This is a genomic window from Massilia eurypsychrophila (genome assembly GCF_002760655.1).
In the GTDB taxonomy this organism is placed as follows: domain Bacteria; phylum Pseudomonadota; class Gammaproteobacteria; order Burkholderiales; family Burkholderiaceae_D; genus JAFCUW01.
Genome location: NZ_PDOC01000009.1, coordinates 110,692 through 168,362 on the forward strand (window position 1 = coordinate 110,692; position 57,671 = coordinate 168,362).

General features: G+C 66.1%; 43 protein-coding genes and 2 pseudogenes (2 of these 45 only partly in view). 35 read left to right on the plus strand and 10 right to left on the minus strand.

The features are described 5' to 3' along the window. Positions 1-389: the beginning of an alpha/beta fold hydrolase gene (locus CR105_RS15680; protein ID WP_099789796.1), read on the minus strand. 658 nt of this gene lie to the left of the window's left edge; the window shows 389 of its 1,047 coding nt (coding positions 1-389); it begins with the start codon at positions 387-389; its stop codon lies off the left edge, out of view. 404 nt (positions 390-793) lie between these two features. On the opposite strand from CR105_RS15680, the gene CR105_RS15685 reads away from it, so the two are divergent. From CR105_RS15685 to CR105_RS15785, 21 genes and pseudogenes are all read left to right on the plus strand, one after another. After that, complete coding sequence (locus CR105_RS15685) at positions 794-1,117, plus strand: FmdB family zinc ribbon protein (protein ID WP_099789932.1); 324 nt, start codon at positions 794-796, stop codon at positions 1,115-1,117. A 54-nt stretch (positions 1,118-1,171) separates the two neighbouring features. Then, complete coding sequence (locus CR105_RS15690) at positions 1,172-1,825, plus strand: DUF502 domain-containing protein (RefSeq protein WP_099789799.1); 654 nt, start codon at positions 1,172-1,174, stop codon at positions 1,823-1,825. 10 nt (positions 1,826-1,835) lie between these two features. Next, positions 1,836-3,632, plus strand: coding sequence for an aspartate--tRNA ligase (gene aspS / locus CR105_RS15695; RefSeq protein WP_180288217.1), 1,797 nt, complete (start codon positions 1,836-1,838; stop codon positions 3,630-3,632). A gap of 200 nt (positions 3,633-3,832) precedes the next feature. After that, positions 3,833-4,288 carry a dihydroneopterin triphosphate diphosphatase gene (nudB, locus tag CR105_RS15700; RefSeq protein ID WP_099789805.1) on the plus strand — a complete coding sequence of 152 codons (456 nt, stop codon included), beginning with the start codon at positions 3,833-3,835 and terminating at the stop codon, positions 4,286-4,288. 3 nt (positions 4,289-4,291) lie between these two features. Further along, positions 4,292-5,272, plus strand: coding sequence for a lysozyme inhibitor LprI family protein (locus CR105_RS15705; protein WP_131021707.1), 981 nt, complete (start codon positions 4,292-4,294; stop codon positions 5,270-5,272). 51 nt (positions 5,273-5,323) lie between these two features. Then, positions 5,324-5,599, plus strand: a pseudogene (ssuB, locus tag CR105_RS15710) (aliphatic sulfonate ABC transporter ATP-binding protein); the annotation flags it as partial. 80 nt (positions 5,600-5,679) lie between these two features. Beyond that, positions 5,680-6,960, plus strand: a complete 1,281-nt coding sequence (locus tag CR105_RS15715; protein ID WP_180288209.1) for a hypothetical protein — start codon at positions 5,680-5,682, stop codon at positions 6,958-6,960. 97 nt (positions 6,961-7,057) lie between these two features. Beyond that, a complete protein-coding gene (locus tag CR105_RS15720; RefSeq protein WP_099789814.1) occupies positions 7,058-7,870 on the plus strand; it encodes an endonuclease/exonuclease/phosphatase family protein in 813 nt (270 codons plus the stop codon). A gap of 22 nt (positions 7,871-7,892) precedes the next feature. Then, the gene (gene clsB, locus CR105_RS15725) at positions 7,893-9,053 is read left to right on the plus strand and encodes a cardiolipin synthase ClsB (RefSeq protein WP_099789817.1); all 1,161 of its coding nucleotides are present in this window, start codon (positions 7,893-7,895) and stop codon (positions 9,051-9,053) included. A gap of 10 nt (positions 9,054-9,063) precedes the next feature. Next, positions 9,064-9,438, plus strand: coding sequence for an RNA-binding S4 domain-containing protein (locus CR105_RS15730; protein WP_099789820.1), 375 nt, complete (start codon positions 9,064-9,066; stop codon positions 9,436-9,438). A gap of 234 nt (positions 9,439-9,672) precedes the next feature. Continuing rightward, positions 9,673-10,281, plus strand: a complete 609-nt coding sequence (locus CR105_RS15735; RefSeq protein ID WP_099789823.1) for a TetR/AcrR family transcriptional regulator — start codon at positions 9,673-9,675, stop codon at positions 10,279-10,281. Between the two features lie 63 nt (positions 10,282-10,344). Continuing rightward, entirely contained in the window at positions 10,345-12,135 is a 1,791-nt protein-coding gene (locus CR105_RS15740; RefSeq protein ID WP_099789826.1) for an acyl-CoA dehydrogenase C-terminal domain-containing protein, read from the plus strand. A 19-nt stretch (positions 12,136-12,154) separates the two neighbouring features. Continuing rightward, the gene (locus tag CR105_RS15745; protein WP_099789829.1) at positions 12,155-14,554 is read left to right on the plus strand and encodes a 3-hydroxyacyl-CoA dehydrogenase/enoyl-CoA hydratase family protein; all 2,400 of its coding nucleotides are present in this window, start codon (positions 12,155-12,157) and stop codon (positions 14,552-14,554) included. Between the two features lie 14 nt (positions 14,555-14,568). Continuing rightward, a complete protein-coding gene (locus tag CR105_RS15750; protein WP_099789831.1) occupies positions 14,569-15,765 on the plus strand; it encodes an acetyl-CoA C-acyltransferase in 1,197 nt (398 codons plus the stop codon). Between the two features lie 220 nt (positions 15,766-15,985). After that, entirely contained in the window at positions 15,986-18,226 is a 2,241-nt protein-coding gene (locus CR105_RS15755; RefSeq protein WP_099789833.1) for an EAL domain-containing protein, read from the plus strand. Further along, positions 18,223-24,822, plus strand: a complete 6,600-nt coding sequence (locus CR105_RS15760) for a hybrid sensor histidine kinase/response regulator (protein WP_229413957.1) — start codon at positions 18,223-18,225, stop codon at positions 24,820-24,822. The genes CR105_RS15755 and CR105_RS15760 overlap by 4 nt, the downstream gene beginning before the upstream one ends. Before the next feature lie 101 nt (positions 24,823-24,923). Continuing rightward, positions 24,924-25,700 carry an enoyl-CoA hydratase gene (locus tag CR105_RS15765; RefSeq protein ID WP_099789835.1) on the plus strand — a complete coding sequence of 259 codons (777 nt, stop codon included), beginning with the start codon at positions 24,924-24,926 and terminating at the stop codon, positions 25,698-25,700. 1,000 nt (positions 25,701-26,700) lie between these two features. Further along, positions 26,701-27,345 (plus strand): Fic family protein, encoded by a 645-nt coding sequence (locus tag CR105_RS28930; protein ID WP_229413958.1) that lies wholly within the window; start codon positions 26,701-26,703, stop codon positions 27,343-27,345. A 73-nt stretch (positions 27,346-27,418) separates the two neighbouring features. After that, a pseudogene (locus tag CR105_RS15775) lies at positions 27,419-27,793 on the plus strand (transposase); the annotation flags it as partial. Between the two features lie 192 nt (positions 27,794-27,985). Next, complete coding sequence (locus tag CR105_RS15780) at positions 27,986-28,579, plus strand: HdeD family acid-resistance protein (RefSeq protein ID WP_099789839.1); 594 nt, start codon at positions 27,986-27,988, stop codon at positions 28,577-28,579. A 10-nt stretch (positions 28,580-28,589) separates the two neighbouring features. Continuing rightward, complete coding sequence (locus CR105_RS15785) at positions 28,590-29,366, plus strand: lipid-binding SYLF domain-containing protein (protein WP_180288211.1); 777 nt, start codon at positions 28,590-28,592, stop codon at positions 29,364-29,366. A 3-nt stretch (positions 29,367-29,369) separates the two neighbouring features. Here the strand turns inward: CR105_RS15785 and CR105_RS15790 are convergent, their stop codons facing one another. From CR105_RS15790 to CR105_RS15800, 3 genes are read right to left on the minus strand one after another with little or no spacing between them, the layout of a single operon-like run. Then, a complete protein-coding gene (locus CR105_RS15790; RefSeq protein ID WP_099789843.1) occupies positions 29,370-30,050 on the minus strand; it encodes an ABC transporter ATP-binding protein in 681 nt (226 codons plus the stop codon). Then, entirely contained in the window at positions 30,043-31,260 is a 1,218-nt protein-coding gene (locus CR105_RS15795) for an FtsX-like permease family protein (protein WP_099789845.1), read from the minus strand. The genes CR105_RS15790 and CR105_RS15795 overlap by 8 nt, the downstream gene beginning before the upstream one ends. 4 nt (positions 31,261-31,264) lie before the next feature. Continuing rightward, entirely contained in the window at positions 31,265-32,593 is a 1,329-nt protein-coding gene (locus CR105_RS15800) for an efflux RND transporter periplasmic adaptor subunit (RefSeq protein ID WP_229413959.1), read from the minus strand. A gap of 312 nt (positions 32,594-32,905) precedes the next feature. Here CR105_RS15800 and CR105_RS15805 point away from each other — a divergent pair, with 312 nt between their 5' ends. Next, positions 32,906-33,541 (plus strand): DUF4142 domain-containing protein, encoded by a 636-nt coding sequence (locus CR105_RS15805; protein WP_099789849.1) that lies wholly within the window; start codon positions 32,906-32,908, stop codon positions 33,539-33,541. 233 nt (positions 33,542-33,774) lie between these two features. Then, positions 33,775-36,612 (plus strand): sensor domain-containing diguanylate cyclase, encoded by a 2,838-nt coding sequence (locus CR105_RS15810; RefSeq protein WP_099789851.1) that lies wholly within the window; start codon positions 33,775-33,777, stop codon positions 36,610-36,612. A gap of 1 nt (position 36,613) precedes the next feature. On the opposite strand, the gene CR105_RS15815 is transcribed toward CR105_RS15810, so the two are convergent. Then, positions 36,614-37,222, minus strand: a complete 609-nt coding sequence (locus tag CR105_RS15815; RefSeq protein WP_099789853.1) for an FMN-binding negative transcriptional regulator — start codon at positions 37,220-37,222, stop codon at positions 36,614-36,616. Between the two features lie 55 nt (positions 37,223-37,277). Here CR105_RS15815 and CR105_RS15820 point away from each other — a divergent pair, with 55 nt between their 5' ends. From CR105_RS15820 to CR105_RS15840, 5 genes are all read left to right on the plus strand, one after another. Next, positions 37,278-37,841: a DNA-3-methyladenine glycosylase I gene (locus tag CR105_RS15820; RefSeq protein ID WP_099789855.1), complete on the plus strand. Its 564-nt coding sequence runs from the start codon at positions 37,278-37,280 to the stop codon at positions 37,839-37,841. A gap of 4 nt (positions 37,842-37,845) precedes the next feature. Then, complete coding sequence (gene mnmC1 / locus CR105_RS15825) at positions 37,846-39,510, plus strand: FAD-dependent 5-carboxymethylaminomethyl-2-thiouridine(34) oxidoreductase MnmC1 (protein WP_099789857.1); 1,665 nt, start codon at positions 37,846-37,848, stop codon at positions 39,508-39,510. A 169-nt stretch (positions 39,511-39,679) separates the two neighbouring features. Then, positions 39,680-40,327, plus strand: a complete 648-nt coding sequence (locus tag CR105_RS15830) for a sensor histidine kinase (RefSeq protein ID WP_099789936.1) — start codon at positions 39,680-39,682, stop codon at positions 40,325-40,327. Beyond that, complete coding sequence (locus tag CR105_RS15835; RefSeq protein WP_099789859.1) at positions 40,324-42,024, plus strand: tetratricopeptide repeat-containing response regulator; 1,701 nt, start codon at positions 40,324-40,326, stop codon at positions 42,022-42,024. Before CR105_RS15830 ends, CR105_RS15835 begins: the two co-directional genes overlap by 4 nt. A 229-nt stretch (positions 42,025-42,253) precedes the next feature. Next, positions 42,254-42,469, plus strand: coding sequence for a hypothetical protein (locus CR105_RS15840; protein WP_099789861.1), 216 nt, complete (start codon positions 42,254-42,256; stop codon positions 42,467-42,469). A gap of 27 nt (positions 42,470-42,496) precedes the next feature. On the opposite strand, the gene CR105_RS15845 is transcribed toward CR105_RS15840, so the two are convergent. Further along, entirely contained in the window at positions 42,497-43,123 is a 627-nt protein-coding gene (locus CR105_RS15845) for a PhaM family polyhydroxyalkanoate granule multifunctional regulatory protein (protein WP_229413960.1), read from the minus strand. 127 nt (positions 43,124-43,250) lie between these two features. Here CR105_RS15845 and CR105_RS15850 point away from each other — a divergent pair, with 127 nt between their 5' ends. From CR105_RS15850 to CR105_RS15870, 5 genes are all read left to right on the plus strand, one after another. Beyond that, the gene (locus CR105_RS15850; protein WP_099789865.1) at positions 43,251-44,351 is read left to right on the plus strand and encodes a DUF3108 domain-containing protein; all 1,101 of its coding nucleotides are present in this window, start codon (positions 43,251-43,253) and stop codon (positions 44,349-44,351) included. 1 nt (position 44,352) lies between these two features. Beyond that, positions 44,353-45,096, plus strand: coding sequence for a DUF3108 domain-containing protein (locus CR105_RS15855; RefSeq protein ID WP_099789867.1), 744 nt, complete (start codon positions 44,353-44,355; stop codon positions 45,094-45,096). Positions 45,097-45,305: 209 nt separating this feature from the next. Then, complete coding sequence (locus CR105_RS15860; RefSeq protein WP_180288212.1) at positions 45,306-46,676, plus strand: hypothetical protein; 1,371 nt, start codon at positions 45,306-45,308, stop codon at positions 46,674-46,676. Then, a complete protein-coding gene (locus tag CR105_RS15865) occupies positions 46,669-47,439 on the plus strand; it encodes a hypothetical protein (protein WP_099789869.1) in 771 nt (256 codons plus the stop codon). Before CR105_RS15860 ends, CR105_RS15865 begins: the two co-directional genes overlap by 8 nt. Before the next feature lie 8 nt (positions 47,440-47,447). Continuing rightward, on the plus strand, positions 47,448-50,267 hold the full coding sequence (locus CR105_RS15870) for an ATP-binding protein (protein ID WP_099789871.1): 2,820 nt from the start codon (positions 47,448-47,450) through the stop codon (positions 50,265-50,267). 51 nt (positions 50,268-50,318) lie between these two features. On the opposite strand, the gene CR105_RS15875 is transcribed toward CR105_RS15870, so the two are convergent. From CR105_RS15875 to CR105_RS15885, 3 genes are read right to left on the minus strand one after another with little or no spacing between them, the layout of a single operon-like run. Next, complete coding sequence (locus CR105_RS15875; protein ID WP_180288213.1) at positions 50,319-50,867, minus strand: DUF4166 domain-containing protein; 549 nt, start codon at positions 50,865-50,867, stop codon at positions 50,319-50,321. Then, a complete protein-coding gene (locus tag CR105_RS15880) occupies positions 50,864-52,021 on the minus strand; it encodes a saccharopine dehydrogenase family protein (protein ID WP_229413961.1) in 1,158 nt (385 codons plus the stop codon). Before CR105_RS15880 ends, CR105_RS15875 begins: the two co-directional genes overlap by 4 nt. 23 nt (positions 52,022-52,044) lie before the next feature. Then, positions 52,045-52,554, minus strand: a complete 510-nt coding sequence (locus CR105_RS15885) for a CcdC protein domain-containing protein (RefSeq protein ID WP_099789941.1) — start codon at positions 52,552-52,554, stop codon at positions 52,045-52,047. Positions 52,555-52,689: 135 nt separating this feature from the next. Here CR105_RS15885 and CR105_RS15890 point away from each other — a divergent pair, with 135 nt between their 5' ends. Together CR105_RS15890 and CR105_RS28370 are read left to right on the plus strand one after the other, a co-directional pair. Then, the gene (locus tag CR105_RS15890) at positions 52,690-55,134 is read left to right on the plus strand and encodes a S9 family peptidase (protein WP_099789877.1); all 2,445 of its coding nucleotides are present in this window, start codon (positions 52,690-52,692) and stop codon (positions 55,132-55,134) included. 194 nt (positions 55,135-55,328) lie between these two features. After that, positions 55,329-55,493, plus strand: a complete 165-nt coding sequence (locus CR105_RS28370; RefSeq protein ID WP_180288214.1) for a hypothetical protein — start codon at positions 55,329-55,331, stop codon at positions 55,491-55,493. Here CR105_RS28370 and CR105_RS15895 read toward each other — a convergent pair. Next, positions 55,490-57,671: the end of a translocation/assembly module TamB domain-containing protein gene (locus tag CR105_RS15895; RefSeq protein WP_099789879.1), read on the minus strand. It continues 2,270 nt past the right edge of the window; 2,182 of the gene's 4,452 nt are visible here — the last part of the coding sequence; its start codon lies off the right edge, out of view — the gene reads right to left on this strand; the stop codon is at positions 55,490-55,492. The genes CR105_RS28370 and CR105_RS15895 overlap by 4 nt on opposite strands.

Here is a 57,671-nt window from a genome sequence, read left to right on the forward strand (position 1 = left end):
GCCGCCAGGTAGCGCGCAACCTCGACGCCGTCGTCGCGCATCTGCTCGATGCTGAGCCTGGAATCGGCCGGCGGCGTGCTGCGCCCGTACGTCATGCCGGTGCCGCGCTGGTCCCACTGCACCACCGTGAACTGCTCGTTCCATCCGCCGAACAACTGGTCGGCAAAAGGACTTAGTGGATTGCCGGGGCCGCCATGAATGACCAGGATGACCGGATTGGCGCAACTGTCGCCCCTGACGGTGATCCACTGCTCGATGCCACCGATGGCGACAAACCCTTTCTCGTCGACTTTGCCCTGCTTGGCGACGCACGCCGGCGCCAGGCTGGTGGCCGCACTCGCGCCAAGGCTGAGCAGCAGCGCGGCGACACAAAACGATAGCTTGAACATGGTTGATCCCGTCAATGAATTGGCAATTGCCTAAGCCCAATATACGGAAAGTTGCGGCACCGGTCGACTGTCAGAAAGCGCAGCGCGAAAAAAAGCCCGCTTGCGCGGGCTCCTCAAATTGCATCTTCTTGTATGCCGTGCGGCGAATGAACGCGCAGGTTTCTGTTTCTTGAGGTGGCCACCAGGGGCCATACCTTCAACGGCATGCGTTGATAGATGCTATTGAATCATTACAGTTGGCCCTCGGCAAAGACATTTTCGATCCGCCGCCGTAAAAACAACACCGGCCGGCCACATCGACCGATCGTGCCGGGCCGCTGTCGGCCGCCTTTCTCTATTAACGGGCAATGCCGGGCTTAAAAGCTTTATAATTCAGGGTTTTGACGATTTTTGCGGAGCTCTCGATGCCGATTTACGCCTACCGCTGCGATGAATGCGGTTTTGCCAAGGATGTGTTGCAGAAGATGTCCGATCCCGTTCTGACAGTCTGCCTGTCGTGCGGCAAGCCAAGTTTTAAGAAGCAACTGACCGCCGCCGGCTTCCAGCTCAAGGGAACCGGCTGGTACGCCACCGATTTCCGCGGAGGCGCCAAGCCGTCCACCGGTGTTGCCAGCGGCCCCGCCGATGGCAGCGCCGCGGCGCCGGCGGCGTCCGCGCCAGCGGCGGCCACTCCAGCCGCCACCCCGGCTGCGGCGCCCGCCAAGCCATCCGGCGGCAGCACCACCTGAAGCGGCAAGGACGCCGGCGCCGCCGGTTCCCGCCGACATTAACCCGAGAGATCAATGCGTAAATATTTCATTACCGGATTACTGATTCTGGTCCCGCTCGCCATCACGGCCTGGGTCCTGAACCTGGTGATCAGCACAATGGACCAGTCGCTGTTGATCGTGCCCGAGCGCTGGCAGCCGCACACCCTGGTCGGCTTCGATATTCCCGGCCTGGGCACCATCCTGACGATCGCCATCGTGTTCCTGACCGGCGTGCTGACCAACAACCTGGTCGGCAACTACGTCGTCAGGCTGTGGGAGCGCCTGCTGCACCGCATTCCCGTGGTCAGCTCGCTGTACGGCAGCGTCAAGCAGGTATCCGACACGCTGTTCTCGTCGTCCGGCAACGCGTTTCGCAAGGCCGTGCTGCTGCCATACCCGCACGCCAATTCCTGGACCATCGGCTTTCTGACCGGCACCCCCGGAGGCGACGTCAGGAACCACCTGGTGGGCGACTTCGTCAGTATCTACGTGCCGACCACGCCGAATCCGACGTCGGGCTTTTTCCTGATGATGGAGCGCAGCCAGGTCATCGAACTCGACATGACAGTCGACGCCGCTCTCAAGTACATCGTCTCGATGGGCGTCGTCGCCCCCGAATATTTGCCGACAACACCATCGGCGCCGGCATCGGCGCCCACTGAATTAACCAACCTGGATCGAAAATAATATGTCCACCATGCGTACTCACTACTGCGGCCTTGTCACTGAAGAACTGCTGGGCCAATCCGTCAGCCTGTGCGGCTGGGTGCATCGCCGCCGCGACCACGGCGGCGTCATCTTCATCGACCTGCGCGACCGCGAAGGCCTGGTGCAAATCGTCTGCCATCCGGATAACGCCGACGTCTTCAAGGCGTCCGAAGCGGTCCGCAACGAGTACTGCCTGCGCATCACCGGCGTGGTCACCAATCGCCTCGAAGGCACCGTCAACAGCAACCTCAAGTCGGGCAAGATCGAGATCACCGCAACGAACGTCGAAGTGCTCAACGCCTCCGTCGCGGTGCCGTTCCAGTTAGACGACGACAACCTGTCCGAGACCACCCGCCTGACCCACCGCGTGCTCGACCTGCGCCGCCCGCAGATGCAGAACAACCTGCGCCTGCGCTACAAGGTGACGATGGAAGTGCGCAAGTACCTCGACGCGCTCGGCTTCATCGACATCGAAACGCCGATGCTGACCAAGTCCACGCCCGAAGGCGCGCGCGACTACCTGGTGCCGTCGCGCGTCAACGCCGGCAAGTTCTTCGCGCTGCCGCAGTCGCCGCAGCTGTTCAAGCAGCTGCTGATGGTGGCCAACTTCGACCGCTACTACCAGATCACCAAGTGCTTCCGCGACGAAGACCTGCGCGCCGACCGCCAGCCTGAATTCACCCAGATCGACTGCGAGACGTCGTTCCTGACCGAGCAGGAGATCCGCGACCTGTTCGAGGACATGATCCGCGTCGTCTTCAAGAACACGCTCGACATCGACCTGCCGAACCCGTTCCCGGTGATGGACTACTACCAGGCGATGGGCCTGTATGGTTCGGACAAGCCGGACATGCGCGTGAAGATGGAATTCACCGACCTGACCGAAGTGATGAAGGACGTCGACTTCAAGGTCTTCGCCGGCGTCGCCAATTCGGTCGGCGGGCGTGTGGTCGGCCTGCGCGTGCCGCAGGGCGGCAACATGCCGCGTTCCGAGATCGACGCCTACACCCAGTTCGTCGGCATCTACGGCGCCAAGGGCCTGGCTTACATCAAGGTCAACGAGGCAGCCAAGGGCCGTGACGGCCTGCAGTCGCCGATCGTCAAGAACCTGCACGACGAAGCGCTGGCCAAGATCATCGCCCAGACCGGCGCGCAAGACGGCGACCTGATTTTCTTCGGCGCCGACAAGGCCAAGGTCGTCAACGACGCCATCGGCGCGCTGCGCGTGAAGATCGGCCACTCCGACTTCGGCAAGAAGGCAGGCCTGTTCGACGACGTGTGGAAGCCATTGTGGGTAATCGACTTCCCGATGTTCGAGCATGACGAAGAGTCGGGCCGCTGGAACGCCACGCACCACCCGTTCACGGCGCCGAAAGACGGCCACGAAGACATGCTGGAAACCGATCCGGGCGCCTGCATCTCGAAGGCGTACGACATGGTTCTGAACGGATGGGAACTGGGCGGCGGTTCGATCCGTATCCACCGCGAAGAAGTCCAGAGCAAGGTATTCCGCGCGCTGAAGATCGACGCCGAAGAAGCCCAGCTCAAGTTCGGCTTCCTGCTCGACGCGCTGCAGTACGGCGCGCCGCCGCACGGCGGCCTGGCGTTTGGCCTCGATCGGATCGTCACGATGATGACCGGCTCGGACTCGATCCGCGACGTCATCGCGTTCCCGAAAACCCAGCGCGCCCAGTGCCTGCTGACCAACGCGCCGTCCGAAGTCGACGAGAAGCAGCTCAAAGAGCTGCACATCCGCCTGCGTAACGCGGAGCCGAAAGTCGCGTAACATCGACTGGTAGGAAAATCGGAGGCCGGGCTTTTTTTCGCACACTGTGCGAGAATCAGCCTGGCCTTTTTTTCGAAGGCCGCAGACGACAATCGGTTGGGGTCAGGTCTGATATTCGGACATTTGGATTCTTAAATGTTCGAATGTCAGACCTGACCCCAGCCCTCGCTAACCCGTGAAAATCTAGCCGCCGTTCCAACGTGCCCCACAAAATCCCCGAATCCGTCCTGGTCGTCATCCACACTCCCGCCCTGGAGGTGCTGCTCATCGAGCGCGCCGACCGGCCTGGGTTCTGGCAATCGGTCACCGGCTCTCTTGATGCGCCCGATGAAGCGCTGATCGATACCGCCACGCGTGAGCTGTTCGAGGAAACCGGCATCATCGCCGACGGCGCCGGCATCGTGCTGCGCGACTGGGGCCTGTCCAACATCTACGAAATCTACCCGGTCTGGCGCCACCGCTACGCCCCCGGCGTCACCCATAACACCGAACATGTCTTCAGCGTTTGCGTGCCGCGCGATGCCGCCGTCACCTTGAGTCCGCGCGAGCACCTGAACTATGCCTGGCTGCCGTATCTCGACGCGGCCGACAGCTGTTTCTCATCGTCGAATGCCGAAGCTATCCTGCAGCTGCCCAACCACTTCAAGGCGGAGTAACCGTTGCGATTCACACTCACCACGATGCTCGCCTTGTTGGTCGCCCTGCCGGCACTGGCTCAGAGTTCCTACCCCAACACCGACAATTTTGGCGTGCCGGTCGATCGCGACGCCGGCTGGTACATGGAATGCATGCGTGTCAAGCATGTCGGTCCGCCCGCGATTCCAACCACCTCGCCGCCGGCCGCGTGCAACGCCAGCGGCGCGTATTACGACAAGCTGGATCAGGCCATTACCAGTGCCGCGGAGTGGGGCCGGGTACGCAGCTGCGCAATTGCCAGCAACGACACGGCGGTTCTGGCGATGCTGTACGCGAACGGCCTTGGCGTGAAACGCGACGTGGCGCGGGCCACGCGCTACGCATGCAGCACGGCGGCGGCGATGGCGGAGACGGATGGTCGCGTCAACCATCTGTTGAAACTGCGCGCGGGCGAGCGCTTCGACCATTGCGACGATATCACCAGCGGCATGATGGGCGGCGTCTGCGCCGGCATCGATTCCACGCGCGCCGACAAGGTCCGCAAGGTTTTCCTGGCGCGGGTTCGGCGTGAACTGCCGGCGCCGCACAAGCCGGCGTTTGATCGCCTGGTGAAATCCGGCGCAGCTTTCGCCACCGCCCATGCAAGCGATGAAACATCTACGGGCGGGACTGGGTACGCAGGCTTTGTGATCGCCGCCGAGGCGCGCGAGAACGAATGGCTTCGAGAACATCTGGCCGCGTTCGAGAAAAACCGTTTTGACCTGCCGCCGTCTTCCCGATTCGACGCGGACGACGCCGAACTAAACCGCGTCTACGCGGAGCTGATCAAATCGGATCGCAGCGACCGCGTCGCCGCTGCCGCCATCCGCGCCACGCAGCGAAGCTGGCTCGCCTATCGCGACGCCTGGGTCGCCTTTGCCACCCTGCGCTACCCGCTATTGCCGGCCGATTCACTCAAGGCGGTGCTGACGCAATGGCGTATCAAGCAGCTGAAGCGACTTTAGTCGGAACGCGTGCACGACCTGCAGCCGGAACAGGATCGCGTCCTTGATTAACCGCTTGGCGCGCTCGATGCGCTCACCCGCATCGAGATGCAGCGCCTGATCGAGTCGTTGTGGCTGGCGCGCGGCTTTACCGCGGTGCTGGTCACGCATGACGTGCAGGAGGCAGTGGCGCTGGCCGACCGCGTGCTGCTGATCGAGGATGGGCGCATCTCGCTCGACCTGCGCATCGCCTTGCCACGCCCGCGTGCGCGTGGGACCCCGGACGTCGCCGCGCTCGAGCAGGCGGTGCTGTCGAAGGTGCTGCGTGAGGAGGTGCCGGTCGGCTGACTGGTAGCAGATCGCATAACATGTTGCCTACTTGAAAATATTGATCTAAGCTGGAATTAAATCAATCTAGGAGGCGCGCCATGCAAGGCATCATGTCCGGACGAACTCTTGGCGCCGCGGCGGTTTTGCTGGCGCTGATAACGCAGCCAGCGGCAGCGCAGCGCTCCGAGACCTATATCGGCCGCCTGAAGGATGCAGAGGCGCGCGTCGCCGCGTTGCCCGCGAATGCCTGGGACGCGACTCGCAGCCCGGAAAAGAGCGCCGCAATGCGTCCGTTCATCCCGGCGCTGCAATCGCTTGGAATGGAGCGGGCATTTGCCGGCGACACCGCCGGTGCCATCGCCGCCTACGACGCCGAGGAACGCGCCCGTTACCCGCGTGCGGTCGCCAACCCCGCTGAAGCAGCCATTGTCGATGAAGCCGGCGGCGAAGACGCGCTGCAGGCAATCGTCGCGCAGGCCCGCACCCGCCGCGTGGTGCTGATCAACGAGGGCCACAACGTGCCGATGCACCGAGCCTTCTCGCAGCGTCTGGCGCGCGAACTGCGCAAGATCGGCTATACCTACCTGGCCTGCGAGACCTTCGACGCCGGCTACCCGAAGGCATTCCCCGAAGGTTACGCGCGCCAGAAGGGCGGCTATTACACGCGCGATCCAGTGTTCGGCGGGTGGATCGCAGAAGCGATCACCGACGGCTGGCAACTGGTCGCCTACGAGACGCTCAACTCCGATACGACCCTGACGCCGGAGCAGCGCATCACCGCGCGCGAAGCCGGCCAGGCCAGCAATCTGGTCGAGCGCATCTTCGCCAGGGACAAAAATGCCAAGGTGCTGATCCACGTCGGCTTCGGTCACCACGAGAAGGGCAGCGCCAAGTTTCCGTCCGGCGCCGAGATGGTGACGATGGGCGAGCATCTGCGCCGCATGACAGGCCTCGACATGCTGCACGTCGACCAGATCCGCCTGTACGCCCATCCGGACCCGGCCGACGACAGCCCTTTATATACGCGTGCGCTGGCAAAGACAGTTGCGACCGCGCCCTTCGTGCTGAAGTCGAAAGACGGCAGCTACCCCGTCCTGTACGGCAAGAAGGGCAGGGTCGACATGCAGGTGGTCTTCCCGCGCTACGCCTTCCACGACCAGAACGGCCGGCCGGAGTGGCTGGCGACGCTGGCCGGCCGCCGGCCGCGCGCGATCCCGCCCGAGCTGCTGCCGGCATCCGGCCGGCGCACCGTGCTTGCCTACCGCGCCGGCGAACCGGCCGACGCGGTGCCGGCCGACGTCGTGCTCGTCGAAGCCGGCAAGCCGGTGCCAAAGCTGATGTTGCCGGAAGGGGAGTACCGGTTTGCCGTGGAAGAGTAATATTTCACCCTGCCGGCCGTCGCACATGGGAGCGACTGCCGCGCACGATAGACGTTGCTTGTAAAAAAAACATCGCCCGACCGGTTAGAATGTTCCCATGAAGATCCGCGTAGCCACCTATAACATCCACAAGGGCGTGTCGTCGTTCGGCAGCAATCCGCGCGTGCTCGCGCTGAAAAAAGCCATCGGCCTGTTCGAAGCCGACGTCGTGTTCCTGCAGGAAGTGCAGGGCAAGCACGAAAAGCACTTCGCCAAGTTCGGCGAGGAAAGCCGCGGCCACCGCCACTGGCCGCAAGCGGCGCAGCACGAGTTTTTCGCCGGCGACTCGCACCATTCGGCCTACGGCATGAACGCGGTGTATGACCACGGCCACCACGGCAACGCCTTGCTGAGCCGGTTTCCGATCGCCGACACGCGCAACCACGACGTCTCCGACCACGCCTACGAGCAGCGCGGCATCCTGCATTGCGTGCTGAAAACGCCCGACGTGAACGTGCATTGCTACGTGGTCCACCTCGGCCTGTTCGAGTCCGGCCGCGGCCGCCAGACCCAGGCGCTGATCGACGCGGTGATGGCGTCGGCGCCCAATGGCGAGCCGGTCATCATCGCCGGCGACTTCAACGACTGGCGCAACACGCTCAGCGCCAAACTGCGCGACAAGCTCGGCGTGGTCGAAGTGTTCGACGAACTCGGCTCCGGCACCGGCATCGGCAGCAAGGTGCGCAACCTGGTCGGCGGCGTCCAGCCGGTGCGGCCGGCGCGCACCTTTCCGGCCGCCTTGCCGTGGTTCCGGCTCGACCGTATTTACGTCCGTGGCTTCAAGATTGACACGGCGCAGGTCATGCATGGTACTTTGTGGGCCAAGCTGTCGGACCACGCGCCCATCGTGGCCAATCTCATGCTCGCCTGAGGATCTGCACCATCATCTGCCTATGCACTCGGTCAACTATGTCGGAAACAACGATGTCACCCTGCTCGAAAGCGGCACCGCGCTATTTCCCGCAGTAATCGCGGCGCTTGATGCTGCCCAGCAGGACATCCACTTCGAAACCTACATCTTCGCCTGCGATGCGACCGCCGTATCGATCCAGCAGGCGCTGATGCGGGCCGCCGGGCGCGGCGTCAAGGTGCGCGTCGTCACCGACTGGTTCGGCACTGGCCACAAGCAATCGAAGGCGCTCGGCGTCGCCTTTCGCGCCGCCGGCGTGCACTTTCGTGTGTTCAATCCCTGGTTCAGGCGCGGCGTCACGCGCACCCACCGCAAGATCGTCGTCGTCGACCGCCGCGTCGCCTTCGTCGGCGGCATCAACGTCAACGACGACATGCTGTGCGATTACGCGCCGCACGAGCCGCTGCCGGCGCCGCGCTGGGATTTCGCCGTTGAGGTGCGCGGCCCGCTTGTCACGCAGATCCATCGCGAGGCGCAGGCGCAATGGGCGCGCGTCGGCCACCTCGGCATCGTCAAGCGGGTCAACCTGTTCCGCCAGTTGCGCGAGCATCCGCGCGCACCGGGCCTGGAGCCGATGCAGGCCGGCTTGGTGGTGCGCGACAATTTGCGTAACCGGCGCACCATCCAGCGCGCCTACCTGCAGGCGCTGGGCCGGGCGCGTAGTAGGGTGCTGCTGGCCAATCCTTATTTCGCGCCCGGCCGTAAATTTCGTGAGGCGCTGTCGCACGCCGCCGGCCGCGGGGTCGACGTGACGTTGCTGATCGGCGTTGGCGAGTTCTGGCTGCAGGATATGGTGGCCCGTTCGTTCTATCCAAAACTGCTCGATTCAGGCATCAAGGTCGTCGAGTACCGCAAGACCCAGCTGCACGCCAAGGTGGCGGTGATCGACGACGACTGGTCGACCGTCGGCTCGAGCAATTGCGATGGTCTGTCGCTGTTCCTGAACCAGGAAGCGAACGTCGTCGTCAAGGACGCCGAATTTGCCCGCAGCATGCGCCAGCATATCGAGCGCGGCATTGCCGACGGCGTCGAGATCCACCGCGACCACTTCAAGCACGTCGGCCGCTTCAAGCGCTTCGGCTACGAAACGGCATATTTCCTGTATCGCGTTACCATGCGTATTTTCACCATCGGCTATGCCTGACTGACACCACATGGACAACGTACGAATCGACAAATGGCTGTGGGCGGCGCGCTTTTTCAAGACCCGTTCGCTGGCGACCGACGCCGTCGACAACGGTAAAGTGCGCCTCGGTGGCGAACGCATCAAGCCGGCGCGCGCCGTCAAGATCGATGACGTATTGTCGATCGACAATGGCGCCGAAAGCTGGGAAGTGGCGGTGCTCGGCATTTCCGACAAGCGCGGCGCCGCGCCGGTGGCGCGCCTGCTGTATACCGAAACCGAGGAAAGCGTTACCAGGCGCGCCAACGAAGCCGAAGGGCGCAAGCTGTACCGCGAGCCCGGCACCACCATCAAAGGCCGCCCGACCAAGCACGACCGCCGCGCCCTGTCGAAGGCCAGCGAGTAACGTTTGGATATGGGGTCGGGTCCGGGTCTGAGCCTGTCGGGACTTGGCGTCTCCCCAGACCCCGGTGTAGCCGCGGCCAGGCTGACGTAGATCACCTCAAATAGACCCCTAACTCTAAGTTCCTGTTTGACATTTGCACTCCAGTGGATAATAGTACGAGCGTTCGGATTTGCTTTCGCGGGCGAGTTGTTGTCAACTTCATTGGATACCCTTATTAACACTTCAGTCAAATTCATGCGCAAGGGCGAACTGACCCGGGCGGCGATCCTCGACGTGGCGCTCGACCTGGCCAGCCGGGATGGCCTCGAGGGCCTGACCATCGGCCTGCTCGCTGACAAGATGAACATGAGCAAGTCAGGCGTGTTCGCGCACTTCGGTTCGCGCGAAGACCTGCAGCTCGAAGTGCTCAAGCTGTACCACCAGCGTTTCGAACAGGAAGTGTTTTTCCCCAGCGTGCAGGAAACGCGCGGCTTGGCGCGCCTGAAATCGATGTACGCGCGCTGGGTCAAGCGCGTCAGTGTTGAAATCGCCTCCGGCTGCATCTATATCAGTGGCGCCGTGGAGTACGACGACCGCGCCGGCCCGATCCGCGAAGAACTCGTATCGATGGTGCAAGCGTGGCAGGGAGCGCTGCTGCGCTGTGTCCGGCAGGCCATCGAGGTGGGAGACCTCAAGAGCGACACCGACGCCGACCAGCTGGTCTACGAGATGTACGGCATGATCCTCGCCCTGCATCACGACGCGCGTTTTCTGCGCATGCCGGGCAGCATCGACCGGGCCCATGTCGCGTTTGACCGCCTGATCGAGCATCACCAGAATCCGCAAAAGAACCAAGTCGGCTGAAGCGGGCATTCGCCCGCCAGGCCACCGAATCAATACCACTAATACCTCGTCAGGAGAACCACCATGGGTCAATACGTCGCGCCAATCCGGGACATGCAATTTTTGCTGCACGAATTCCTCAACGTCTCCGAAGAGTTGAAGGCGATGCCGAAGTTTGAAGATGTCGACGCCGACATCATCAACCAGGTGCTGGAAGAGGGCGCCAAATTCACCCAGTCGGTGCTGTTCCCGCTGAACCATTCGGGCGACCGCGAAGGCTGCCATTACGACGCCGCCACCAAGTCGGTCACCACGCCGAAGGGCTTCAAGGACGCCTACAAGCAGTACGTCGACGGCGGCTGGGCAGCGCTGGCGTGCGACCCCGAATACGGCGGCCAGGGCCTGCCGATCGTGCTCAACAACTCGTTTTACGAAATGCTCAATTCGTCCAACCAGGCCTGGTCGATGTACCCTGGCCTGTCGCACGGCGCCTACGAGTGCCTGAAGGAACACGGCACCGACGAGATGAAGGCGGCCTACCTGCCCAAGCTGGTGTCGGGCGAATGGACCGGCACCATGTGCCTGACCGAAGCGCACTGCGGCACCGACCTTGGCTTGCTGCGTTCAAAAGCGCTGCCGCAGGCCGACGGCTCGTGGCTGATCACCGGCTCGAAGATCTTCATCTCCGCCGGCGAACACGACATGGCCGACAACATCCTGCACCTGGTGCTGGCCCGCGTGCCGGACGCGCCGGAAGGCTCGAAAGGCATCTCGCTGTTCCTGGTGCCGAAGTTCCTGCCCAACGCCGACGGCAGCGTCGGCGAGCGCAACCCGATCACCTGCGGCGCCATCGAAGAAAAGATGGGCATCCACGGTAACTCGACCTGCCAGATGAACCTCGACGGCGCGCGCGGCTGGATCATCGGTGAGCCGAACAAGGGCCTCAACGCCATGTTCGTGTTCATGAACGCGGCCCGTCTCGGCGTCGGCATGCAGTCGCTGGGCCTGACCGAAGTGGCCTACCAGAACGCTCTGGTGTACGCGAAGGACCGCATCCAGATGCGCAGCCTGTCGGGCGTGAAGGCGCCGGAAAAAGCGGCCGACCCGATCATCGTGCACCCGGACGTGCGCCGCATGCTGCTCACCGCCAAAGCCTACGCCGAAGGCGCGCGCGCTTTCTCGTCGTACGTCGCGCTGCAGATCGACCGCGAACTGCACCACCCTGACGAGCAAGTGCGCAAGGACGCCGCCGACGAAGTGGCGCTCTTGACCCCAGTGATCAAGGCCTTCATCACCGACAACGCCTGGATCGCCACGTCCGAAGCGATGCAGGTGTACGGCGGCCATGGCTACATCGCCGAATGGGGCATGGAGCAGTACGTGCGCGACGCCCGCATCAACATGATCTACGAAGGCACCAACACGATTCAGTCGCTCGACCTTCTGGGCCGCAAGATCCTGATGGACAACGGCGCCAAGCTGCGCAAGTTCGGCGAGAAGATCAAGGCCTTCGTCGAAGAGAACGGCACCGACGAGGCGATGTCGGAATTCGTCACGCCGCTGGGCGACCTGGGCGACAAGGTCACCAAGCTGACCATGGAAATCGGCATGAAGGCGTTCCAGAATCCGGACGAAGTCGGCGCCGCCGCAGTGCCTTACCTGCGCGTGGTCGGCCACATGGTCTACTCGTACTTCTTCGCGCAGATGGCGAAGATCGCGCTGGCCAAGGAAGATTCGGGCGACACCTTCTACAAGGCCAAGCTGGCCACGGCGCGCTTCTACTTTGCGCGCCTGTACCCGGAAACCGCGATGCTGATCCGCCAGGCCCGTTCCGGCTCGGCCAACCTGCTGGCGCTCGACGCCGATTTGTTCTAAGCAAAGAGAGAGACCTGACATGACCAATTTCATCGTTAAAAAAGTCGCCGTGCTCGGCGCAGGTGTGATGGGCGCGCAGATCGCCGCCCACTGCATCAACGCGAAAGTGCCGGTGGTGCTGTTCGACCTGCCTGCGAAGGAAGGAAACAAGAACGGCGTCGTGCTGCGCGCGATCGAGAACCTGAAAAAGCTCAGCCCTGCGCCGCTCGGCAACAAGGACGACGCATCGCTGATCCAGGTTGCCAACTACGACGACAACCTCGATCTGCTGGCCGACTGCGACCTGATCATCGAGGCGATCGCCGAGCGCATGGACTGGAAGCACGACCTGTACAAGAAGGTCGCGCCGCACATCGCGCCGAACGCCATCTTCGCCTCGAACACCTCGGGCCTGTCGATCACCACCTTGGCCGACGGCTTCGATGCCGAACTGAAGGCGCGCTTTTGCGGCGTCCACTTCTTCAATCCGCCGCGCTACATGCACCTGGTCGAGATCATCCCGACCGCGTCGACCAGCCCGGCCATCGTCGACCAGCTCGAAGGCTTCCTGACGACGACGCTGGGCAAGGGCGTCGTGCGCGCCAAGGATACGCCCAACTTCATCGCCAACCGCGTCGGTATCTTCGGCATGCTGGCCACCATTCACGAAGCCGAAAAATTCGGCTTGTCGGTCGACGTCGTCGACGACCTGACCGGCGCCAAGCTTGGCCGCGCCAAGTCGGGCACCTTCCGCACCGCCGACGTGGTGGGCCTGGACACGATGGGCCACGTGATCAAGACGATGCAGGACACGCTGTCGGACGATCCGTTCTTCGCGCTGTACAAGACGCCTGACGTGCTGGCCAAGCTGGTCGCCGGCGGCGCGCTGGGATCGAAGACAGGCGCGGGCTTCTACAAGAAGGTCGGCAAGGACATTTTGCGGCTCGATTTCGCTACCGGCGAATACGTCGCCGGCGGCGGCAAGGCTGCCGACATCGTCGCCCGCATCCTGAAAGAGAAGGACCCGGTCAAGAAATTCAAGGCGCTGCGCGAATCGACCAACCCGCAGGCGCAGTTCCTGTGGGCGATCTTCCGCGACGCCTTCCACTACATCGCCGTGCACCTCGGCTCGATCGCCGATAACGCTCGCGACATCGACTTTGCGATGCGCTGGGGTTTCGGCTGGAACGTCGGCCCGTTCGAAACGTGGCAGGCCGCCGGCTGGCAGCAGATCGCCACCTGGATCAGCGAAGACATCGCCGAAGGCAAGGCGCTGATCAACACGCCATTGCCTGAATGGGTCACCAGCGGCGTGGTGCTTGAGAAGGGCGGCGTGCATACGCCTGAAGGCTCGTACTCGGCATCGAAGAACGCTTTCGTGCCGCAGTCCGAGCTGGCCGTGTACAAGCGCCAGCCGTTCCGCGCGCCGGTTATCGGCAGTGGCGCCATCGACGGCAAAACCGCCGGCACCACCTTCCACGAAGACGACTCGGTGCGCATCTGGCACATGGACGACGAGGTGCTGGTCATCTCGCTCAAGACCAAGATGCACGTCATCGGCGAAGGCGTCATCAATGGCCTGAAAATGGCGCAGGCGGAAGCCGAAAAGAACTTCAAGGGCCTGGTCATCTGGAACGCCGACGCGGCCGAAGGCGGCGCCTTCTCCGCCGGCGCCGACCTGCAGGCGGCGCTGCCGCTGTTCATGCAGGGCGGTGCCAAGGCGATGGAGCCAGGCATCAAGCTGCTGCAGAATACGTTCATGGCAATGAAGTATTCGAGCGTGCCGGTGGTGGCCGCGGTGGCGGGCCTGGCGCTTGGCGGCGGCTGCGAAATGGCGCTGCACGCCTCCAGGCGCGTGGCCTCGATCGAGTCGTACCTTGGCCTCGTCGAAGTTGGCGTCGGCCTGATCCCGGCCGGCGGCGGTCTGAAGGAAGCTGCCGCGCGCGCTGCCGGCGAAGCGAAGGGCAGCGACATCCTGCACTTCCTGAAAACCGGTTTCACCAACGCGGCGATGGCCAACGTGTCGAAGTCGGCGCTGGAAGCCAAAGCGATGGGCTACCTGAAGGAAGACGACGTCATCGTCTTCAACGCCTACGAGCTGCTGCACGTGGCGAAAGTGGAAGCGCGCGCGATGTTCGACGCCGGCTACCGCCCGCCGCTGCAAAAGCTCGTCACCGTCACCGGCCGCTATGGCTGGGCGACGATCCGCGCGCAGCTGGTCAACATGCGCGACGGCGGCTTCATCTCCGCGCACGACTACAAGCTGGGCGACATGATCGCCGAGATCGTGACCGGCGGCGACGTCGACCAGGGCAGCCAGGTCAGCGAACAGTGGTTCCTCGACATGGAGTGCAAGGCGTTCCTCGAACTGCTGAACAATCCGAAATCCCAGGAACGAATCATGGGCATGATGCAAACCGGTAAGCCGGTCCGCAACTGATTGAGAGACTAAAAATGAGCAAACAACTTCAAGACGCATACATCGTCTCCGCCACCCGCACCCCGATCGGCAAGGCGCCGCGCGGCATGTTCCGTACTACCCGTCCGGACGACCTGCTGGTGCGCGTGATCCAGTCCGCGCTGGCGCAGGCGCCAGGGCTCGACCCGGCGCTGATCGACGACGCCATCATCGGCTGCTCGTTCCCGGAAGCCGAGCAGGGCTTCAACATTGCCCGCATGTCGGTGCTGCTGGCCGGCCTGCCGAAAACGGTTGGCGGCGTCACCGTCAACCGCTACTGCGCCTCCGGCATTACTGCGCTGGCGATGGCGGCCGACCGCATCCGCGTCGGCCAGGCTGACGTCATGATCGCCGGCGGCGTCGAGTCGATGTCGATGGTGCCGATGATGGGCCACCACCCATCGATGAACATGAACATGTTCACCGACGAAAACGTCGGCATGGCATACGGCATGGGCCTGACCGCGGAGAACGTGGCCAAGCAGTGGAAGGTCTCGCGCGAGCAGCAGGATGCCTTCTCGGTCGAGTCGCACCGCCGCGCCATCGCCGCCCAGCAGGCCGGCTGGTTCAAGGATGAGACCACCGCGGTCGAGATCATCACGCGCACGCCGAACCTGGCCACCGGCCAGGTCGACATCGCCACCCGCACCGTCGACACCGACGAAGGCGCGCGCGCCGATTCGACCATGGAGTCGCTCGGCAAACTCAAGCCTGTGTTTGCGGCCAAGGGAACTGTGACCGCCGCCAACAGCTCGCAGATGTCCGACGGCGCCGGCGCGCTGCTGGTCGTCAGCGAGAAGATCCTGCGCGAGCACAACCTGACCCCGCTGGCGAAGTTCTCGTCGTTCGCGGTCAAGGGCGTGCCGCCCGAGATCATGGGCATCGGCCCGAAGCTGGCCATTCCCGCTGCCTGCCTGGCTGCCGGCATCACCCAGGACCAGCTGGACTGGATCGAGCTGAACGAAGCGTTCGCCGCGCAGGCGCTGGCGGTGATCGGCGACCTCGGTCTCGATCCTTCCAAGGTCAACCCGATGGGCGGCGCGATCGCGCTCGGCCACCCGCTTGGCGCTACCGGTGCGATCCGCGCCGCCACCGTCATCCACGCACTGCGTCGCAATAACCTCAAGTACGGCATGGTGACGATGTGCGTCGGCACCGGCATGGGCGCCGCCGGCATCTTCGAGCGCGTATAGGCAACGCCATACCGAGCTCACAGCGCCGCGTTCACCGCGGCGTTTTTTTTTGGCTGTGCCGGGCACGGCGAGTTCGTTTCCCGACCGACTTTGAAATGCGGTGCTTTACAATCAAAGGGTATTGCAGAATGCCCGAGATGCCCCACCTCACCGCACCTAGTGTTGTCCACAACGATGGTCATCCTGGCCGGATATCTGCGCACATCGGTCCGGGCACAACATGAACATCGCCGAACCGGCCACCGCGCCGACCGTGCTGGCACAGGAGCAAGCGAGCATCCTGCTGGTCAACGACGCTCCGGGCGCCTTGTTCGCCCTGCGCGCCGTGCTCAGCGACCTTGACGCGGAAATCGTCACCGCCACGTCCGGCGAGCAGGCACTGCTGCGGCTGCTCAAGCAGGATTTCTGCGTGATTTTAATGGACGTCAAGATGGCCGGCCTCGATGGCTTCGAGACGGCCCGGCTGGTGCGCTCGCGCCCGCGTTCGCACGATACGCCGCTCATCTTCCTCACCTCGCACCGCGCCACCGATATCGACCGCGCCAGAGGCTACGAGCTGGGCGCGGCCGATTATCTGTTCATGCCGGTCGGCCCCGAAGTGCTCAAGGCGAAGGTGCAGGCGTTCATCGACAATGCGCCGCGCCGCCCCCCCCCGAGCGCCGCAGTCGGCAGCCCGTCGCGCGGCGATCCACCCGAGCGCGAAGCGGGCCTGCTGTCCGGCCTTGACGAGTCGCCGGGCGCGGCAGCGGCGCTGTACCAGCGCGCCGACGGCGCCGGCACTGCCGAGCGCCTGGCCGGCGAGCGCGCCGGCGAATACGTCGCCCTGCTCGACAGCACCGGCGTCTGGCTGTACGCCAGTCCAAGCTACCAGCGCGAATTCGGCGATGCCGTCCACCCCGGCGCCAGCTACCTCGACATCGTCCATGCCGCCGATCGCGAGCGCGTCGCGGCGGCGCTGATGCGATCGGACCTGGATGACTCCCACAAGCGCCTGCAGTATCGCGTGCTCGGCCGCTCCGAGCGCTACTTCGAGTCCGACTCGAACCTGATTCGCGCCGCATCGGGCGCCGTCACGCAGGTGGTGGTGGTCTCGCGCGACATCACCGAGCGCAAGCAGATGGAAGCGTACGTGCTGCACCAGTCCTTCCACGACGCCCTGACCGGCCTGCCGAACCGGCAACTGCTGCTCGACCGCCTCGGCCAGGCCACCACCCACCGCGAGCGCCTGCACGCCCAGGTGGCCGTGCTGTTCATCGACCTCGATCACTTCAAGGCGATCAACGACACGCTCGGCCACGCCGCCGGCGACCGCTTGCTGCAAGATGTCGCCGAGCGCTTGATCGGCTGCGTGCGCGACGGCGACACCGTGGCGCGGCTCGGCGGCGACGAATTCGTCGTCATGCTGGTCGGCTTGCAGCGGGTCGAGGATGCCGCGCTGGTGGCCGAAAAGATCATCACCGGCGTTGCGGCCGCCTGCCAGATCGAAGGCAGCGAACTGCATGTCAGCTCCAGCATCGGCATCGCCATCTTCCCCGACGACGGCGCCGATGCCGATACGCTGCTGCGCAACGCCGACATCGCGATGTTCCACGCCAAGCACGCCGGCGGCGCCCGCTATTGCTTCTTCGCGCCGCCGATGCAGGAGGAGGCCAGCCGTAAGCTGGCGCTCGGTTCGGCGCTGCAGCGCGCCATCGGCGCCGACGAGTTCGTCATGCACTACCAGCCGAAGGTCGATGCGCGCTCCGGCAAGATCTGCGGCTTCGAGGCGCTGATCCGCTGGCCGCAGGGCGACGGCGCCTGGATCCCGCCCAGTCTGTTCATACCGGTCGCCGAACAGACCGGCCGCATCGACCCGATCGGCGCCTTCGCCATCGCCCGCACCGCCGAGCTGCTGCGGCAGTGGGGCGCGCTCGGCATCGACGACGTGCCGATCGCCGTCAACGTCTCGGCGCTGCAGTTCCGGCACGAGAACGTCGCCGCCGAACTGGCGCAGGCGGCGGCGGCGGCCGGCATCGCCCCGTCGCTGCTGGAAATCGAACTCACCGAGTCCGGCGTGATGAACAATCCCGCCCAGGCCATCGAAACGCTGCACCAGATCCACGCGCTCGGCATGACGATCTCGATCGACGACTTCGGCACCGGCTATTCTTCGCTCGCCCACCTCAAGCGCTTCCCGATCGACAAGCTCAAGATCGATGCCTCGTTCGTCCACGACATCGCCACCGACCCGTGCGACGCGGCCATCGTGCTGGCCATCATCACCCTGGCGCACGTGCTCAACCTTACCGTGATCGCGGAAGGAGTGGAGACGGCGGCGCAGATGGCATTCCTGATCGCCAACGGCTGCGACGAATTGCAGGGTAACTACTTCAGCCCGGCGGTGTCTAACGAGGACGCGCTCGGGCTTCTCCGGCGCGGACCGTTCAGCATGGCGCCGCCGCCGACAGGGACAACGACATGACAACCGAAATGGCCACGCCGGAGCGGCGGGCGCAGAACCGGCGTGCGCTGAGCCGCCGGGCGCATGACATCGGCGCCTACGAACGGCGCGGCGTCGGCGCCGCCGAGCACGGCGCCAAGGCGAAGCTGCTCGATGCCCTGGTCGGGGTGCGCGAGGGCGATTTCGGCACCCGCCTGCCGCACGACTGGACCGGCATTGACGGCAAGATTGCCGACACCGTCAACGAAATCGCCTTCATCCACGAGCAATTCGCCAGGGCGGTCGCACAGGTCGCGTTCGCGGTCGGCACCGAAGGCAGGCTCGGCGAGCGCATGAAGCTCGACCGCACCGATGGCGCCTGGGGCGTCAAGCTCACAGCGATCAATTCCATGATCGACAACCTGGTGCTGCCGGTGCGCGAAGTGGGCCGGGTGATCGGCGCGGTGGCGCGCGGCACGCTCACCGAAAGCATGCAGCTTGAACTCGACGGGCGCGCCCTGAAGGGGGAGTTCCGCAAGAATGCGCGCACCATCAACACGATGCTCGACCAGCTCAACAGTTTTTCGAGCGAGGTGACGCGGGTGGCGCGCGAAGTCGGCACCGAAGGCAAGCTGGGCGGCCAGGCCGAGGTGAAGGGCGCCTCCGGCGTCTGGAAAGACCTGACCGACAATGTCAACCTGATGGCGAGCAACCTGACCGGCCAGGTGCGCAACATCGCCGAAGTCACCACCGCGGTGGCCGAGGGCGACCTGTCGCGCAAGATCACGGTCGACGTCAAGGGCGAAATCCTGCGGCTCAAAGAAACCATCAACCTGATGGTCGACCAGCTCAACAGCTTTGCCGGCGAGGTCACGCGGGTGGCGCGCGAGGTCGGCACCGAAGGCAAGCTCGGCGGCCAGGCCGACGTCAAGGGCGTCTCCGGCGTCTGGAAGGACCTGACCGAAAGCGTCAACCTGATGGCCAACAACCTCACCGGACAGGTGCGCAACATCGCCGAGGTCACCACCGCGGTGGCCAAGGGCGACCTGTCGCGCAAGATCACCGTCGACGTCAAGGGCGAGATCCTGCGCCTGAAGGACACCATCAACCTGATGGTCGACCAGCTCAACAGTTTTGCCGGCGAGGTCACGCGGGTGGCGCGCGAAGTCGGCACCGAAGGCAAGCTCGGCGGCCAGGCCGACGTCAAGGGCGTCGCCGGCGTCTGGAAGGACCTGACCGAAAACGTCAACCTGATGGCCGATAACCTGACCGACCAGGTGCGCAACATCGCCGAGGTCACCACCGCGGTAGCCCGCGGCGACCTGTCGCGCAAGATCACCGTCGGCGTGCGCGGCGAGATCTTGCAGCTCAAGGACACCATCAACATCATGGTCGACCAGCTCAACAGCTTCGCCGGCGAGGTGACGCGCGTCGCCCGCGAGGTCGGCACCGAGGGCAAGCTCGGCGGCCAGGCCGAGGTCAAGGATGTCGATGGCGTATGGAAAGACCTCACCGACAGCGTCAACGCGATGGCCAGCAACCTCACCGGCCAGGTGCGCAACATCGCCTTCGTCACCACCGCGGTGGCCAAAGGCGACTTGTCGCGCAAGATCAGCGCCGACGCCAAGGGCGAAGTGCTGGAACTGAAGAACACCATCAACATCATGGTCGACCAGCTCAACCGCTTCACCGGCGAAGTCACGCGTGTCGCGCGCGAGGTCGGCACCGAAGGAAAACTCGGCGGCCAGGCCCAGGTCAAGGACGTGTCGGGCGTGTGGAAGGACCTCACCGACAGCGTCAACGCGATGGCCGGCAATCTGACGGTGCAGCTGCGCGACGTCTCGAAAGTGTCGGCGGCCATCGCCAGCGGCGACCTCGGCCAGAAGATCACGGTCGAGGTGCGCGGCGAAATCCTCGAGATCAAGGACGTCATCAACGGCATGGTTGACCAGCTGAAAAGCTTTTCCGGCGAAGTGACCCGGGTGGCCGTCGAAGTCGGCACCGAAGGCCGGCTCGGCGGCCAGGCCGAAGTGGCCGGCGTCTCCGGCGTGTGGAGAAACCTGACCGACAGCGTCAACCTGATGGCCAGCAACCTCACCGCCCAGGTGCGCAACATCGCCGCCGTCACCACCGCGGTGGCCAACGGCGACCTGTCGCAAAAGATCCGCGTCGACGTGCGCGGCGAAGTGCTGCAGCTCAAGGACACCATCAACAACCTGGTCGACCAGCTCAACAGCTTCGCCGGTGAGGTGACGCGGGTGGCGCGCGAAGTCGGCACCGAGGGCAAACTCGGTGGCCAGGCCGACGTCCAGGGCCTGTCCGGCGTCTGGAAAGACCTCACCGACAACGTCAACCGGATGGCCAGCAACCTCACCGCCCAGGTACGCAACATCGCCGCCGTCACCACCGCGGTGGCCAACGGCGACCTGTCGCAGAAGATCATGGTCGACGTCAAGGGCGAGGTGCTCGAACTGAAGGACACCATCAACATCATGGTCGACCAGCTCAACAGCTTTGCCGGCGAGGTGACCCGCGTCGCGCTCGAGGTCGGCACGGAAGGGCGCCTCGGCGGCCAGGCCAGGGTCACCGGCGTCGCCGGCACCTGGAAAAACCTGACCGACAGCGTCAACCTGATGGCCAGCAACCTGACCGCCCAGGTGCGCAACATCGCCGCCGTCACCACCGCCGTCGCCAATGGCGACCTGTCGCAAAAGATCACCGTCGACGTGCGCGGCGAGGTGCTGCAGCTCAAGGACACCATCAACATCATGGTCGACCAGCTCAACGCCTTCGCCGGCGAGGTCACCCGCGTGGCGCGCGAGGTCGGCATCGAAGGGCGGCTCGGCGGCCAGGCCCAGGTCAAGGGCGTCTCCGGCGTCTGGCGCGGCCTGACCGACAACGTCAACCTGATGGCCAGCAACCTCACCGACCAGGTGCGCAACATCGCCACCGTCACCACCGCGGTGGCCAACGGCGACCTGTCCAAGACCATCACCGTCGACGTCCACGGCGAGGTGCTGCAGCTCAAGCAAACGATCAACACGATGGTCGACCAGCTGCGCGGCTTTGCCGGCGAAGTCACGCGCGTGGCGCGCGAGGTGGGCACCGAAGGGCGCCTCGGCGGCCAGGCCTATGTGCCGGCGGTGGCCGGCGTGTGGAAGGACCTCACCGACAACGTCAACCTGATGGCCAGCAACCTGACCGGCCAGGTGCGCAACATCGCCACCGTCACCACCGCCGTCGCCAACGGCGACCTGTCGCGCAAGATTACCGTCGACGTGCAAGGCGAAATCCTCGAACTGAAGAACACCATCAATATCATGGTCGACCAACTCAACGCCTTCGGCGGCGAGGTCACGCGGGTGGCGCGCGAAGTCGGCACCGAAGGCCGCCTCGGCGGCCAGGCCCAGGTCAAGGGCGTCTCCGGCGTGTGGAAGGAACTGACCGACAGCGTCAACCTGATGGCGGCCAACCTGACCGACCAGGTACGCGGCATGGCCAAGGTGGTGACTGGCGTCGCCGGCGGCAACCTCAAGCGCAAGATGATGGTGCCGGCCAAGGGCGAGGTGGCGGCGCTGGCCGACACCATCAACGACATGGTCGACACCCTGGCCACCTTCAGCGACCAGGTCACGCGGGTCGCGCGCGAGGTCGGCGTCGAGGGCCGCCTCGGCGGCCAGGCCGTGGTGCCGGGCGCCGCCGGCAGCTGGAAGGACCTGGTCGACAACGTCAACGAGCTCGCCGCCAACCTGTCGACCCAGGTGCGGGCGATCGGCGAGGTGGCCACCGCGGTCACCAAGGGCGATCTCGGGCGCTCGATCCAGGTCGCCGCGCGCGGCGAGGTGGCCGACCTGAAGGACAACCTGAACCAGATGATCCGCAACCTCAAGCAGACCACCGAGCGCAACACCGAGCAGGACTGGCTCAAGACCAACCTGGCGCGCCTGAACCGCATGCTGCAGGGCCAGCGCGACATCGTCAGCGTCGCCCGCATGCTGCTGTCCGAACTGGCGCCGCTGGTGGCCTCGCAGCACGCGGTGCTGTACCTGATGCAGGGGGGCGCCCAGGACCAGCTCGGCGGCCCCGCGCCGCAGCTGACCCTGATGGCCAGCTACGGCTACCAGGAGCGCAAGAACCTGTCGCAACAGTGGCGCGTCGGCGAGGGCGTGGTCGGCCAGGCCGCGTTCGAAAAGCAGCGCCTGATGATCAGCAACCTGCCGCCCGACTATGTGCAGATCGTCTCGGGGCTGGGGCAGGCGGCGCCGCGCAACATCGTCGTGCTGCCGATCCTGTTCGAGGGCCACGTCAAGGCGGTTATCGAGATCGCTTCGTTCGAGCCGTTCCAGGCGATCCACCTGAACCTGCTCGACCAGCTGGCCGAGGGCCTGGGCATCGTCTTCAATTCGATCGAGACCGCCTCCGGCACCGAGCTGCTGCTGCGCCAGCAGGCCGATCAGCTCGAAGGCGAATTCCAGTCTCAGCAGGCCCAGCTGCAAGACACGAACGCCGAGCTCGAGCGCAAGGCGCGCCAGCTGGCCGAGCAGAATGCAGAAGTCGAGCGCAAGAACGCCGAGATCGAGGAGGCCCGCAAGAGCTTGCAGGAAAAGGCCGAACAGCTGGCGCTGACATCGAAGTACAAGTCCGAGTTCCTCGCCAACATGTCGCACGAGCTGCGCTCGCCGCTCAACAGCCTGCTGCTGCTGGCCGAGCAGCTGCGCCAGAACCGCGACCAGAACCTGACCGGCAAGCAGCTCGAGATGGTCAAGGTGATGCACGCCTCCGGGCGCGACTTGCTGCATCTGATCAACGACATCCTCGACCTGTCGAAGATCGAAGCGGGCGGCGCCACGCTGGAAATTGGCGATGTCGTGCTCGGCAAGCTCGCCGACGACCTCGACAAGAGCTTTCGCTACCAGGCACAGGCCAAGGGACTCGATTTCACCATCGACTTCGCGCCCGACCTGCCGCCGGTGCTGCGCACTGACGGCCAGCGCCTCAAGCAGGTGCTGACCAATTTGCTGTCGAACGCGTTCAAGTTTACCGCCAGGGGCGGCGTGGCGCTGTCGGCGCACCGCGCCGGCGCCGGCTGGAACCGCGCCGCGCCGGGCCTGGCGCACGCGCCGCTGGTGATCGCTTTCAGCGTGCGCGACACCGGCATCGGTATTGCCCCGGACAAGAAAAAGCTGATCTTCGAAGCGTTCCAGCAAGCCGATGCGAGTACGTCGCGGCGCTACGGCGGCACCGGGCTTGGGCTGGCGATCAGCCGCGAAATCGCCCGCCTGCTCGACGGCGAACTCGACGTCGACAGCGAGGAGGGCGTCGGCAGCACCTTCACGTTCTACCTGCCGCAGCAGGTCCAGGGCCTGCGCGCCAGGGCGCCGCACGCCGCGCCGGCGCCGCAGGCAGCGCCGCGCCAGGCGAGCGGCGCCAATCCGCTGCTGCTCATTATCGAAGACGATCCGGTGTTCGCCCGCACCTTGCAGGACATGGCGCACGAGCGCGGTTTCGACACCCTGGTGGCCGCCGGCGGCGAGGAAGGATTCGCGCTGGCACGGCGCGACCGGCCCGACGCCATCACGCTCGACCTCGAGCTGCCCGACGTCGACGGCTGGGAAATCGCCGACCGCCTGAAGGCTGACGCGCAGACGCGCGACATCGCCGTGCACGTCATATCGGTGCGCGACCGGCCTTTGCGCGGTGCCCGCCATGGTGTGGCCAGCTACACCACCAAGCCGGCCGACCTCGACACGCTGGCGCACGTATTTGCCGAGCTGACCGGGCAGATGGTGCGTCCTTTGCGGGTGCTGCTGCTGATCGAGAACGACCTGGCCAAGCGCGCCGCCATCACCGCCGCGCTGGCCGGACCGGACCGCGCTTTCGACGCCGTCGGCAGCGCCGCCGAGGCGCTCGAAGCGCTGCGCGCGCGATCGTATCAGGGGGTGGTGATCGAACTCGACCTGCCTGACGGCGACGGCATGGCGCTGCTGCAGCAGATCCGCGCCGACCCGGCGCTGGCGGCCGTTCCGGCGGTGTTGTATAGCGATCGCGCGCTCGACGACCAGGCGCTGGCGCGGCTGCGCCAGCTCGATGCGGCAGTGCTGGGCAAAGGCAGTCAGCCGCCCGCCGACGAGGCCGCCGAGGTGGCCAGCTTCCTGCAGCGTGTCAAGCACGCCATGCCGGCGCGCCGCGCCCCGCCGGCGGCCGAGGGTGCCGAGCATGCCGAACCTGCCCAGGCGCAGCACGCCCCGCTGGGCGGCAAGTGTGTGCTCATCGTCGATGACGACGCGCGCAACCTGTTTGCCCTGACCGGTTTGCTCGAAGGCTACGGCATGGAAGTCATTGCCGTCGAGACCGGCGCCGAAGCGCTGCGCCAGCTTGACGCCAGGACCGGCATCGACTGCGTGCTGATGGACATCATGATGCCTGACATGGATGGTTACGAAACCATCCGCCGCATCCGCGCCGATTCCCGTTTTGCCAGCCTGCCGGTCATCGCGCTGACCGCCAAGGCGATGCCGGAAGACCGCACCAAATGCCTGGCGGCGGGCGCCTCGGACTATGCGTCCAAGCCGGTCGACACCGAGCAGTTGCTCGCTCAGCTCGGCGTGTGGCTGGCCGCGCCGGGGCGCGGCCCTTGAGTCGGCGCTGACGGCCCGCACGCCGCAGCGCCGCTGGCCAAGCGCGTATAATCTGCTCAGCAGAATGATCCCCGACGCCCCACCGAAAAGGAAAAAAACGCATGGATATTTTGATCCGCAAGACCGACGGCATCCTGACGATCGAATTTAACCGCCCGGAGCGCAAGAACGCGATCACCGGCGCGATGTACCAGACCATGGCCGACGCCCTGATCGACGGCGAGCAGGATGCCGCAGTGCGGGCGATCCTGATCACCGGCAAGCCGGAGATTTTCACCGCCGGTAACGACCTGGAAGACTTCCTCAAGAACGCCCCGGCCGGCGGCAAGCCGGACGCCTCGCGCCCGGTGTACCAGTTCATGCGCGCGCTGTCGGGCAGCACCAAGCCGGTGATCGCCGCCGTGTCGGGCGCCGCCATCGGCATCGGCACCACGATGCTGATGCACTGCGACCTGGTCTACGTGGCCGACAACGCCAAATTGAGCATGCCGTTCGTGCAGCTCGGCCTGTGCCCTGAGTTCGCCTCCAGCCTGCTGTTCCCGGCGATTGCCGGCTACCCGCGCGCGGCCGAAAAGCTGCTGCTCGGCGAGGCGTTCATGGCGCAGGAAGCGTTCCAGATGGGGATGGTCTCGAAGGTGCTGCCGCTCGATGAACTGATTCCGTTCGCCACGCGCCAGGCCGCCAAGCTGGTGGCGCTGCCGGCCGCCTCGATCCGCGCCACCAAGGCGCTGATGAAGCGCCCGCGCGCCGAGCAGATCGAGTCCGCGATCGCCGCCGAAATCGAGCTGTTCGCCGCCATGCTGCAGGCGCCCGAAGCGAAGGAAGCATTCACCGCCTTCTTTGAAAAACGCAAGCCGGACTTCTCGAAATTCGCCTGACCAGTATGAGTCCGAGCCAACTCGATGTCGCGGGTTCAATTTGTTGTAACTGGGTATCGTTTTAATCGAAATCTGTGCGAAACTCCAGTTTGTAATCCAAAACCTGGGCGAATATTCAAAAATGGATGATTTTGGAGGTTTTGACTGGCTCATCGCTACCACTGGCGTGGCCAGTGCAGCCGCTTACCATCCATTCGCGGTTCGGGAACGCGTAGTACAGTGGCGTCTGCCGATCGGCGCCGGGTTGAAACGTATCCTAAGGCAATGCGTCCAGGGCCAACGGTAGCGGGGCACCTCTTCTTCGCGTTTCGATACGAGCCAATCCATCTCGAATTTTTAGCGCGCCTTTTTCAGGAAATCGATCCCGGTATCCTCGAAACTTGGATCCGGCGCGAACCGACTGGGCAATATTCACGAAGGGCGGGCTTCTTTTATGAGTGGCTCGCCGGCCGGCGCTTGAACGTTCCAGACGCGATAGCAGGCAACTACGTCGACGCGATCGACCCGGACCAGTATCTCACGGCGCCGCGCGCGGCGAACGACCAGCGATGGCGAGTACGCGACAACCTTCCGGGAACGCGTAAGTTCTGCCCATTGGTATTCCGGACAGAAGCTGTGCGAGAGATCGAGGCCTACAGCTGTGCTGCGGCCTTGCAATCCTTGGAGGTTCAATCGGCGCAGAGCTGTTGCTGCGTAGTGCTAGCTGGTTGAGCCACAAAGAATCAAGGGCCTCCTTTCTGATTGAGCACGAGGAGCAGCATGTGGACCGCGTTCGACGCTTTGCGGCGGTGATGGGCCGTCGGTGCGGTGAAGACGGGGATCCACTTCAAGAGGAAGTCCTGACGCAACTGCAGGAGGAGATCCTCGGCGAAGCGACTAGGTATGGACTGCGGAAGTCGCCCGTTTTTGTTGGTCACAACGACGCGTTCATCTCAGTGATCGACTACATCGCTCCAAAATGGGGGATGCGCGCGAGCTCCTTGCTGGCCTCAGCATTACCATGGCCAAGACCCAAGGCAAGAGCTCGATGGTCCGCGCCGCGGTGGCGTCCTTCGGATTCATCTATATCCATCCGATGGCCGACGGCAACGCACGTATTTCGCGCTTTCTCGTCAACGATTTTCTCAGACGAGACGGAGCTGTCCCGGCGCCCTTCATTCTTCCAATCTCCGCCACTATCGCGAACGATAGCCGGGAGAGGGTAGGGTACGACCGCGCGCTGGAGGCGTTTTCGAAACCATTTATGCAGAGATTCGGCGATCGCTATGATTTCAACACCGAGGTCGAGTGTGAAGATGGCGTCCGCACGAATTTCAGTTTCGATGCCTACGCGGAGGCAATGCCTGTCTGGCGATATCCCGACCTGACCCACCAGATGGAGTATGTGGGACATGTCGTTCGCAGGACGATCCAGGACGAGATGACGAACGAGGCTACCTATTTGCGTGATCTGGAGCGTGCGAGGTTAGCAGTTAAAAACAGGCTGGAGGGTCCAGACGCTGATATCGATGCAATCATTCGGTCCCTGCAACAAAACGCCTGGCAGTTGTCGGGCGCCTTGAAAAAGCGGTTCTTTCAGCTTGATGACGCGCGCTTGGCCAAGCTAATCATTGAATTGACTAGCGCTGATCTTCATCTTAATTGAACATAGCCCGCCGACGAGTGTCCAACTTCTGCAAGCGCGCATGCTGGCGACGAGAGGAGCGGAGATGGCGGCGATGAATCGAGTGCAGTTTCAATCCGGGTTGAGCCTGACGCAGTTCATGGAGCGCTACGGGACCCAGGCCCAGTGTGAGAAAGAGCTCGAAAAATGCCGTTGGCCCGATGGTTTCGGATGTCCCATGTGCGCCCGAAAAGGGCACTACGTCGTTTGGCACGGCAAGGCGAAGACGTTCCAGTGTCACGCTTGCCGACACCAGAGCACGCTCACGAGCGGGACCATTTTTCATTCGAGTAAGCTACCGCTGACGAAGTGGTTTCAAGCGATGTACTTTCTCACGCAGTCCAAAAACAACGTCTCGGCGCTGGAGTTGATGCGGCTCGTCGGGCTTTGCTATCGGACCGCCTTGCGCCTCAAACACAAGGCGCTCCAAGAATGGGGAGCGAATTTGGGCAACGGCGGTGCCTTTCCCTTGTAGGGCGGCCGGACATGTCCTCGTCCACGGCGGCTCTGAAACGCGGCGGCCGTACGCAGATGAGTCCGGTCTGCATTCAAAAGCTTCTCCGCCACACTGAAAGACCTGACCTTATTTGACCGCCCGGGGTCCAAAGTAGGGGAGGGTCCTATGAACGAAACGGTTTTGCGTTACTGGTGGATGCCCGCACTGCGCGGCGTCATCGCCATTGCCTTCGGCGTACTTGCGCTCACGCTGCCCGGCATCACGCTGTTGTCGCTGGTGGCATTGTTCGCCGCCTACGCCCTGATCGGCGGCATCGTCTGGATCATCGGCGCCGTCAACAACCGCAAGGCGGACGACCACTGGTGGGTGCTGCTCATTGCCGGCCTGGCCGGTGTCGGCGCCGCCTTCATTGCGCTGGCCCATCCGGCGCTGACGGCGCTGGTGCTGGTGCTGCTGATCGGCGCCAACGCCCTCGTCTCCGGCGTGCTCGACCTTGTCATTGCCGTTCGCCTGCGGCGCCAGATCCACGGCGAATTGCTGATGGTGTTTAGCGGCATTGCCTCAATCCTCTTCGGCGTCGTCGTCTTCATGTATCCGCTCGGCGCCGGCGCCCTGGCGCTGGTCTGGCTGGTCGGGTTGTATGCCATCGCCACCGGCGTGCTGCTGCTGGCGCTGTCGATCCGGGTGCGCGCCTGGCGCCGCGGCGCCGTTCCGAACGAGGCGCCGCACCCTCCTGACCGCTTCCCCACTAACTCTTAAGGAGCCAACCATGGAAACAAGAACTGATGATGCCCGCTTGCTGAGGACAGCGTGCGCGCTGGTATTGCTGGCGGCCAGTGGCCTGGCCGGCGCCCAGGCCACGACCGAGCGCCGCGCCGGCGATGCACCGGCCGCCGCTACCGCCGACACGCGGCAGGAGTCGAGCGCCATTCGCCACGTCGCCGACGCGAACGCCGAGGTGCAAAAAATGCTGCAGGAGCCGCGCATGCGCGAGTTGCTGCAGCAGGCCAAGGGCGTGTTCCTGGTGCCGCGCTATGGCCGCGCCGCGCTCGGCGTGGGCGCCAGCGGCGGCACCGGCGTGTTGCTGGTCAAGCGCGCCGACGGCCAATGGAGCGACCCGGTGTTCTATAACATCGGCGGCATCAGCGCCGGCGCCCAGGTCGGCGCCGAGGCGGGCGCCATCGCGCTCGTTCTCAACAACGAGAAAGCGGTCAACCGGTTCATGCAAAAGAACCAGTTCTCGCTCAATGCCGGCGCCGGCCTGACCCTGGTCAACTGGTCGAAGATCGCGCAGGGGTCGTTGGGTGACGGCGACGTCGTCGTCTGGTCCGGCACCAGAGGCCTGTACGGCAGCCTGGTGTCGGTCGGCGTCAGCGACATTCGCCACAGCGAGAATCTGACCGGCGCCTACTACCGCCAGACGGCGACCGTCGCCGATGTGCTCGCCGGCAAACACAGCAACCCTCACTCGCAAACGCTGAAGCAGACCCTGGCGGGTGGATCGTCGGGGTCCTCGGTGGCGCCGACGCCGACGCCGCGCTATTAGCCATCAAACAATCCGGCCGTCGACCAGTTCGACGAGCCAGTCGCAGCGCCGCGCCAGCGCCATGTTGTGGGTGACGAACAGAAACGTCGTGCCGCGGTCGGCGCTGACGTGGCGCATCAGGTCGAACACGCTGTCGGCCGACTTCGTGTCGAGATTGCCGGTCGGTTCGTCCGCCAGCACCAGCGGCGGCTCGAGCGCCAGCGCCCGCGCGATCGCCACGCGCTGCTGCTGCCCGCCCGACAGGTTGCTGGCCATGTGGTCGCGCCACGGCGCCAGCCCGACCTGGCCGAGCAGCGCCAGCGCATGCTCGCGCATCGCCCGATCCGGGCTGCCGCGCGCCAGCAGTTCCGGCATCATCACGTTTTCCAGCGCAGTGAATGCCGGAATCAGGTAGTGATACTGGAAGATGAAGCCGATGCTTCTCCCGCGCAGCCGGGTCAATGCATTGTCGTCGAGGGTGGCGGTGTCGCGCCCGTTGATGCGCAGCACGCCGCCGGTGGGCCGGTCGAGCAGGCCAATGAGGTTGAGCAGCGTGCTCTTGCCCGAGCCGGACGGCCCGATCAGGGCGACAAATTCGCCGCGCGCCAGCTGCAGGTCGATGCCATGCAGTACCTCCGTCGCGGCCGGCGTGCCGGCGCCGTAGGTCTTGGTGATGCCTTCCAGTCTCAGCACGTCGTCAGCCACGGATCGCCTCCACCGGCAGCATGCGCGCCGCGCGCGTGGCCGGCGTGACGGCCGCCACCAGTCCGGTCAAGGTCGCCAGCAGCGCAGCCAGCAAGTACAGCTTGGCGTTGATATCGACCGGAAACAGCGGCGTGCCGTCCGGGCTGCGCGCGATCAGGCGCCAGCCGGCCGACAGCAGCGTCGCCAGCGCCGAGCCCGACAACGAACCGAGCAGCCCGACCATCGCGCCTTGCAGCAGGAACACGCGCATGATCTGCCCGCGCGAGCCGCCCATCGCGCGCAGGATGCCGATCTCCTTCGAGCGCTGCACCACCGACACCACCAGCACGCTGGCGATGCCGGCCGCCACCGACAGGCCGATGAACAGGCGGATCATGCCGATCGTGAAGCGCTGCGCATTGAGCGCGAGGAAGAACTCGTTGTTGGTGGCGATCCAGCTGAGCGCCTCGAGGCCGGTCTGGCCGGCGATCGACTGCGCCACCAGCTCGGCGTCGAACGGCTCCGGCACCGTCAGGTTGATGCTGGAGGCGCCGCCGGTGCGGTGCAGCAGGCTTTGCGCCGTCGACAGCACGACGAAGGTGGCGCGCTGGTTGGCGCTGCGGCTGCCGAGGTCGACGATGGCGCTGATGTTCAGCGTGGCCGTGCCGCCGACCGACGTGACCAGGCGCAGCTTGTCGCCGACGCCAACGCCCAGGTCGGTGGCCAGCTGCTTGCCGATCAGCACATCGGAACTCGTCATGCGGTAGCTGCCGGCAACAATCTTGTCCGGCAGCGGCACGATGCGCGCGTACTGCTCCGGCTCGATGCCGGTCAGCGAGATGGCCTGGCCGGTCTCGCCGCGCACCGCGAACGCCGGCCCGCTGACGGTGACGGCGACGGCGACGATGTCGCTGCGCACCAGCATCTCGTCGCGCACCTTCTGCCACTGGTCGATGTTGTCGGGGCGCTGCGGCGGCGTTTGCACGATCGCCAGCGGCGACTGGCCGGGCTCCGGCTCGCGCAATACCCGCGCCGCGTCTTTCGGGCGCTCGAGCACGATGTGCGGCTGCGCGCTGAGCACGCGCCGGATCAGGTTGCCCTGCATGCCTTCCAGCAGTGCCGACATGAACACGATCACCGCCACCCCGATCGCCGCGCCGATGATGATGAACACCGACTGCATGCGCCCTTCGCGCAAGAAGCGGATGGCGGCGATCCATTCGAACGGCATCGCCTCATCCTCCGGCCGCCGGCGCCGCGCTGTTGCCGGCCCGCCCAGCTGCGGCCGGCGCGCCGCGCATTCCGTTGGCGCCGTTGCTGCCGTTGCCGCCGTCGCCGCCGTTGCCGCCGTTCGCCGCCGCCACCGCGGTAACCGGGCGCACCCGCGTCCCTTCGGCCAGCGCCGCGCCGGCAGCCGGCGCCACCAGATCGCCCGGCTGCAGCCCGGCGACGATCTCGGTGTTGCCGCCGCCGCTGGCCCCCAGCTTCACCGGCTGGCGCCGCAGCCGCCCGCCGGCCACCTTCAGTACCCACGGCGAGCTGCCGGCCGTGTCGTGCAGCGTTTCGGTCGGCAGCACCACCGCGTTGGGGCGCCGCGCCACCTCGACGTCGACCGACACCGTCATGTCCTGGCGCAGGTAGGGTGGCGGGCGCGGCACGTCGAACTTCACTTCCAGCGAGCCGCGCTGCGGATCGACCGCCGGGTTGACATAGGCCAGCACGGCGCCGAAGCGGCGCGCCGGATACGCGTCCGCCGACGCCAGCGCCGCCTGGCCAAGGTGCAGCAGCGCGATGTTCTTCTCGTCGATCTGCACCACCAGCTGGGTGCGGCCGGCCGGCGACAGCACCATCAGCACCTTGCCCGGCTGGACCACGTCGCCGCGTTCGGCCGCGCGCGCGATCAGCACGCCGTCGGCCGGCGCCGTGATGGTGGTGTAGCCCAGCCGCGCCTCGACCAGCCGCAGCGCCGCGCGCGATTGCGCCAGCGCCGCCTGCGCCATCAGCAGGTCGCTGCCCTGGTCGCCCATGCTGCGCGCCTGGAGGCGCGCGCTGGCCGCCTCGCTGTCGGCCACCTGCAGGTTGCGCTCGGCCTCGTCGAGCGCCGCCTGGCCGACAAAGCCGCGCGCGAACAGCTCCTTGCTGCGGGCGAACTGGCGCCGCACCGTGAACAGGTTCGCGTCCGCCTGGCGCCGTGCCTGTTGCGCCACCGGCAGGCCGACGTCGCGCACCTGCTGCAGGCGCGCGCTGGCCTGGCCGACCGCGGCGCGCGCCTGTTCCACCGCGGCGGCCGCCTCGCCATGGTCGAGTTCGATCAGCACTTGGCCCGCCTTTACCGCCTGTCCCTCGGCCACGGGAATCGCCGCGACGGCGCCGGTGACCTGGCTGCCAATTTCGATGCGCAGCGGCGTTTCGACGCGCCCGCTCGCCACCACCGTTTGCAGCAGCTCGCGCCGCTCCACCGGATACACCTTCAGCTCGGCGCCGAACAGCAGCGCGCGCGCCGCGTATGCGGCGCCCAGCAGCGCTGCCACGGCCAGCGCCGCGGCCAGCCAATGTTGCTTCACCTTGCTCAGTGCATCGCGGATGGGCATCCCTCAGTGTGGCGGCGCGCCTCTGGATTTCCGTTGAGGTGTATCAAATTCGCCGGGCTGTCGCGTTGCCGGTTTTTGCCGCGCGGCTAGCGGGCGCTCGGCCTTGTTCATGAAAGCTAAACTGAAGCAGGTGCAGATCCGTCCTGCTGCGTTATGACACATTGCAGCGATCGAACAGCACCGCAGAAAATTAATGTCATCCTCTTTCGCGAGGATGACGTTAATGGAGGGGGTAAGGCGTTCTTGATCTTGTGATGACATTTCAACTTTTTCCAGGAGAACGACATGCGAATGAACCCAGTTCTGAAAACCCTGCTGAGCGTTGCGGCCGTCTCCGCCATGCTGGGCGCGGCGACTGTCGGCGCGCAGACCGCTCCGGCCACGGGCCAGATGCCGGCGGCAACCGGTGGCGCTGCCGCCACCACCGGCACCGCGCTCAGCAAAGCCGACCAGAAAATCCTGATGGATATGGCCGCCGGCAACATGGCGGAAATCGAAATTGCCAAGCTGGCCGACAGCAAGAGCCAGAACGACCAGGTCAAGACTTACGCCCGGCAAATGATCGACGACCACACCAAGGCGCTGACCGAGATCCAGCAGCTCGCCAGCACCAAGGCGGTGACCTTGCCGACCGCGCTCGACAAGAAGCACCAGGCCATGGCCGACAAGCTCGGCGCGCTGTCCGGCGATGCCTTCGACAAGGCCTACATGCGCCAGGCCGGTGTCGACGACCATAAAAAGATGCACGGCATGCTCAACTCCGCCCAGAAAAAGGCCAAGGACCCCGACATCAAGGCGCTGGCTGCCCGGCTCCAGCCAACCGTGGAGCAGCACCTGAAGGCGGCCCAGCAAATGAAGCCGGGCAAGGCCGCCGACACCAAAGGCAAGGCGCCGGCCGCCGCCGGCGCCAGCACGTCGTAAGCCATCCCCCGGCGCATTCTTCAGGGACAGGCCGCGCCCCGTCGGCCTGTCCCTGATGGCGGTCGGACCGCGCCGCGGCGCTGACCCGACACGCCAGCCGCGTCTCGTTGTTGCCTTGCGCCAATGTTTGCGTAATTGCTGGCAGACACGCAAATGTGTGAAATAATGATGCACACCGGCATCATCTTCACCGGTCGCGGCAGGGTGTTTGAACGGGGACTTCATTGCTTCAAATGTTGGTACTGGACGAGGAACTGGCGACGTGCGAGGCGCAACTGGCGACCTTGCAGGGATCGGCGCGCCTGGCGCCGCTGGTCAACGTCATCTGGCACCTGCGCCAGCGCGACCCGGCGCGTGCCCAGCGCCTAGCGCACGAAGCGGCGCCGCTTGCCGCCGCGCTGCCCGACGCCGAGCGCGCCCCGCTCGAAGCGCGCCTGGCGCTGGTGCGCGCCGAAGCGGTCTGGCTCGCCGGCGACCTTGACGGCGCGCGCGCGCTCGCCGCCGCTGTCCTGCACAGCTTCGAACAACACGCCGACTGGACCGGCTGCGCCGACGGCAACTGGCTGCGCGCCTGGATCGACGTCGACGCCGGCAACCTGGCCGACAGCGACACCGCGATCACGCTGGCGGCCGACTATGCGCGCCGCGCCGGCTGCGTCGTGCGGGTCGACATCTGCGACGCCGCCGCCGCGCTGTTCGCCGTGTTTCGCGACGTCCACGCCGCCGAGCTGCGCTGGGGCCAGCGCTTCGACCGCAACGCGCCCGGCGTCCACTCGGCCGCGCGCGGCTGGATCGACGACTACCTCGGCATCAGCGCCTTCCAGGCCAGCGATTTCGGCCGCGCCATCAGCCTGATGATGGGCAGCTTCGAAACCGCGCTGGCCACCGGCCAGGTGCGCCGCGCGGTCAACCTCGCCACCAATATCGGCAACGGCTTCACCAGCCTGAATGCCCACAACGCCGCGCTCGAATGGATGCAGCGCGGGCTCGACCTGGCGCGCCCGGGCGGCTGGCCGATGAGCGAGGGGCTGGCGCTGATGCAGACTGCCGAAACGCTGCGCCAGCTCGGCCAGCGCGATGCCGCCCAGCAGCTGCTGCACGAAGCGCTCGCTGCGCTGGCGCCACTGGCCAGCTCGCGCGCCTACGCCGTTGCCCTCGAATACCAGGGCGACCTGGCAATCGACTGCGGCGACTACGCCGCCGCCCTCGACAGCTTTGCTCGCCTCGAAGTGCGCGGCCAGGCACTGTGCCAGGCCGATTTCCACTGCGCCGCGCGGCGTGGCCAGGCCGATGCGCTGTCGCGCCTGGGCCGCCCGCAGGAAGCGCTGGCGATGGCCGAATCGTCGCTGGCGCTGGCGCACGAGCACCGCGACGCCTACAACCACATCGCCGCGCTGCGCGTGCTGGCCGAAATCCACGCACGCCATGCGCTGCCGGTGCCGGCGCCGCGCGATGCGCCCAACGCCGCGCTGCACTACTTGCAGCAGGTGCTCACGGTGGCCGCCACCATTGACGGCTACACCGTGCCGGCCGCGCTGCTCGACGCCGTCGCCCGCGAATACGCCGGTGCCGGCGACTACGCCGCCGCCTACCAGGCGTCGATGCGCGCCGGCGCCGCGCGCGAAACCACCCACGGCACCGAAGCGACCAACCGCGCCATCGCGATGCGCGTGCAATACCAGACCGAGCGCGCCCAGGCCGAAGGCGAGCACCATCGGCAACTGGCCGCCGCCGAAGCGCGCCGCGCCGAAGCGCTGCAGCAGATCAGCGCCACGCTCGAACACCTGTCGGCCATCGGCCAGGAGATCACCACCCACCTCGACGCCGCCGCCGTGTTCCGCGCGCTCGACCGCCACGTCCACGGCCTGCTCGACGCCATCCATTTTTCGGTGTTCCTGATCGACGCCGACGGCGTCGCCATGCGCTGCGCTTTCGGCATCGAGGCCGGCAAGCCGCTGCCGCCGATCTGCGTGGCGCTGTCCGACCCGAACGCCAATTCGGCCCGCTGCGTGCGCGAGCGGCGCGAAATCATGGTCGACGCCGACCCGCAAGCGTGCGCGCCGTTCCTGATCCCCGGCACCGAGCCGACCCTCTCCCAGCTGTTCGCGCCGCTGCAGGTGGGCGACCGCGTGCTCGGCGCGATGACGGTGCAGTCGCGGCAGCGCAACGCCTACGGCGAGCGCGATCGGCTGATCTTCCGCACCTTGTGTGCCTACGGCGCCATTGCCCTCGACAACGCCAACGCCTACCGCCAGGTGGCCGCCACCTTGCGAGCGCTCAGCGCCACTCAGGACCAGCTGCTGGAAAAAAACCTCGAACTCGAACAGGCCTACCAGGCGCTAGAGGAAGTGAGCCTGACCGACCAGTTGACCGGCCTGCGCAACCGCCGCTTCTTCCTGCAGCACGTCGACGCCGACGTCGCCATGAGCCTGCGCCGCCACGACGAACCGCTGCGCCAGGCCGAGCGCGATGCCGCGTCGGACAAGGACCTGGTGTTCTTCATGGTCGACCTCGACCACTTCAAGGAAGTCAACGATCGCCACGGCCATGCCGGCGGCGACGCGGTGCTGGTGCAGATGCAGGAGCGGCTGCGCGAAGTGTTTCGCGAGTCCGACTACTTGATCCGCTGGGGCGGCGAAGAATTCCTCGTGCTGGCGCGCGCCACCAACCGCGACGACGCCAAGGCGGTGGCCGAGCGGATCCGCCTGGCCGTGGCCGACCGCGAGTTCGTGCTGCCTGACGGCAGCCGCCTGTCGAAGACCTGTTCGATCGGCTTTGCCTGCTTCCCGTTCCTGCCAAGCCAGCCGCGCCTGCTTAGCTGGTCGGAAGTGGTGGAGCTGGCCGACCAGGGCCTGTACCTGGCCAAGCGCTCCGGGCGCAATGCGTGGGCCGCGGTGTACGGCACCGACAGCACCTGCGGCGAAGGCCTGTTCCCGCGCCTGATGCAGCACCTCGACCAGGCGCTGGCCGATGGCGAGGTCACGCTCGTCACCAGCCTGCAGCATCCGGTGCTGCCGGCCGGTCCCAAGAAGCGCCGCCTCGGCCTGGCCGCCGGCCAAGTCACTTCGTAGACTACGGCAGCTGCGCCATCAACGGCGCCAGCGCGGCGCAGTCGCCTGCCACCGCGGCGCGGTCGGCCGGCGGGCGGTTCTGGCTCAGCTTCCATTTGCCATCTAGCCGGTCGAGCGGAATCTCGATGCCGACGATCGCCTTCAACGTGCTGGCGAGGTAGTCGGCCGGCGCGTCGGCCACCGCCCACGGCGCCGCGCGCGGCGCTTCATGGCGCGCCGTCAGGCGTTCGAGCAGCGCCAGCAGCCATGCCGGGTCATCGATCGCACGCAGCAAGCCGTGCGCATGCACCACCGCGTAATTCCAGGTCGGCACCACCTTGCCGCTGACCGGCTTCTCCTGGTACAGCGACGGCGAGACGTAGGCCGACGGCCCCTGGAACACCACCAGCGCGCCGGCGCCGGCCTGGCGCCACAGCGGATTGGCGCGCGCGACGTGGGCGCGCAGCGTGCCGTGCGGCGCCGCGGCGCTCGGCGCGCCGATCTCGAACGGGATATGGTCGGCCACCAGGCCGTCCGCCGTCTGCATCACCAGGGTGCCCAGTGGATGCGCCTCGATCAGCGCGTGCAGCGTGTCGGTGCGGGTTTCTGCGAAATGGGAAGGTGAGTACATGGTCGCCGCCGTCAATGTGATGCTCGCTATCTTACCGCGATGTATACTTCACCGCATGAACCAGACCCGCTGCAGCTGGGCCAATATGGCCAACCCCCGTTATCTCGCCTACCACGACCACGAGTGGGGCGTGCCGTGCCACGACGAGAACACCCTGTTCGAGATGCTCAACCTGGAAGGCGCGCAGGCGGGCCTGAGCTGGGAGACGATCCTCAACAAGCGCGCCAACTACCGCGCCGCCTTCGACGGCTGGGACGCCGAAATCATCGCCCGCTACGACGCCGCCAAGGTCGCCGCGCTGCTGGCCGATGCAGGCATCGTGCGCAACCGCCTGAAGGTGGCGGCCACCATCACCAATGCCCAGGCCTACCTGCGCCTGCGCGACGAAGGCCTCACGCTCGACTGCTACCTGTGGGCGTTTGTCGATAACGCGCCGATCGTCAACCACTGGCCGAGCGGCGCGCGGCCGGCCAAGACCGAGCTGTCCGACCGCCTCTCGAAGGACCTGTTAAAACGCGGCTTCAAGTTCGTCGGCTCGACCATCGTGTATGCCTACATGCAGGGCATCGGCATGGTCGACGACCACGACGAGGCCTGCTTCAAGCGCGCGTCGCGCTGACGCGATGGACTTCGGGCCGCACTGGCGCGGACGCGAGCGATTCGTCATCTTCGATTCGCAGTGGGATCCGGACAGCTTTGCGCAATGGATCGCGCAATGGCACGCCGATCCGCAGCGGCCGGCGCGCCTGCACGTCATCGCGATCGGCGGCGGCGAACTGCCCGGCTTTCAACGCGTGCTGCAAAGCGATGCCGCCGTCACGCTAGACCTGCTGCACGTCCCGTTCGAAGCGGCGCTGGCCCGGCTGTCGGCGCGCATCGACGCGGTCCGTCTGCATGGCATCGAGGACGCCGCCTCCGCCCGTTCGCTGGCGCGGCTGCTGGCAGCCGATGCGATGCTCGATGCAGGCGGTTTGTCCGCCGCCCAGCAAGCGGCGCTGGCAGCAACCGGCTGGGTATTTGACGCGCAAGGGCAGGGCGCGCGCTTCGCCACCCGCAAGCCGATCGCGCCACGCCCGCCGGCGCCCGAACGGCGCGCCGTCGTCATCGGCGCCGGCCTCGCGGGCGCCGCCGCCTGCCAGCGTCTGTGCGCGCGCGGCTGGCACGTCACGCTGGTCGAGCGCCATCCGCACGCGGCGATGGAAGCGTCGGGCAACCTGGCCGGCATCACCATGCCGCTGCTGTCGAAAGACGACAACATCGCCTCGCGCCTGTCGCGCGCCGCATTCCTGTTCGCGCTCGATTACTGGCAAGCGCTGGGCGGCGTCGGCGGCGCGATTGAAGGCGCCGGCTGCGGCGTGCTGCACGTGGCCAAGGATGCCGCCCACGCGCAGCTGCAGCAGTCCATCGCCGACGCGCGCCGCCTGCCGCCGCACTATGCGCAGTGGTTCGACAAGGACGCCGCCGCCGCGCGCTTCGGCACTCTGGCCCCGCACGGCGCCTGGCTGTTTCCTCAGGGCGGCTGGATCCGGCCAGCGAGCGCCTGCCGGGCCATGCTGGACGCCTGCGGGCCGCGCCTGCGCCAGCTGTTCGGCGCCGGCAGCGTCACCATCGAGCGCGCCGGCGGCGAATGGCGCGTGATCGACGCCAGCGGCGCCGCCATCGCCCAGGCGCCCACCGTCATCCTGGCCAACGGCGCCGGCGCCGCCGAGCTGGCGCAGTCGTCATTTCTGCCGTTGGCACGGGTGCGCGGCCAGGTCACGCACCTGGCTGAAGACAACCGGGGGCAGACCCCGGAGACCCCGGACGCGGCGCTTGCCGAACTTGGCCTGGTGCTGTGCCGCGAAGCCTACGTCACGCCCGCTGCCGGCGGCGTGCGCAGCGTCGGCGCCACTTATGACGACGATTTCGATCCGTACCTGCGCGCAAGCAGTCAGCAGGAGAACCTGGCCAGGCTGCGCTCGATGCTGGACGACCCGGCGCTCGGCGTCGACGCGCCGTTGCGCGGCCGGGTGGGATTCCGCTCGGTGGCGCCGGACCGGCTGCCGCTGGTCGGCGCATTGCCCGATCCGGCCTGCATCCTCGGCGCCGAGCGTCTGCGCGAGCTGCCGCGCCAGGCCGGCCTGTACGCCTTGCTCGGCTACGCGTCGCGCGGGCTGACCTGGGCGCCGCTGGTGGCCGAACTGCTGGCGGCCGGCCTCGAAGGCGAGCCGCTGCCGCTGGAAACGAGCCTGGTTGCAGCGCTCGACCCGGGGCGCTTTCGGCTGCGCGGGCGCCGCGGCGCGCACTGACACGGAATACAACAGCCATCCGCTTCCTGAGCTATTCGTCAAGTCGCGCCGCCGAACCCGGGTATAATTGTCGTAGGGCAATATCCATGCCGCTGGAGGTTCCTTGACGATTGACGATACGCCTGGCTCGAACGAGCTGTTCCTGTTCCTTGCCTCGACCGCGCACGACATGAAAAATTCGATCAGCGTGCTGTCGGGCACGCTGGAATCGCTGCTGCATGACGCCACGCCGGCGATCGGGCCGGCCTATCCGCAGATGGCGCAGATGCTGTACCAGACCAAGCGCCTCAACGACAACCTGATGCAGCTGCTGGCGCTGTACAAGCAGGTCGGCAAGCCCGAGTATCCGTTCGACATGCAGCCGCTCGGCATCGGCCATTTGGTCGAGCAGGTCGTCTCGTCCGAGCGCGTGCTGCTCAAGTCGCGCGGTATCGAGCTGCGCACCGATTTCGACCCGCAGCTGATCTGGCACTTCGACGAAGACCTGATCATTGGCGTGCTGGGACACGCCATCAACAACGCCATCAACTACACCACCGACACCATCGGCCTGTCGGTCGCGGTGGTCGACGGCTGCCTCGAAATGCGCGTCGAAGACAACGGCCCCGGCTATCCGGACGCGATGCTCGAAGCGGGTATTTCGGCCATGAGCGGGGTCAGCTCTGGCGTCAATTTCCGGACCAACAGCAGCGGCCTCGGCCTGTATTTTTCCAGCAAAGTGGCGCAGATGCACAAGCACCGCGACCGCTGCGGCGCCGTGCGGCTGGAAAACGGCGGCGCCTACGGCGGCGGCTGTTTTGTGCTGACCTTGCCATGAGCGCGCGTTCGTCATTCGAACCGAGCGGGGCGTCCGACATCGCCAACGTCGACTGGGCCGAAAAAAACTACCTGGTGGTCGACGACTTCATCGGCATCCGCCAGCTGCTGCGCGAGAGCTTGCGCAACCTCGGCGCCAAGAACATCGACCAGGCTTCCAGCGGCGGCGAAGCGATGGCGCTGCTGGCGCGCATTCGCTACGACGTGGTGCTGTGCGACTACAACCTCGGCGAAGGCAAGAACGGCCAGCAGGTGCTGGAAGAGGCGCGCCTGCGCAACTTCTTGATGCCAAGCAGCGTGTGGATGATGGTGTCGGCCGAGAAAAGCGTCGAGTCGGTGATGGGCGCCGCCGAGCACCAGCCCGACGCCTACCTGATCAAGCCGATCACCGAGGGCGTGCTGCTGACCCGCCTCAATCGCGTCTGGCACAAGAAGCAGGTCTTCAAGATGATCGACCTGGCCTATGCCGAGAAGGACTACCTGCGCGCGGGCAAGCTGTGCGACGCCCAGATCGCCGTCGACAAGGTGCACCGCATCGAATTGCTGCGCATGAAGGCGTCGCTGATGCTCAAGAGCGGCGAGCCGGAAAAAGCGCGCGAGGCCTACGAGCAGGTCATGCAGGAACGCGAATATCAGTGGGCCAAGTCGGGGCTGGCCAAGATCCGCATGGCCAACGGCGAATACGAGCAGGCGCGCCAGATCTTCCAGGGCGTCATCGCCGACAACCGCTACTACATCGACGCTTACGACCAGCTGGCCAACGCTTATCAACTGATGGGGCAGCCTGAGGAAGCCTGCGGCATCCTCGAGCGCGCCGCCCGCATGTCGCCCAATTCGGTGCCGCGCCAGCGCAACCTCGGCCAGGTGTGCCTGAAGCTGGGCAACGTCGGCATGGCCGAGAAGGCTTTCCGCAAGTGCATCGCCATCGGCGAATATTCGGCCATGAAGTCGGCCGACGCCTACCTTGGTCTCGCGCGCGTGTGCGGCCAGAAAAACGACGTCAAGGAAGCGTTGCAGCTGTTGCTGGCGGTGCAGCGCGAGTTTGCCGACGACGATCACATCCAGCTGCGCGCCAAGATTACCGAAGGCATGGTGTACCACGAAAGCGGCGACTTCCGCCGCGCCCGCAAGGCCGGCGACGAGCTCGAGGAAATGCTCAACGCGGACGCCGGCCGGCCCGACACGCCGACCTGCCTCGAGATGGCCACCTTGCTGCTGGCGGTCGGCGTCAAGGAGTCGCCGGTCGAGCTGCTGTGCTACGTCGCGCGCAACAACCACGACAACACGCTGCTGCTCGACGAGGTACAGAAGATTTTCGAAAAGGCGCGCATGGGCGACGAGGGCATCGAACTGATCCGCTCGTCGAAGAAGGACGCGTCCGACCTGATGAACCAGGGCGTGCTGCTGTGGAAGACCGGCAAGTTGCCCGAAGCGGTAGGCTGGATGCGCCATGCGCGCGAGCAGTTGCCCAACAACCTGCGCATCCTGTTCAATGCCGCCCAGATCCTGCTGTCGCACATGCAGCAGCTCGGCTATGACGAGGCGCTGAGCGCAGAGGCCGCCGAAGTGCTGATGCACGTCGACAAAATTCAGCCGGGCCAGCAGCGTTTCGCCCAGCTGATGGAACAGCTGGCCAGGCTGGCGCCGCGCGTCGGCGAAGAAAGCGCCGACGAAGCGCCCGCCCCGGCCCAAACGTAAGCGCAAATTGCTGGGGTCAGGTCTGACATTCGGACATTCATGCGTGAATGTCCGAATGTCAGACCTGACCCCAGCGTTGCGACACCGCCAGGCCGTTCCCGGCGGTCATTGTTGACCTTCGCTAACGACTGGCGTTCGCCACAACGAGGCGAATTTTCGCTCACGGCGCGCTGGTGATAAACTGCAAACTCTGCGGCTCACCCCGCGCCCAGTCAGAAAGGCACAACGCATGCGCGACATCGCAATGGAAGTTTACGAAAAAATGAAGGTTGGCAGCACCGCATGGATCCGTCCGATCGCGGCCAAGGGCGACACCGTGGAAACGTTCCAGGGCGTCCACGAGCAAGCCCGGCAGATGGCCGATGAAGGACTGATTGCAATCTCCACCGTCAAGCGCCAGGAAGACGGCCTGATCGACGCGATCCGGATCCTGCGCCTGGCCTGAGGACCCGGCCCACCACCGCGCGCCCGGTCAGCCCTTCGCCGGCTTGCCCTTCGGCGCGCGTGCCTTGCCCTGTGCGCCGTTCGCGGCCGATTCATCCGGCGTCAAGTTTGGCGCTGACGGGTCCGGCTGAGGCGCCACCGTATTTCCCTTTCCCAGCGGCTCCGCCGGCATCGCGCTGCTGACCGCCTGCTGGAACTGTTCCTGCAACACATTCCACCACATCGCCGGATCGGGCATGAATGGCGAAGCCGCAGGCGCCGCCTTGGCCGCCTCGGGCGCAACGGCGGCGGCCGGCTGGCCGAAGAACGCCGATGCGAATGGCGACGCCGCCAGCACCGTTTTCTGGTCGGCGCCGGGCTGCTTCATCGCTTCGGCCATCGAGGCGCCCATCGATTTCAGCGTGGCCAGCGTGCCGCGCTGCACTTCCAGCGCCTGCACCGTGCCGCGCAGCATGGCGACATTGACATTCAGCCAGGACTCGACCGCTTTCAGGTCGGCAATTTTTTTGTCGAGGTCATCGAGCGACAGGGCCGGCGCGCCGAGTCCGGGAATGCTCATCCCCGGCAAGCTCATGCTGCCCCACAGGTTCTTGACGAAGTCCAGTGAGTCGGTCATGTTGCCGACACCGGGCATCTGAGGCATTTGAGGGTTCATGGCGCGTCTCCGTTAAAGTGAGGCTTTAGCGTATCAGATAACTAACACGCATTCAAAGAAAGTCGTGCGCGCGGCCATCGGGCAAGCCTGTCAGCGGAACGCCCTGCGAACACGTTAAACTACTCGGATGACCTTCGCTTCGACCATTCCCCGATATCGGCGTGCGCTGTCGCTGTTCGGTGCGTCGGTCTTGCTGCACCTGCTGGCGCTGTGGTCGATCCTGCCGCACATGCTGCAGCCCGCTGCGCATGAACCGCCGCCGGTGGTAACCATCGCGCGCCTGATCGCCGCGCCGCCGCCTCCGCCCAAACCTGCGCCGAAGACTGTGCCGAAGACCGCGCCGGCCGCGCCTGCCAAGGTGCTGGCGCGCGCCCGGCCAGCGCCGGCGCCGGCGCCCGCGGCGCTGGTCGACGTCGCCGTCCTGGCCAGCCAGCCGGCGATCAGCGACCAGGCTGGCGCCGCGCAACTGTTATCTGCCGTACAATCTGTCGTGATGGCAACAGTGGAGCCGCCCGCCGCGGTCGAGCCGGTAGCGCCGCTGCCGCCGCCGGCGCCGGGTTACCGGGTCGACCTGCCGCCGTCAGCCCGCATCCTGCTCGATGTGGCGCGCCGCGACGCCGACGGCACCCGCTGGAGCGGCGAAGCCGAGATGGCCTGGCAGCTCAAAGGCAACCGTTACAGTATGAAGGTCGAGGCCGGCATCAGCGTGGTCGTCACGCGCGTCAACCTGGTCGCGCTGCAAAGCGAAGGCAGCGTCGGCGAGACCGGCTTTGCACCGTCGCTGATGACCGAAAAGCGCCGCGGCCGGGCGCAGACGGCGACCCATTTCCGCGATGGCCACATCACGTTTTCCGCCTCGCAGCAAGCATTCGACCAGGCCGCCGGCGCCCAGGACAAGGCAACCATCCCGTTGCAGCTGGCCGCGATCGCCCGTGCCGACAGCGGCCAGCTGGCCGCCGGCATCGACATCCAGGTTGCCGAAGACAAGGACGCCAGCGTGTTCCACTTTGTCCTGCTGGGCCAGGAGCAGCTGCACACGCGGCTCGGCAAGATTGACGCCTGGCGCCTGTCGCGCCCGCCCAAGCCCGGCGCCTATGCATCGCGCCTGGACATCTGGCTGGCGCCAGCGCACGGCTGGCTGCCTGTACAGATAAGCAACATTGAAGCGAGCGGTGCGGTAACAACCCAGACGGTCAGCAAGATCGTCCTCACGGATCCAGGAACCTGAAATGCATAGTCAACTCAAACTGATTGCCTGCGGGGCCATGTTGGCCGCCGTTACCCTGGCCGGCGCGGCCGAGCACGTGGCGGTCAAGCGCCCGGTGGACGTGCCGCCTTCGGCCGATCTCAGCTATTCGATCAAGGCCAGCCAGAAGGGGTTTTCGCTGTCCGGCGACGCCACCATCAGCTGGCGCGTGACCGGCGCCAAGTACACCTTGCGCGCCGACACCCGCGCCGCTTTGTTCGGCAGCATCCTCGACAGCCGCAGCGAGGGCACCATCGACAGCTTCGGCGTCGCCCCCGGCAAGTTTGTCGAAAAACGCCTCCGCCGCGACCCGACCACCACGACATTCGACCGCGCCGCCAAGCGCATTTCCTTCACCGAAGGTAAGGAGACTTACCCGATAATCGGCGGCGAGCAAGACCGCAGCAGCATCACCTGGCAGTTGGTGGCGGTGGCGCGCGCCGCGCCGGAAAAATTCACCCCCGGCTCGCAGTGGGTCTTTTTCGTCGCCGGGCGCCGCGATGCCGAGCCCTGGACCTTCAAGGTAGTGGGCAAGGAAAACATCCGCACCGGCGTCGGCGCGCTCGAAACGGTACACCTGGTCAGGTTGCCGCCGCCCGACTCGAAGGAGCAGACGCTCGACATCTGGCTGGCGCCGGCGCAAGAGTGGTACCCGGCGCGCCTGCGCTTCACTGATGGCGAAGACGAATTCGTCGACCAGACGCTGGAAAAGATCGCCAGGAAGTAGCACCTGCGTGCGACAAAAATCGCTGACGGAAATATCGCGCCAGATTTTTTAACGTCATTCCCGCTGCGCGAGGATGACTTGTCGGGGATGTCACTTGACGTCCAGGCAACATTTTTCCGCCGGCCAGCGCAGCCGTAGCTGATATACTGACGCCCCGCGAGCAAGCTGGTGTCCACCACCAAGCGGTCGAACCTGGTACCCGGAGCGCAATGATCGAATTTACCGCAGGTGCGGCGCTGGCCGCAGAATCACTGACACTTGGGCAGGACGACGCCAGTTCGCTGCAGTCGCATTTCCACGCCGGCATTTCCGCCGACGAAATCGAGCAGGTCTTCCACCTCAAGCGCGCCCAGCCGACCTTGCAGGCGTTCACCGCGCTGTTCCACGGCGGCCAGGACGGCGTGCTCATTCGCCTGCTGGTGCTGCGCGAACTGGCCGCCGACAGCACCACGTCGGCCTTCTCGCGCGCCGACATCAACCAGAAGCTCGCCTACCTGATCCCCGAAAGCCTCGAAACAGTTCTCACGCGCCTGCGCTCGCACGGCCTGTTGGCGTGGGACGCCCAGGCCGCCGTCTACCGCGTCACGCCGATGGCGCGCAACGTGCTCTCGGCGCTCGACACCTTGCTCAACATGGGCCAGGCCGATGACGAAGCCGACATGGGCTTCCTGCTGTCGCAGGTGGCCGGCGCCCAGGCGGTCGGCGGCGTCACCGTCGACCAGCTCAAGCACCTGCTCGGGCGCCTGGTCGACCTCACCGAGGAATTCCGCGACGCCATCGCCTCCGGTTCCGAATTCCGCCTGCGCACCTCGCAGGCCAAGTGGCACATGGCCTGCGACTGGGTCGACAAGGGCTCGCAGATCCTGCGCGCCATCCTCGCCGACGACGCCGCCGATTCGGCCACCCACAAGGCGGCGCAGGCGATCGGCCGCGCCCAGAGCGCGCTGCTGAACATGCAGGGCATGTTCTCGCGCGCCCTCAACCAGATCGAACGCCAGCGCGTCCACCTCGGCCAGTCCGGCCTGTCGACCACCGATGTCAAGCGCTGGCTGCTGGCGCACGACGACCTGGCCAGCCTCGCACGCGGCGCCATCGACCGCCCGATCGTGCCGCTGTTCGGCACCCCGGCCGAGATGATCGACGTCGCCGAAACCGAGCTGCTGGCCGAGCGCAACGCCGTCGTCGGCCAGGCCGGCCTGCCGGTCGGCCAGGATGCGCCGCTCACCGTCAACGACGCGCCGGCCGTGCAGGCCGAACTCGATGACTGGCTGGCGCGCCTGTCCGACTTCGCCAACCTCGGTAACTTTCCCAGCTTTTCCGACGACGGCCCGAAGTCGGTGCCGATCCAGGATTCGCTGCTGCCGGCCAGCTTCGCCATCGCCTCCTACCGCGCCTCGATGCTGCCGCTGCTGGGCGACGCCGCCGAAGCGAGCCTGCAGGGCGCCACCGCGCAGCTGGCGCGCTTGCCGATCACCTTCGCGCCGACCGACGACATGGTTCAGCTAAGCGATCCGCACGTCGCGGCCATGTCGATCGCCACCCTCTCACTTGTCCTCGAAAGCGGCCCGGCCGATGAATGACGATTCCCAGATCCTGATTGCGCGCCTGCTGACCCACCAGACCCTGCGCCGCGACGACAAGATGGTCAAGCGCGTGCTGTCCGATGAACTGTTCCGCGCCGAAGTCGACAAGCGATTGCTCGAATCGGGCCTGAAGATGCTCGACAACGTCTACGCCGACCACGTCACCCTGGCGCTGCACCGCGCCGTCGAGCCGAAGATCTTCGGCGCCAAGGACATCTGGCAGAACAATAACTTCGGCCTCACGCGCGACGGCGTGGCGCTGCTGGTGGTGCTGTGGGCGCAGATCATCCTGCCCAAGCGCGAACGCCAGGAGACCCACCAGAACGCCGACGACGACCAGGACGACATGTTCGACAAGGACAAGCCGATGCCGCGCGCCGAAGACACCTCGATCGGCATCTCCTACACCGCGCTGCTGTCGGACTTCGGCGACAAGCTTGGCAAGAAGACCCGCATGGACATGAATCTGGGTTCCTTGTCGAAGCTGGGATTTATCGAGCGCCGCGGCGATCTGATACTTGAGGGGCCGCTGCTGGACCTGATGATGGACACCGACGTGCTCAAGGAGCGCATCATCAACGGCGCCCTGGCCGACGTCTTCAAGCGCGCGCCCATCACGGTCGCCGTGCCGCGCAAGAGCGTCGACGCTGTCGCTGCCGATGAACCGGTTGTTGACGCAGTTGTTGATACCGTCGCCGAAGCGCTCGCCGATCCCGTGCCCGAACTCGATGTCGACGCCGACGACGACACCACAATCTGAGAGAGCCCATGTTCCACATCAAATCGCTAGAGCTGGTCCACTGGGATTACTGGCAGCGCATCAAGAACATCCCGCTCGACGCCAAGATCATCACGATCGCCGGCCAGAACGGTTCGGGCAAGACCACCTTGCTCGACGCGCTGCGCACGCTGTTTGGCCTCGATTGCTCGATGGGCCGCACCTACAAGCACTACGCGCGCCACTCCGGCCAGCAGACCGCGTGGATCCGCGCCGTCGTCGACAACAAGACTGTCGGTCGCCAGCTGTCGAACCGTCCGTTCCGCAGCTCCGGCTTTTTCAGCGACGACGAAGTCACGCTGTTTTGCCAGATCCAGAAGAACGGCGGCGACTGGAAGCGCCAGTACCTTATGCGCCCGGGGAACATCCAGATCGAAGAAGTGACCGAGGCGAGCGACTGGCTCGGCGTCGAGAACTACCGCAAGCGCCTCGCCAATGCCGGCCTGTCGCCGGCGATGGCGAAAGTGCTGGCGCTCGAGCAGGGCGAAACCGACAAGCTGTGCGAGTACGCGCCGCGCCAGCTGCTCGACCTGGTGTTCCAGGTATTCGGCGACAAGGAAGTGCTCGATGCTTACGACGAAGCGAAGCGCCACCAGCGCGACACCGAGACGGAACTGAAGCGCTTCGAAACCGAGTTGGAGGCCTCGCGCACTAACCTCGAAGGCCTGCGCCTGCGCGTGGCCAACTATCACCAGTGGGAAGACCTGCACAAGGAACGCCGCAACCTGCTCGAGGAAGTGCTGCCTAGCCTCGAGTATCACGAGGCGCGCGAAAAGGCCGGCGCCGTCAGCCGCCAGTTGCGCGACGCCCGCAAACCGATGGCGCAGGCCGACTCGCAGCTGATCGAAAAGCGCAATGCGCTGGCCAACCAGGTGCGCGTGCTGACCGACGCCCAGGAACAGGAAACGCTGCTCGAACAGGAAGCGACCGTGCTCGCCTCGCGCCTGGCGCAGGTCAACGGCAAGCTCAAACCGCTCGACAGCCTGCTCGAACAAAAGGAACGCCTGCAAAAGCTGGCCGCCGATTCGGGCGCCGACATCGCCGAAGTCTCCGCTCAGCTCGAAGGCAAGGAAGCCGAACTGGCGAAGCAGAAGCAGGCGCGCGACACGCTGTCGGCGCGCATTGCCGGCGACCACACCACCATCTCCGCCCTGCAGGGCAAGAGCGCGATGCCGGAGCCCGAAGCGGTGCGCGGCATGCGCCGTGCGCTGCGCGACGCCAACATTCCCCACGCGATGCTGTCCGATATCGTCGAAGTGACGGATGCGAAGTGGCAGGGCGCGGTCGAAGGCGTCCTCGGTGGCTACGCGTCCGTCGTGCTGCTCGAACGCGCCAAGGACGCCACCGCCGCCTACAAGCTGGCCGAAAAAGAGCGTTATCGCCACTTCATCGTGCCCGAGTGTGTCGCCGCACCAGTCAGCAAGGACGACAGCCTGCTGTCGGTGGTGCGCTTTTCGGCGCCGGCGCCGTCGTGGCTGATCGACCAGCTGGCCCGCATCGACCGCGTCGATTCGGTCGAAGCCGGCGCCAACCTGGCGTCGGATGAATGGATCACGCCGGACGCGTATCACCGCGAACGCCGCGGCGGCCGCTCGTTGTTCGTCGAAGCGTCGCGCTACCGCTTCGGTCAGGCCGGTCGCACCGGCCGCCTCGAAGCGCTGCAACGCTCGCTGCCGGCACTCGAAGCGCAGGAAGACACGCTGACCCTGGCTATCAGCAAGCTGGCCGCCGAAGTCGGCGCGCTCAAGGCGCGCATCGCCGGCGTCGACGCCGCCAAGGAACTGACCGCGCGCCAGGCCGAATTCGACGAAGCGGTGCGCAGCAGCGCGCCGCTCAAGGCCGAGCGCCTCGAAGTCGGCTCGCGCCTGGGCGAATTGCAGGGGCTGACGAAGGCCGCAACCGTCGCGCGCACCCGCGCCGACACCGTGTGGCAAAACGCCCGCCTGGCCTTGTCGGAGGCCGAAGCCGGCCTGCGCCTGGGCCACAAGCGCCAGATCGAGCAGCGCGCCGAACACGCCAGGAACCTCGTCGATCTGCGCCGCAGCTGGCGCCATTTGCCGCAAGGCTGGCGCCGTCCGGCGCGTCGCGCGTCGCTGGTGGCCGAACACCAGAACAGTCACCAGGTCGACCTGCGCGTGTCGTCGCTGCAGCACAGCCTCGCGCGCGACGACTGGGAACTTGACGCCACCGTCATCGACCAGCATCACCGTCTCAACGACCAGCTGCAAGGCCGCCAGAGCGAAACCGACGAGCGGCGCTACCAGAACAATCGCGCGATCGAAGCGACCGGCAATGCGCGCGGCGCCTACATCGAGCGCCTGCGCTACACCATCAAGACGTATAGCAAGAACATCAAGGAGTTGGGTGAGCTGGCCGGCATCGACGTGCATGCCGATCCGGTGCGGCTCGAAAACGACGACGTGCAGTTGTCGCAGGCCGGCCTGCACGTGCGCTTCAAGTTCGACGGCAAGGACCAGATCGGGATGAACGACGGCGAAGCGTCCGGCGGCCAGCAGGTGATGAAGTCGCTGGTGCTGCTGATCGGATTGCTCAAGTCCGAAGACGGTTCCGGCGGCTTCGTCTTCATCGACGAGCCGTTCGCCCACCTCGACATCCGCAACATCCAGCTGGTCGGCGAATTCCTCAAGAACACCGAGGCGCAGTACCTGATGACGACGCCGCTGACGCACAACACCGACGTCTACGACCCGTCCGAGCTTACCCTCATCACCAGCAAGAAGAAGAAAGACATGCCGTGGGCGCAGCCGATCTTCGTCCTGCAGCGGCGCGTCACTCCCGCCGCTGCTTGATGCTACGGCGTTAGCAAGGCGGCAGCGCAATCTGGGTCTGACCCAATCGGGTCAGGCCCCAGGACCCAGCTCAAGATAGCCGCGGTATTCGGCCAGCAGCCCTACCACCGGCAAGTGCGCACTGACCGAAAAATGCAGCCTGCCGTCCGCGCCCGATTCGTGCGCCGATACTTTCGGCATCAGGAACCGCGGCGACGGCACCCCCAAAACGGTGACCGATTGCAGCAGCATGCTTAGCTGCCCCTCGCTCGTCTTCAGCCTGAAGTAAAACCTGATCGGCCCGAAGCGTTCGATCAGCATGCCGGGCGCGGCCTGCATCCGCGACACCATCGACCTGTCCGGAAAGTGCCGCCGCCACGTCTCCTGCCGCGGGTTGGCATCGAGCTCGAACTTGAAGGGCGTCTCCGCCGCCGTCTTCGGCAGCGCGAACAGCGCGCTGACCAGGCGGCCGGCATGGCTGTCAGGTCCCTGTACGCTGAACCTCCCGGTCAGCAGGGCCCGTCCGGCCATGCTGTGAAAGCGCTGCAGTTCCGCCGCCAGCAAATTGAAGTCGGCGCCCATCACCTGGCGGTATACCGATTGCGCGGAAGTCGTCATCATATGGTCTCCATCGTGATGGCCAATCCCTTGGCCGCGTCGAGAAAATCCTGCACCGTCAGCAGTCCCACGCATGGGGTGGCGCCGCGAAACGCCAGCTCGCCGCGCGCCAGCTTGGCCACCAGCGCGGCGCTGGCCAGGGTCGGAACGAAGGGGCCGTCGCCGTCGAGCGCGACCAGCGTCCAGCAGCGCCGCAGCTGCCGGCCGTCGGCTACGCCAGTCACTTCGACGTGCATTGCGCCGGCATCGGTGCCGAAGCGGATGAACAGGTCGCTGGCCGCCTTCAATTGCGCGCTGTAGCGCGACCAGTCGCGCACCAGGCCGGCCCGCCGCATGGCGGCCATCATCCACGCGCCGAAATGCAGCAGGCGCAGTTCGGTGCCGGCGCGGAAGCTGACGGTATCAACGCCCGGATACCGCGCCGGCATCAGCTGCAGGTCGGGCACATCGCAATGCGCCAGCCAGCGCACGCCAACCGGCGCCGGATAGACGTGGCGGCGCAATCCCTGCCAGCCGAATACGCTCTGCCAGCGGCCGTCGCGCCAGTTCGGAATCGCCGCGCCGGTGTAGCCGAGGATTGCCGTCACCGTCGCCAGGCCCCGCTCGGTGCGGTTGCCCGGATTGATGCCGATGTCGATCGCGTGCACCTGCGTGAACTCGCGCGCCAGTGCGTCAGTCACGGCGCTCGACAACGCCGGCACCGAACTTGCGCCGCTGATCACGCACACGCCGGCTGCGCGGGCATCGGCGTCGAGCGCGCTGATCCCGCACACGAACTCGCGCCCGTCGGACAAGTCGATGTAGTGGGCGCCGGCCTCGATGCACGCGCGCGCGACGCCATAACCTTGGCCCTGGAACGGGCCGCTCGCATGCACCATCACCGCCGCGCCGCTGTTGCGGATATGCCCGGCCAGGCCGGGCGCCAGGACGTCGATGCGCTGTGCATGAAACCGCGCGCTGCCGGTCTGCCGGTTCAGCGATGCCGACAGCGCTTCGGCCGCGGCCAGGTCGCGCCCGCAGATGGTCAGGTCGATCAGCGGGTCGAGAGCGAGGCGGGCGGCGAGACGTTTGCCGAAGAAGCCGTAGCCGCCTAGCAGCAGCACGCGGCACGGCGCGCCTGGAGGGGTGGGGGATGGATGGTTATCTGTCGCGATCACGCGACAAGTTTGGCACCGAAAGACTACTTTGTGGCGGCTTTTTTCAGCTTCAGGCGCCAGCGCCACAAGCCGGCCGAATAGGTACCGAAGTAGCCGCCGGTGAGGCCCACGACCAGCATCGTCAGCGGGCTGTCGGTGAAGCGCGGAGTCGGCACGTTGCTGCCCTGGTTGGCGTAGATCTCGAAGCCGATATACAGCACCCGCGCGACAAACAGCATCGCAATGACGATGCCCAGGCGCGCGTTCGGCGTGAAGAAATAGCCTTCGCCGGTATCCTCGAAACGCGTCAGGCGCAGCCCCCATACGCCGTAGGCGATGCCGGCGGCGGTGCCGACCAGCAGCCACGCCAGCCCTTCCGGGCGCGACGCCAGTTCGGACGCCGGCACCAGCACGATCGCCAGGAACACACCGACGCCGGTCCAGTGGCGCGACAGGATCGAGCGCTGGCGCGCCATCATCGTGCGCAACCGGGAGTAGACGCGCCATACGAGGAACGGCGTCAGGACGAGGAGGGCGATGGTGGTCAGGTTCATGCCGCCATTGTAATCCAGGCTCGCCGCGCCAGAGGGCATGCATACACTTTGACGATTGACTTTCGGCGCCCGAATGCGCAACATGCACCATCCACGAACTCGCCGCAATGACGGCGTAAACACACTGAGAGATCCATGCGCAAAAGCCTCCCCCTCGTTCCGCTCGCTCTGTCGCTGATCGCCGCAGTGCCGGCCTACGCCCAGTACCAATTGCCGCCGGCGCCGCTGCAGGCGATCGTCGATGCGCCGCGCTCGCCGGGCCTTGGCCTGTCGCCGAAGCGCAACCTGGCAACCATGATCGGCACCCCGGCGCTGCCGTCGATCGTCGAAGTGGCGCAGCCCGAACTGAAGCTGGCCGGCCTGCGCATCAATCCGCGCACCTATTCGCCAAGCCGCTTCAGTTTCGGCACCGACCTGTCGCTGCTCGATATCCGCACCCAGGCCGAAATGAAGGTCACCGGCCTGCCGAAGACCTTGCGCCTGGCCGATACCGCCTGGTCGCCCGACCAGCGCTATCTCGCCTTCACCCACGTCTCCTACGCCGACAAGGCCGGCGACTCGAAAGTCGAACTGTGGCTGGTCGACATCACCACGCGCGTGGCGAAACGCCTGACCACCCAGCCGCTGTCGTATGTCGCCGGCTCCGGCTTTAGCTGGCTGCCAGATTCGAGCGGCCTGCTCGTCACGATGAAGCCGGCGGCGCTGGGCAAGGCGCCGGTCGCAACCGGCATCCCGGGCGGCCCGGCCACGCAGGACAGCGGCCAAAGCACCGGCGCGCGCCAGCTGCGCACCTACCAGGACCTGCTGAAAAACGAAGAAGACGCCAGACTGTTCGAACACTACGCGACGGTGCAGCTGGCGCTGGTGGACGTGGCCGGCAAGACGCGCCTGGTCGGCACCCCTGACCTGTTCACCGGCGCGCGCGTTTCGCCGAACGGCAAATACATCCTGTCGCAAGCGATGCAGCGTCCCTTCTCGTACGTCGTGCCGGCGTCCGCATTCGCCAGTCGCGTCGACGTGCGCGACCTGACCGGCAAGGCCGTGCACCTGGTGGCCAACAAGCCGCTCGAAGAAGGCCTGCCGCCGGGGAACGACGCCGTGTCGTCCGGCGTGCGCGCTGTCAGCTGGCGCGTCGATGCGCCGGCCACGCTGGTGTGGGCCGAAGCCCAGGACGGCGGCGACCCGGCCAGGACCGCCGAGATCCGCGACGTCGTCTACAGCCAGGCGGCGCCGTTCGCCGACAAGCCGGCCGTGCTGGCCAGGCTGGGTTCCCGTTTCGGCGGCATCCAGTGGGGCCGCGGCGACGTGGCGCTGATCAGCGAGCGCTGGTACAAGACGCGCGCCGTCAAGACGTGGCGCATCGCGCCCGACCGGCCGGCCACCGCCCCCGACCTGCTGTTCGCCTATTCCGGCGAAGACCGCTACAACGATCCGGGCCGCCCGGTCATGCAGCCTGACGCCGCCGGACTTCCGCGCCTGCTGATCGCCGCCGATTCGACCATCCTGCTCGACGGCGCCGGCGCTTCGAACGAAGGCGATCGCCCCTTCCTCGACCGTTACAGCCTGGTTACCAAGAAGAAGGAGCGCCTGTTCCAGAGTACCGCGCCTTACTACGAGAACGTGGCGGCGGTCCTGAGCGACGACGGCACGCGCTTGCTGACCACGCGCGAGTCGCCGACCGAGCGTGCCAACTACTACGTGCGCGACCTGGCCAAGCCGGCCGCGGCGCAGCTGACCGCGCTGACCCGCTTCGCCCATCCGACCCCTCAGCTCAAGGACGTGCAGAAGGAGCAGATCCGCTACAAGCGCGCCGACGGCGTCGACCTGACGGCGACGCTGCTGCTGCCGCCGAACTACGAGCCGAAACGCGACGGCCCGCTGCCGATGATCATGTGGGCCTATCCGGCCGAGTTCAAGAGCGCCAGCGCGGCCAGCCAGACCACCGGTTCGCCATACCGCTTCAACGCGGTCAGCTACTGGGGCCCGGCGGCGTTCCTGGCGATGGGCTACGCGGTGCTCGATAATCCGTCGATGCCGATCGTCGGCGCCGGCACGGCAGAACCGAACGACACCTACCTGCCGCAGCTGATCGCCAACGCCGAAGCGGCCGTCAACGAAGTGGTGCGGCGCGGCGTGGCCGAACGCCACCGCATCGCCATCGGCGGCCACTCCTATGGCGCTTTCATGACCGGCAACCTGCTGGCGCACACACGCCTGTTCCGCGCCGGTATCGCGCGCAGCGGTGCCTACAACCGCACGCTCACGCCATTCGGCTTCCAGTCGGAAGAGCGGCCGTTCTGGAAGGCGCAGGAGGTCTACCACACGATGTCGCCATTTAATAACGCCGACAAGATCAAGGACGCGATGCTGATGATCCACGGCGAGCAGGATAACAACTCGGGCACCTTCCCGATCCAGAGCGAGCGCATGTTCCAGGCGATCAAAGGCATGGGCGGCACCGCGCGCCTGGTAATGCTGCCGAACGAGAGCCACGCCTACCGCGCCCGCGAATCGATCATGCACATGCTGTTCGAAACGAACAGCTGGCTCGAAAAGTACGTCAAGAACGCGAAACCTTAAGCGTTTTTTGGGGTCTGACCATAGGTCAGACCTGCTCTTTACGAAGACGTCATCCTGGCGAAGCGAGGATGACGTTTTTTTTGGGCGGAAGGTTTAGCTGGCGATTGCCGCTGCGATCAGAACCTGGCCGTGCCGGACGCGACGTGCCGGGCGAATGTGGTAACTTCGACACTCCACCTTCAGGAGTGACCGCCATGAATCAAGCTGCAATCCAGGCGCACCGCGCGCCCGATCCGGTACCGGCCGACGAGCCGACGCCCGAGCCGTTCGACAATCCCCATCCACACCATCCGCCGACCCACCCGGACCACGGCGATGACGCGGTGCCCGATCCGAAGCCGTACGTGACGCTGCACTAGTCGAAGGCCCACGAATAGAGCACGTCGAGCGCGGTATTGGTGCCGGTCTGGAATTGCAGCGTGATGCGCGGATTGAGCTTGTAGCGCAGCCGCACCAGGCTCGACGCCGTGGTGGCGCCCTGTTCGAAGCTCAGGTAGGCACGCGCGGAAATGCGCTTGCCGACCGTGACGACGGTGCTTTCCAATCCCTTGGCCTGCGACAGGCCCAGTTCGTCCACGCCGAGCGAATTGGCCAGGCGCGACTGGAAGCCGCCGCCTTTGCCGCCACCGAGCAGGGCGCCGGCCGCGGCGCTCAGCACGCCGGCCTCGTTGCCGGACGTGCCTTCCATGCCATGCCCGAGCACCAGCCATGACAGCTTTTCGCTGTCCGGCACCGATGGCGTCGACACCAGCTTGGCCACCGGCGACTGCGCGGTGCCGCGGATTTCGACGCCGGCTTCGACGTTGGTCTCCGACAGCATCTCGCCCTCGGGGCGCTTGCGCACTGCCAGGATGCTCAGCGCCGGATTGTCGTACGGGCCGCTGAAGGTCAGCACGCCGCGGTCGATCGCCAGCTTTTGGCCGTAGGCGGCGTAGGTGCCGCTGACGACGCGGATGGTGCCGTTGGCGCGCGGCGTGCGCCCGCCGGCGGCGCGCAGGCGCACGACGCCGGCCAGCTCGGCGTCGACGCCCATGCCGCGCAGGCGGAACTCGTTGCCGAGGTCGGCCTCGAGGTCGACCGTCAGCGGCAGCGACGGCGCTTCCTTTTCCTTTGCGACAGTGCCGTTGCGCCCGCGGCCGATCACGACGACGTCTTCCGACATCGTCGGGCGGCCTTGCGGGGCCAGCTCGATCAGCGCGCGGTCGGCGCGCAGCTTGCCTTCGAGCGCAAACTTGCGGGCGTCGCGCGTGAGCGTGGTCTGGCCGGAGACGACCAGGATGCGGTCGGGGCGCGACAGCACTTCGAGCTTGTCGGCCACCAGCTTGAGGTTTATGCTCGCTTCGCCGCCGGCGAAGCGCACCGCGCCGTCGGCGACGGCGCGGCCCTGGGCGCCGTCGAAGGCGAGGCGCTGCAGCACCAGCTGGTCGCCGGCCAGTTGCGCGCGCAGCTGGCCGTTGCGCAGCTTGACGCCCTGTTCGGCCCAGCGCAGCGCCAGGTTGTCGCCATTGACGCTGCCGTTCAGGCTCGGCGTGCCGACGGTGCCGGCGCCGGTCAGGTCGACCTTCAGGGTGCCATCCATTTCCAGCGCCGGCTGGCCCGTGAGCGGCGCCAGCCAGGCGATCGATCCCATGTCGGCCTTGGCGCTGAGCGTCAGCGGGCTGGCGTTGCCGAGGCGCCCATCGATCATGCGGGCGGTGGCGTCGACGCGGGCACGGCCGGCGCGGGTGCCGTCCAGTTCGAGCTGCATGCGCAGCACACCGTCGGCGACGTCGGCGCGGGCGTCGAACTGGCGCAGGCCGAGCACCACCGGCACTTCGGCGCCGGCGACCAGGTCGCCCTTTTCGCGAAACACGTGCAGCATGCCCTTGAGCGCCGGCGCGGCGGCGGGCGCGGCGCCGGCCTGCATGTCGACGGCCCACTGGGCGCCGAGGGTCAGGTCGCCGGACAGGTTGTCGCGCATGCCTTGCGAGAACTGCGCCAGGTAGTTGAGCGGCACGCCGGTGGCGGCGCCCTTGCTGGTCCAGCGCGCGCCGGTCTTGTCGAGCGACTGCAAGGTGACGCTGCCCTCGGGCAGCTTGATGACGGCGTTCGACAGCGACACTTGCTGCGGGCTTGCCAGCCCCATCACGCCGGCGCCGGGCGCCACGGCCAGGCGCAGCGGCGCGGGCGCCTGCAGCGTGAGGGCGTAGCGGCCGCGGTTTTGCAAGGTGGCGACGGTGCCGTTCCAGGCGCCGGCGTTCCAGCCGCCGCGCACTTCGGCGAGGGCGTCGAAGTCTTCGCCGCGGGCGGCCAGGCGCAGGCCGTGGGCGCCGCGCGTGCCGCTGGTCTGCAATCGCGCGCTGGCGACGCGGAAGGTGCCGCTGGCGTAGTTGGTGATCTCGACGTCGCTGACGAGCGGATCGGCGGCGCCCTGTCCGCTGCCGACGCTGGCGCTGGCGCGCAGCAGCTTGACCTGGTGCTTGCCGAGCAGGCGCAGGTTGTGGCCGTCGAGGGCGAGCGTCAGGCTCGGGGCGGCCATGCTGCCCGACAGCGTGCCG

Excerpts from the sequence above, each read along its gene's own strand:
- CR105_RS15715 (WP_180288209.1), top strand. The coding sequence starts at position 5,680 with ATGCAAGGCATCATGTCCGGACGAACTCTTGGCGCCGCGGCGGTTTTG.
- CR105_RS28930 (WP_229413958.1), top strand. The coding sequence starts at position 26,701 with ATGGCCAAGACCCAAGGCAAGAGCTCGATGGTCCGCGCCGCGGTGGCG.
- CR105_RS15735 (WP_099789823.1), top strand. The coding sequence starts at position 9,673 with ATGCGCAAGGGCGAACTGACCCGGGCGGCGATCCTCGACGTGGCGCTC.
- CR105_RS15730 (WP_099789820.1), top strand. The coding sequence starts at position 9,064 with ATGGACAACGTACGAATCGACAAATGGCTGTGGGCGGCGCGCTTTTTC.
- CR105_RS15835 (WP_099789859.1), top strand. The coding sequence starts at position 40,324 with ATGAGCGCGCGTTCGTCATTCGAACCGAGCGGGGCGTCCGACATCGCC.
- CR105_RS15755 (WP_099789833.1), top strand. The coding sequence starts at position 15,986 with ATGAACATCGCCGAACCGGCCACCGCGCCGACCGTGCTGGCACAGGAG.
- CR105_RS15690 (WP_099789799.1), top strand. The coding sequence starts at position 1,172 with ATGCGTAAATATTTCATTACCGGATTACTGATTCTGGTCCCGCTCGCC.
- CR105_RS28370 (WP_180288214.1), top strand. The coding sequence starts at position 55,329 with ATGAATCAAGCTGCAATCCAGGCGCACCGCGCGCCCGATCCGGTACCG.
- CR105_RS15830 (WP_099789936.1), top strand. The coding sequence starts at position 39,680 with ATGAAAAATTCGATCAGCGTGCTGTCGGGCACGCTGGAATCGCTGCTG.
- aspS (WP_180288217.1), top strand. The coding sequence starts at position 1,836 with ATGCGTACTCACTACTGCGGCCTTGTCACTGAAGAACTGCTGGGCCAA.
- CR105_RS15850 (WP_099789865.1), top strand. The coding sequence starts at position 43,251 with ATGACCTTCGCTTCGACCATTCCCCGATATCGGCGTGCGCTGTCGCTG.
- CR105_RS15685 (WP_099789932.1), top strand. The coding sequence starts at position 794 with ATGCCGATTTACGCCTACCGCTGCGATGAATGCGGTTTTGCCAAGGAT.
- CR105_RS15760 (WP_229413957.1), top strand. The coding sequence starts at position 18,223 with ATGACAACCGAAATGGCCACGCCGGAGCGGCGGGCGCAGAACCGGCGT.
- CR105_RS15855 (WP_099789867.1), top strand. The coding sequence starts at position 44,353 with ATGCATAGTCAACTCAAACTGATTGCCTGCGGGGCCATGTTGGCCGCC.
- CR105_RS15890 (WP_099789877.1), top strand. The coding sequence starts at position 52,690 with ATGCGCAAAAGCCTCCCCCTCGTTCCGCTCGCTCTGTCGCTGATCGCC.
- CR105_RS15780 (WP_099789839.1), top strand. The coding sequence starts at position 27,986 with ATGAACGAAACGGTTTTGCGTTACTGGTGGATGCCCGCACTGCGCGGC.
- CR105_RS15765 (WP_099789835.1), top strand. The coding sequence starts at position 24,924 with ATGGATATTTTGATCCGCAAGACCGACGGCATCCTGACGATCGAATTT.
- CR105_RS15805 (WP_099789849.1), top strand. The coding sequence starts at position 32,906 with ATGCGAATGAACCCAGTTCTGAAAACCCTGCTGAGCGTTGCGGCCGTC.
- CR105_RS15840 (WP_099789861.1), top strand. The coding sequence starts at position 42,254 with ATGCGCGACATCGCAATGGAAGTTTACGAAAAAATGAAGGTTGGCAGC.
- CR105_RS15795 (WP_099789845.1), bottom strand. The coding sequence starts at position 31,260 with ATGCCGTTCGAATGGATCGCCGCCATCCGCTTCTTGCGCGAAGGGCGC.
- CR105_RS15885 (WP_099789941.1), bottom strand. The coding sequence starts at position 52,554 with ATGAACCTGACCACCATCGCCCTCCTCGTCCTGACGCCGTTCCTCGTA.
- CR105_RS15810 (WP_099789851.1), top strand. The coding sequence starts at position 33,775 with ATGTTGGTACTGGACGAGGAACTGGCGACGTGCGAGGCGCAACTGGCG.
- CR105_RS15720 (WP_099789814.1), top strand. The coding sequence starts at position 7,058 with ATGAAGATCCGCGTAGCCACCTATAACATCCACAAGGGCGTGTCGTCG.
- clsB (WP_099789817.1), top strand. The coding sequence starts at position 7,893 with ATGCACTCGGTCAACTATGTCGGAAACAACGATGTCACCCTGCTCGAA.
- CR105_RS15870 (WP_099789871.1), top strand. The coding sequence starts at position 47,448 with ATGTTCCACATCAAATCGCTAGAGCTGGTCCACTGGGATTACTGGCAG.
- CR105_RS15820 (WP_099789855.1), top strand. The coding sequence starts at position 37,278 with ATGAACCAGACCCGCTGCAGCTGGGCCAATATGGCCAACCCCCGTTAT.
- CR105_RS15745 (WP_099789829.1), top strand. The coding sequence starts at position 12,155 with ATGACCAATTTCATCGTTAAAAAAGTCGCCGTGCTCGGCGCAGGTGTG.
- CR105_RS15785 (WP_180288211.1), top strand. The coding sequence starts at position 28,590 with ATGGAAACAAGAACTGATGATGCCCGCTTGCTGAGGACAGCGTGCGCG.
- mnmC1 (WP_099789857.1), top strand. The coding sequence starts at position 37,846 with ATGGACTTCGGGCCGCACTGGCGCGGACGCGAGCGATTCGTCATCTTC.
- CR105_RS15740 (WP_099789826.1), top strand. The coding sequence starts at position 10,345 with ATGGGTCAATACGTCGCGCCAATCCGGGACATGCAATTTTTGCTGCAC.
- CR105_RS15865 (WP_099789869.1), top strand. The coding sequence starts at position 46,669 with ATGAATGACGATTCCCAGATCCTGATTGCGCGCCTGCTGACCCACCAG.
- CR105_RS15875 (WP_180288213.1), bottom strand. The coding sequence starts at position 50,867 with ATGATGACGACTTCCGCGCAATCGGTATACCGCCAGGTGATGGGCGCC.
- CR105_RS15845 (WP_229413960.1), bottom strand. The coding sequence starts at position 43,123 with ATGAACCCTCAAATGCCTCAGATGCCCGGTGTCGGCAACATGACCGAC.
- CR105_RS15815 (WP_099789853.1), bottom strand. The coding sequence starts at position 37,222 with ATGTACTCACCTTCCCATTTCGCAGAAACCCGCACCGACACGCTGCAC.
- CR105_RS15860 (WP_180288212.1), top strand. The coding sequence starts at position 45,306 with ATGATCGAATTTACCGCAGGTGCGGCGCTGGCCGCAGAATCACTGACA.
- CR105_RS15750 (WP_099789831.1), top strand. The coding sequence starts at position 14,569 with ATGAGCAAACAACTTCAAGACGCATACATCGTCTCCGCCACCCGCACC.